Here is a 56,383-nt window from a genome sequence, read left to right as displayed (position 1 = left end):
AGTGAGGCTTCGATGACCGTCGACTATCTCAAGAAAGCCACCAAGCGTTCGACCGATGATGCCGGCGACGTCCGTGCCACTGTGCAGGCCATCCTCGACGAGATCGAGCAGGGCGGGGACGAGGCCGCGAAGCGCTATGCGGCGAAGTTCGACCGCTACGACGGCAATGTCGTTCTGACCAGGGAAGAGATCGACGCGGCGGCCGCGCAGGTACCGCAGAAGCTGAAGGACGACATCCGTTTCGCCTGGGACAACGTCCGCCGCTTCGCCGAGGCGCAGAAAGAGACCATCAAGGACATGGAGGTCGAGATCCTGCCGGGCCTGAGGGCCGGGCAGAAGGCGATCCCCTGCCAGGCCGCCGGCTGCTATGCGCCGGGCGGGCGCTACAGCCATATCGCCTCGGCGCTTATGACGGTCACGACGGCGAAGGTCGCGGGCTGCGGGCACATCACCGCCTGTTCGCCGCCGCGCCCCGGCGTCGGGATTGCGCCGGCGATCGTCTACACCGCCGATCTGTGCGGCGCCGACACGATCCTCGCGCTTGGCGGGGTGCAGGGTATCGCCGCGATGGCGTTCGGCCTGTTCGGACTGCCGACAGCGGACATCCTTGTCGGCCCCGGCAACCAGTTCGTGGCCGAGGCCAAGCGGATCCTGTTCGGGCGCGTCGGCATCGACATGTTCGCCGGGCCCACCGACAGCCTGATCCTCGCCGACGAAACTGCCGATCCGCACATCGTCGCCTGGGATCTGGTCGGTCAGGCCGAGCATGGCTACAACTCGCCGGTCTGGCTCGCAACGACGCACCGTCCGCTCGCCGAGAAGGTGATGGAGCTGGTCCCGCAGTACATCGCGCAGCTTCCCGACCTGAACCGCGAGAACGCCACCAAGGCGTGGGCCGACATGGCCGAGGTGATGGTCGTCGCCGACCGCGAGGGGCTGGCACAGGTTGCCGACGACTACGCACCCGAGCATCTGCACGTGCAGGCCGCCGACCTCGACTGGTTTCGCGACCGGCTGAAGTGCTACGGCTCGCTGTTCCTGGGCGAGGAGACCACGGTGGCCTTCGGCGACAAGTCTTCCGGGCCGAACCACGTGCTGCCGACCTCGGGCGCGGCGCGCTACACGGGCGGTCTGTCGGTACACAAATACATGAAGCTCGTCACCTGGCAGCAGGCGACCCGCGACGCGGCGAAGCCGGTGGCCGAGGCGACCGCGCGGATCTCGCGCCTTGAGGGCATGGAAGGACACGCCCGCACTGCCGATATCCGGCTCGAGAAGTACTTCCCCGACGAACGGTTCGACCTGTCGGCAGCCGGGTGAGGCGATGAGGTCGGAGATGTTTGATCTGACCGGTCGCGTGGCCTGCGTGACCGGTGCCAGCTCGGGGCTGGGGCGGGGCATCGCCTCGGCCCTGGTGACGGCCGGCGCGAAGGTCGTCGGCGTCGCCCGGCGCGCCGAGGCGCTGGACGCCTGGCGGGCCGAGGCGGGGGGCGAGACCGCTGCGGTTTCCGCCGACCTCTCGAACCCGGACCGGGCGGCGGAACTGGCAGCAAAGGTCTCGGAACCCTTCGGCGCGCCGGACATCCTGGTGAACGCAGCCGGGGTCAACACCCGGCAGGCGGCGGACGAGGTTACGCCCGAGGGCTGGAAGCTCACCATCGACCTGAACCTCGCCGTGCCCTTCTTCCTGGCACAGGCCCTGGTTCCCGCGATGAAGGCGAAAGGCTGGGGCCGGATCGTCAACTTCGCCTCTCTGCAAAGCGAGCGAGCCTTTCCCGGCGGGCTGGCCTATGGCGCATCGAAAGGCGGCGTCGCCCAGTTGACGCGCGCGATGGCCGAAGCGTGGTCGCCGCACGGGATCACCGCGAATGCCCTGGCGCCGGGCTTCTTCCCGACGGAGCTGACCGGCGCGGTTTTCAGCGACCCGGCGCGCGCCGCGCGCAATGCCGCGCAGACCTGCATCGGCCGCAACGGCGAGATCGCGGACATTCTCGGCCCCGCCATTTTCCTCTGCTCGGACGCCAGCCGTTATGTGACCGGGCAGGTTCTGTTCGTTGATGGAGGTTTCACCGCAAAATGAAGGCATTGGTCTACACCGGCCCGCGCAGCCTGGAGTATCGGGACGTGCCCGACCCCGAGCCGGGTGCGGACGCGCTGATCCGCGTCGCGCATGTCGGCATCTGCGGCTCTGACCAGCATGCGTGGCTTGGCCATGACGAACGCAGGCCGGCGCCCCTGATCCTCGGGCACGAGGCGGCCGGCACTGTCATCGCGGGACCCGGCACTGGTGCCCGCGTGACGGTCAACCCGCTGGTGACCTGCGGTGAATGCGAGGATTGCCGGTCCGGGCGCGAGAACCTTTGTGCGAAGCGCCAGATCATCTCGATGCCGCCGCGCGAAGGCGCGTTTGCCGAACTGCTGACGATCCCCGCCCGCAACCTCGTGACGATTCCCGATCATGTGCCGACACAAAAGGCCGCGCTGGCCGAGCCGCTCGCCTGCGGCTGGCATGCGGTGAAAAAGGCCGAACACGCCCTCAACCGCCCGCTCGACCAGGCTGTCTGCCAGGTGATGGGTGGCGGGGCCATCGGTCTTGGCGCGGCGCTCGCACTTAAGGCGCGCGGCGCGGCGCGGATCATCCTTGCCGAGGTCAGCCCGTCGCGCCGCGAGATCGCAGCCCGCGAGGGGTTCGAGGTCTACGACCCGAGCCGCGAGACGGGTCCGTCGGACGTGGACCTGGTCATAGATGGCGTCGGGATCGAGCGGACCCGCGAGGCCGCCTCACGCATGGTGCGTCCGGGCGGCGTTATCGTCCACATCGGGCTTGGTTCGGCCACGGGCGGTCTCGATATCCGGCGCATGACCTTGCAGGAGATCACCTTCATCGGCACGTATACCTACACTGCCGAGGATTTCCGCGAGACCGCGCACGCGCTGTTCGACGGCCATCTCGGCGCGCTGGACTGGATCGAGGTTCGTCCCCTCAGCGCCGGAGCCGGCGCCTTCGAGGATCTGGGCGGGGGCAGGGTACCCGCGCCCAAGATCGTTCTGGAGCCGTGAGTGAAAGCGCGCGCCATAATGGGGGCGCACCACTCGGGCTGAAGTTCGACTGCCGGGCAGTGCCACTGCTAGCGGCGTTGCGGGTGGCGCTAGCCGCGCATCTTCGCTGCACCGAATGAACCGTCGCGCAGCGTTGTGGAGACCCCCTGGAGTTGCACCGCTGCGAAAGCGCCGTTTGACCCTGCATTGCGTCCGATAGTGTCTGCCGCAATCGGTTGGTGACGAGCGCGTTCCTGTCGCGAAACACTGAGGAAGGCCGGACCAGAGCGCGGTGGTGTTTCGCGCAATCGCAAGTGCGGCCATAAGCCGGCTGGCGGCGCTGCCCTGAAGCAGCCTCCTGTCCGTGTCCGAACATCCTCCCGGCGGGGACCGTAGCGGCGGGCATTGGTCAATCGACCGGCGCGGGGAAGCTTCGCGCCGGTCGGAGGCCGTCTAGCGGACCGGTTCCGCCGACAGGTCGTCCCCGGCACTCTCGAGTTCGGCCCGCAGGCGCCGCTCGGCGTGGCCGGGAATGCCGCCCAGCGGCGCGATGAGGCGGTAGAACACCGGCGTCAGGTACAGGGTGAACACCGTTGCGAAGCCCAGCCCGCCGACGACCACCCAGCCGACCGCCTCGCGCGCCTCGGCGCCTGCGCCCGAGGACATCACCAGGGGCAGGCCGCCCAGGACCGTCGAGACCATCGTCATCATCACCGGACGCAGACGCAGCCGCACAGCCTCGCGGATCGCCTCGTCGACGCTCCGGCCCTCGGCGCGCAGCTGGTTGGCGAATTCGACGATCAAGATGCCGTTCTTGGCCATGATCCCGATCAGCATCACGAGGCCGATCTGGCTGTAGTAGTTCAGCGACCCGCCGGTCAGCTGGATCGCCATCAGCGCGGCTCCCAGCCCGAAGGGCACCGTGAGCATGATTACCACCGCCGACGCCAGGCTCTCGAACTGGGCCGAGAGCACCAGCAGCACTACGATGAAGGCGATTGCAAAGACGATCGGCGTGCCGCTCTGGCTGTCCTCGAGGCTGGCGGCCTCGCCCAGCAGCACCAACTGCGTCCCGTCGGTCAACACCTCGCGCGCGAGTTCCTGCAGCCGGTCAGCCGCCGTCCCAAGGTCGATGCCCTCGGCAAGATTGGCCTGGCCCGATACCGCACGGTCCCCGCCTTCCCGCGAAAGGCGCGAGGCGGCCGCGGTCTGCTCGAAGCTGACCACCGTGGACAGAGGCACGAAAGCGCCGCCGCTGGTGCGCGCGAAAACCCGCTCCAGATCGCCCGGGTCGTCGATAGGCGGGCCGGAGGGTTCGATACGGACGTCCACTTCCTCGCCCGCGACGAAGACCGAAACAGGAACCGATCCCGAGGTCATCGCGCTGATGGTCGCGCTGAGCGCCGAGGGCGACAGCCCCATCTCGGTGGCAAGCTCGGTATCTATTGACACATCGATTTGCGGCTCGTTGGTGTCGTAGCTGAGCTGAGGGTTGCTGAAGGTCTCGGGTTCCTGCGCCAGCGCCGCGACCAAGGCATCACCCTGAGTGACTAGTGTCTCGAAATCCTTGCCGGTGACGGCGAATTGCAGCCCGCGCCCGGCGCCCCGGATGCCCAGGCTGTTGCCCGATCGCGCAAAGACCGTCAGACCGCTGATCCGTGACAGGCGCTGGTTCACCTCGGCGAGGATCTCCTGCTGGCTGCGCGCGCGTTCCGCCCAGTCCGAGAGCCGCACGATCACCACCGCCTGACCCGAGCCGCCGAGGCCGATGAGGGATTGCACGGCCTCGACCTCTCCGCTTTCGCGATACGGTGTCAGCGCCGCCTCCACCTTTGCGGCCTGGGCGTTGGTGAAGGACGAGCTGACCCCGGCGGGGGCGCGCGCGACGATGAAGAAGAAGCCCCGGTCCTCGCTCGGGGTCAGTTCCGAGCTGAGCGACTGGTAGCTGCCTGCGGCAAGTACGCCGAAGGCAATGGCCGCTCCGATGGCGAGCAGCGGCATGCGCAGTGCGCCGCCGACCGTCCCGAGATAGGCGCGCGCCACGAGGCTCGGGCGATCTTCACCGGCAGACCCGGCGCCGCGCGGCCGGCCGGGATCCAGTAGCCCGGCCATCATCGGCACCAGCGTCAGCGCCACAGCAGACGAGATGGTCACGCAGAACGCCAGCACGAAGCCGAACTCCGAGAAGATGCCGCCCGCTTGGCCCGGCAGGAACGAGATCGGCACGAACACCGCGGCCAGCGTCGCTGTGGTCGAGATCACCGCGAAGAACACTTCGTTGGTGCCGGTGACAGCCGCAGCGCGGGGGCCAGCGCCCATCTGCCGCCGCCGAACGATGTTTTCGACCACGACGATGGCGTCGTCGACGACCATGCCGGTTGCCAGTACCAGCGCCAGCAGCGTGATCGTGTTGACCGAAAACCCGGCTAGCCAGATAGCGGCAATCGTGCCGATCAGCGAGACGGGGATGGTGATCGCCGGGATCAGCGTCGCGCGCCAAGACCGCAGGAACAGGAAGATGACCGCGACCACGATCAGCACCGCGAGGCCGATCGATGTCGTGACCTCGGTGATCGACCGTTCGATGAACACGCCGTCGTCCGAGCTGATGAGAAGCTGGACGCCCTCCGGAAGGTCCTTCTGGATCTCCTCGACCTCGGCGCGCACGTCGAGCGAGATCGACAGCGTGTTGCCGACCGACTGGCGGATGATGTTGAGTCCGACCGCGCTCTGCCCGTTGACGCGGGAGAAGATCGTGCGCTCCTTGGCGGTCAGCTGCACGAACGCCACGTCCGAGACGCGGGTGTTCTCGTCTATCCGCAGGTTGGCAATGTCCATGGCGCCGATGTCCGGGCTGCTCGAGCGCAGCACGACCGATTGCGTCTCGCTCTCCAGTTCGCCGAGTGGTGTGTCGTCACGCAGCGTGCCAAGCGCATCCTCGAGGTCGTCGATGGTCAGCCCGCGACCGCTGAGCGCGGACATGGATACCAGTACCAGGAACTCGTTGACCTGGGTGCCCGCGACCTCGACCTCGGCGACGCCGCCGATAGTCGCCAGCCGCTCGGAAACGGTGTCCTCGGCGATGCCGGTCAGTTCTTCCAGTGTCGCATCGCCCAGCAGCGCAAGCCGGATGATCGGATCGGCGTCCGCATCGCTCTTGCTGACGGTGGGGGCGTCGATATCGTCCGGCAGTTGCCGTTCCTGGTTCGAGACGATCTCCCGCGCCTCGTTCGCGGCGGTGTCGATGTCGACATCATCCGACAATTCCAGCGTGATCCGTGACGAGCCATAGCTGGATGTCGACGAGATCGCCTGAAGCCCTTCGAGCGCAGTCAGCGCATCTTCGAGTACGGCGGTGATCTCGGTGTCGACCGTCTCGGGGGAGGCCCCCTCGTAAGTCGTGCGGACCGAGACGACCGGCTGGTCGACGTTGGGCATCTCGCGCACATCGACACCCATCAGGGCCGCGCCGCCCGCGATGATCACCAGCAGGTTCAATACCACCGCCAGGATCGGTCGCGCGACGAAGGTTGCGGCCAGGCCGTTGCGTTTGGCCGCGTCAGTCATTGCCAGTCTCCGCCGCAACGCGCACGGCTTCTGCTGGACGTGCGCCGCCTCCGGCAGTGCGATCTGCGCCGGATGCGCTCGGGCTGCCGGTGGTCACGGTAGCGCCGGGGCGCATGTTCTGCACGCCCTCGACCACGACTTGTGCGCCAGCGGCAAGGTCCCCTTCGACCCAGACGGTATCGTCCAGGCGGTGGGCGATGGTGACCGGCACCGCGCGCACGGCGCCGTCTTCCTCCACCCAGACCGAGGCGCCCTCGCGAGACCATGTGATCGACAGCGCCGGAACGCTGGGCAGAGCCTTGCTTTCGCGCGCGACGATCACGTTCGCGATCGCGCCCGGGATCAGGCGGGCATCGTCATTGGCGATCCGTGCCTCGACCCGGATCAGCCGGGTCTGGGCGTCGATCCGGTTGTCGAAGGCCGCGACCTCACCCTCGAACACGCGCCCGGGCATCGAGGGCAGGGTAAGCCGCACCGGCATCCCGGCCTCCAGCACCGAGGCCGCGCGTTCGGGCAGGGTGAAGTCGATCTGGATCTCCTCGGTATCGGTGATCGTGACGATTTCGGTCCCGGCGCTCAGGATACCACCGACCTCGATGTCGGTCAGGCCGACCGTACCCGAGATCGGCGCGGTGATCCGGCGCCGATCCAGTTCGTACCGGGCCTGATCCACGGCGACCTCGGCCAGCTTGGCGGCGGTGCGCGCCTCCTGCAGGGCCACTTGCGAGACTGCGCCGCTGTTGCCGTTGCGCAGGGTCTCATAGCGCTCCAGCGCATCGCGCGCCTCGTCCAACTGCGCCTCGGCGCTGGCAAGGTCGAGTTCCGCCGCCCGGCTGTCGAGTTCGACCAGCACGTCGCCCGCCGCGACCTCGGTGTTCGGCTTGATATGGACGGCGGTGACCTGGCCGGAAACCTCGCTTTCGACATCGACGCGGGTGGCTGCCTCCAGCGTTCCGACCGAGCGGAAGATATCGCTGTACGGCGTGACCTCGACCTCGGCCAGCGTCACCATCGAGGCACGCCCACCACGCTGTTCGCCTGCTCCGCCGCCTGGAGCTCGTCCACCGGGGCCGGCAGAGGCAGCCAGGCTACCGGCTGAGGTGGCGGCGTCGCCGCCGCTGAACCCGCCCTGGATGACGAACACCGCTGCCGCGATCAGGCCGGCAGCCAGCACCAATGAGATCAGATGTTTCACGCCGCGCCGGCTCCTGTTCGGGAAGGAAGAAGTAGATGGTACGGTCCGGGACTCCGGCTCCGTCGCGCGGGCGGGCAATATCTGCGAAGAAAAATCTGGGCCGGGAAGATGCTCTGCAGCGGGCAGATGACCCTCCATCCGGGCATCGCCGCCAGGCGTCTCTTGAAACCGCGCACGGCTTGGGCAAAAACTGACCCAAGCAGGGCTCGGGAGCAGGCATGGCCAGGACGATACCGCTGATCCGGGCAGCCAATGTGTTGCCCCTCGTCCGCTTCGTGGAAGCGAACGGACAAGAGGCGGCGCGGTTCCTCGATGCTGCCGATCTTGGCTACTGGTTCGCGCTCGCCCCCGAAGACCCGGTCCCGATGCTGAACGCCATCGCACTTTTGCGGGATATCGCGCGGGAGCATGGTCCCGACGTCGGGACCCGGATCGTATCGCAGGCGAGCGTGGCGGAACTGGCGTTCATCGGTCGTGTCGCGCTCGGGGCGCGCAGCCCCGCCGAGGCGATGAAACGGGTCGCGGTGGCGATCCCGCTGCATTCCAGCCACGAGATCGTCCGGGCCGAAGCGGGCGGCGCGGGTTTCACCATCACCGAGCGGATAACCGCGCCGGTCGACGCCGAGGCGCTGCACGCGGTCCATGTGCTGTTCTGCTCGATGATCCGCCAACTCTGCCTCTTTACCGGGTTGCAGCCGCCGCTGCTGGCGCGGATCGAGGCGCAACCGCATCCCGAGGTCGGAGTCGCGGACCTTGCCCAGCACTTCGGCAGCGAGGTCCGGCCCAGCCGCGACGGCGCGCTGCGGATCACGCTTGCCCCGCATGTCGCGCAGAACCCGTTCCGGGTGGTGGCGCGCGACCGGCTGGCCAATGCGCGACCGCAGGACATACCGCCGCTGGCCGAGGACACGACGCTCGCGGGGTCTGTCCGGCCGGTGATCGCCGCGATGCTCCATGGCGGCGAGCCGACGGTCGAGCGGCTCGCACACGCCGGAGGGATGAGCGTTCGGACCATGCAGCGCCGCCTGAGCGAAGAGGGCACAAGCTTCTCGGCCGAGATCGATCGGGTGCGGCGTGGTCTCGCGGTCTCGCTGCTGCAATCCCAGGATATGGCGCTGGACGAGTTGTCCGAGCGGCTTGGCTATGCCAGCAACGCCACGCTGTCGCGCGCGGTGCGCAGGCTTGTAGGCGAGAGTCCGACCCGGGCGCGGGCGGTGCTCGGGGGCTGAGCCGCAGTTTTTGGCGCGCAAAGCAAACGCGCGCCACAATCGCTCCGCTAGTCTGAGTTCCGCAAGAATGAAGACAGGAGTTCCGCCCGATGCAATTTCTTCGCGCTACCGTCTTGGCCGCATTTCTGGCCGCTGGCGCTCCGGCCATCGCGCAGCAGTCGACCACCGGGCCGATCCCGCCGGACCTCGCGCATCTTTCGGCTGAATGGGCGTGCGCGCAGTCGCGCGAGACCCCGGGTTACTTCCCGTCTCTCAACGGGGCCGAGGTCAGCGATGCGCGGCGCAGCCAGACCTATGCCTGCGCCAGCTTCCTCGGGTCGCTTGACGGCCCGAACCGGGTCTTCGCCTATCAGAGCGATGACAGCTACCAGGGCGTTCTTTTCATGAACAACCGCCGACCCGGTGAGTTGTACCTCACTGGTGGCAACAACCCTCCGCCGCAAGGGCTTATGCCGCCAGGGCCCTATGTCGCGCGGGTCGACGCCACCACCGGCAAGGAGATCTGGCGCACCTACCTTCAGAACGGCAACGTGACAGGGGAGTGGGTCGGGGCGGCGAACCTCAACATCCTGCCCGACGGCACGATCCCGGTGGCTTTCGGCAATCACCTGGTCAAGCTTGACGGGGATGACGGACGGATCCTGCAGTATCTCGCGCTCACGCCCGGCGTTGCGCCGCCGGAGGGGAGCAATTTCAAGCATTTGACGATCGCCCCTGACGGCACGCTGATCGTGAAGAACCAGACCCGCGCCACGCCCTGCGAGATCCAGGGCACGTTCGCGGTCTTCCAGTGCCCGGGCGGCGCGGCGGCCTCGCCAGGCTCGACAATCCTCGCCATCGATCCCGACCGCTTCGAGATCCTCGACAGCATCGACGTGCCCGAGAATGCCGTGGTGCCGCATTCCATAACCGAGTTCGACGGGCGCATCGCGATCTACGCACCCTCGATCCTCAAGGCCTACCGTTTCTTCTGGGACCCGGACAGCAAGCAACTCAGCCAGGATCCGGACTGGGCGACGACCTACCTGGAAGAGGGGCAGACCACCGGAGACGCCCCCGCGATCCTTGGCGACTGGGTGGTGTTCCAGACCAACGGTCTGCCAACGACCGAGGCGGCGTCGTCGCTGACGGCAATCAACCAGCACGACCCGTCGCGGATCACCCGGATCTATCCGTTCGGAACCGAACTACCCACCGGCCAGAGCTGGGCGCCGCCCAAATCCGCGGTGGACGAGGAGAACGGCATGATCTTCTCGGCGGATCAGAACATGATGAAGGTCGGCGCGGTGACGCTGGACCAGGACAGCGGAGAGATGACACTCGCCTGGACCCTCGACGGGGCGACGACGGCACTTCAGGCGCTCTACGGCCCGGCGGAGACACGGGTTCTGGGCACGGCACGAGCCGCCGAGGGGACGACGCTGCAGCAGCTCAACCAGACCAGCGCGCCGGATTACACTCAGACCGCGCTCTGGCTGGATGCCAAGACCGGCCGCGTGCTGGCCGAGTCGGACCCGCTGCCGCCGATGAGCTTCAACACGCTGCTGAGCCCCGGTTACGGTGGGCGGTTCTACTACATGCACGACCAGGGCTTCTACGTGCTGCAACCGCGCCCGGCGCCGAAATGACCCGCGGCACCGCAAAGGAGGACATGATGACATTTCGTCTGACCCTGATTGCAGCGGCGCTCGCCGCCGCCACGCAGGCCCCCGCTCAGACACCGAAACCTGTCGAGGAGGTGACGCTCACCGATATGCGCGGCATGCGCTACTGCGAGTTTCTGCTGATCTACGAGGACCGGGTGGAGATCTACAACACCTCCGCCTCGGCGGGGTGCCCGGCCGACACCTTCGACAGCCTCGACACCGCCGCGCTTGCCAAGGCGCACGGGGCGAAAGCCGCGCAGCTGAACGGCCCGAAGTTCTGGGCGATGGACGCGCAGACCCTGGGCCTTGGGGACAGCGCGGATTTCGGTGGCATCGCTGCGCGCTACGCGGCGACGCTGCCGCTTTCCGCCCTCGGCAGCGGGACCGGTGCCACGCCCTACGAGCCCTACACCAGCGCCAAGCTGCAGACGATGACCTTCGACGCCGGCAAGCCGATCTACGAACTCGTCGATCCGGAGGGCAACGTCTACGTGCTGAACGCCTACGGCAGCGCGGTGACGGATGGCGACCCTGCCAACCTGGCCGCGCAGCTTTCACCCGCCGAGGGCTGGAGCTTCCGCGTCGTCACGCCCGACACGGATCTGACCATCGAGGGCACCGCTGACACGCCGGTCGACATGGTCGGCGATGATATGCACCAGTACTACACCCGGACGACGGGCGAATGACGGATCTGCGGGTTTCATACCTTACGGCGGCCCTGCTTGGCGCAGCACTTTGCGCCGCGCCGGTGGCGGCGCAGGACAGTGCACCGCCAAGCGGCACTTACTCGGGTTATGCAAGCAACGCGAAAAGCCTCGAAGGTGGGGACAGCGTCACAGAGGACCTCGCGCTCGACGACGAGGACGTCGGCGCGATCCTGCAGTTCCCGAGGGTCGAGGCATTCTTTCAGCCGTTCTTCGACTGGAAGAAGCGGCTGAACGAACGGTATGGGCTGAAGCTGCAGTTCAGTTTCCAGACGCTCTACCAGACGACACCGGATGACGTGCCGCAGGACAGCGCCTTCGCCGGGCGCGGGCAGATCCAGGGCTCCTGGGCGCTGCTGAACCGGGGCGAAAGCAACGAAGGCAAGCTGACCTTTCGTCTCGAGAACCGCAACGCCTATGACGGAGATCTGCCGCCCAGCCAGTTCGGCTACCAGTTCGGAAGCGTTACGCCTTCGGGCACAGGGTTCAGCGATTTCGGTTTCGCGGTGACTGAGCTTGCCTGGCGGCAGGCGGTCGCGGACGGCAAGTTCAAGTTCATCCTCGGCAAGATCAGCGCAATCTCCTGGTACAACGTCCATGCGCTGTCCTCGTCCATGCGCGGTTTCCAGAACACCGGTCTGCAAAGTTCGCTGTCGAAACCGGCGCCGGGGCGTGGCTTCGGACTCGGCTTCGGCGCCGAGCTGACGCCTAACTTCGTGGTGGTCGCGGGCATCCACGACGCCAATGCGAAAACCGCCGAAGACCCGTTCGACTCGATCGGCGAAGGCGAGTTCTACCACTCGGTCGAGCTGCGCTATCAGCCCACGACGCCCGACCGCTGGCGCTTCGACCAGGTGCGGCTGCAGTTCTGGCACCAGGATGCGCTCCAGGACAAGGGCACGCCCGAGGGTCACGGAGTGACCTTCGCCGCAAGCCGCCTGTTCAAGGACCGATACTTCCTGTTCGGCTTCGGCGGGCTATCTGACGGCGAGGCGACGCTCTTCGAAGCCGACGCCGCCGCAGGGTTCGGCCTGGCATTCGACACCCGTCGCCGTGCCGCCCGCGACGTTCTGGGAATCGGCGCATCCTGGGGCAAACCCGCGAACGATGCGCTGCGCGAGCAGGTCACCGGAGAGCTGTTCTACCGCTTCCAACTGGTAGAGCGGGTGGCGCTCACGCCGTCGGTCCAGTACGTCAAGCATCCCGCCGCGAACCCCCAGAGAGACGATGCGGTGATCTTCGGCCTTCGGACCCGCCTGACGTTCTGAGCGTTCAGCTTAAGGGATGTAGGTCCAGGTCGGCCCGGCGGTGCGTCCGCCGTGACCGGGCAGGGGCACCCGCATCAGCTGCTGCGCCTCGTCCCGCAGCCGGTACATGACCGGAACCGCCTCGCGCAACCGCGCGGGCTCGCCGTCGAAGGCCCGGTCAAGCTCGCGCAGCAGCAGGCTCCAGGTCCCGTTGAACCGGGCCGAAAGCGCTGCGATGTCCGGGTGATCCGCGTAAAGTGGCTCGGTTGGGTCGTCGATCATGGGCGAGACCGCACTCCAGTCCACCGCCAGATCGCCGCCCGTCGGCACGTCGGTATCCTCTGCACGGTAGTAGCGGCTGTGCAGGATCTCGTTGAATTTGAAGAAATGGGCGATGTCCTCGACCGGGCCCTGGTCCGGCCGCTCTGGACCGGGGATCGGGTCGTTGTCGCCGGCACGTCCCCCGGAGTCGGCACCTTCGCCTTCTTCCATGATCTCGCGGATCGCCTCGAGCGCCCGGTCGCGCCGCTCCTGCGGCGTTCCGCGGATCGCGATCACGTGCCCGCCCGCACCGTAGTAATCCTCGGGGCCGATCTGCCGCGCCTCGTCACCGGTGAAGACCCGCTCGGGCCCATGGGCGTCGCAGAGTTCGTCCATCTTCTTGCGCACGCAGCGATAGAACCCGCCGATGGTATGGTAATCCTCGCCATGGTCTCCGTCCGGCGCGGTCTCGATCTTGCGGAAGACCTTCACCTGCTCGGGCGTGAAGCGTCGCAAGCCGACGGTCGGGCCGCGACCGTCTAGAAGCGTCGCGGGATAGGTCGGCGGGTTCGCCGTAAAGACCGGCGTGCCGCCAACCGCGTTCAGCACATTGGCGACCAGCGTCATGTGCAGCATTTCCTCGACCATCACCTGACGGATCACCTCGATCGGCTCGGCGTTGACGATGACCGGCTCGGACCGGTCGTACTGGCCCTGTTGCAGGATCGAGTAGCAGGCCGTCGCATAGGGCGGGATGGTCGTAAGCTCCAGCGTCAGCGCCTGCTGAAGCAGGCCCCGCAGATCTTTGAGGTCGGTTTCGAGCGTGTCAGAGGTCATGCGGCAGCCTGCTTGCCAAGAGCTTTCAGGATCGCGTCGCCGGCCTTGAAGGCCAGCGCCGCCAGGGTCAGCGTCGGGTTCGAGGTGGCGATGGTCGGCATCGACCCGCACCCGACCATCCACAGGTTTTCATGGTCCCAAGTCCGCATCTCGTCATCGGTGACCGAGTGCATCCGGTCGGTTCCCATGCGGTGCGTGCCCACCAGGTGCCCGGCGCCGAACACGGTGTAGCCGCGCCCGTCGTAGGTGTAGTAGCCCGCCGCCGAAGGATCGTACTCAGTCCGGTCGTGGACACCGAGGCGCCGGAAGATCTGCATGCAGACGTCATGCGCCATCGCGAGGCCCGCGCGGGAGTAGTCGTCAATGTCATAGCTGATGACCGGACGGAACTCGCCCATCGGTGTGCGGTAGGCCGGGTCGATCGTCACCCTGTTGCTGGCGCGCGGAAGCTGCTCGACAAGCATGCCGATACGCACCTGGCGCTGCACCTCGTGGAACAGTTTGTCCCGCAATGCGCGTCCGAAAAGGTTCTCGTCCCCGACCATGCGCGCCACGTCCGATGTCGGCGAGCCTGCCGCGAAGTTCCAGCCCCAGTTGCCGATCTCCAGCCGGAAGGCGCCTTTCTGATCGCGGAAGATCCCGTCCCGAAAACTGGCGATCCCCGAGGTGGATCCCGGCCCGCGGAACGGTCCGACATGTCGCGGCGCCGAGCCCCAGGCCATCATGTAGGGATGGTCCATGAGGTTGCGCCCGAGCTCGTGGCTGGTGGGGCAGAGCCCGGAGGCCAGCGCCAGCGTCACGTTCTCGATCGCGCCGCCGGCCAGCACGTACTGACGTCCCCTGGCGCGGCGCAAGTCGTATTGCGGCACGCCCGGGAACGGGTAGCGCTTGTAGACGATGGCCGAGACGCGACCGGCCTCGTCCAGTTCGATCTTCGAGGCGACCGCCTGCGTGACGATCCGAACCTGCTCGCCACCCCAGGCGCGGGCGTCGGCAAGGGTCTTCATGGCGTTGTACTTGGCCTGGATCGGGCAGATCGGAATGCAGCTCGAGTTGCCCTCGCAGCGCTGCCCCATGAACGCGAAGGCACCGGTCGCGCCGCGCGGCTGGAAAGGCTCGCTCCGGACGTCGTTACCGATGGGAATGCCGCCTTCCGGCACGGGGCGCGGGATAGAGTTCCGCCCGACCGGTGTGTTGGAGACCTTGAGGTCCACCACCTCCTCGGTCGTGACGCCTTTCTCATCCGTGCGCCGGTCGGTGACCACCGGCGTTCCATTCGCCTCGGCGAAGAAACCGTCCACCCAGGAATCCGGGATCGGCTTCATAGGGTAATCATAGCCTGGGGCGAAGAAGTCTTTCCCGTCATCGGGTCGAGAGGTGCGGATGCCCATCGCCTCAGGCGTTTGCGCCGAGGCCTCGCCGGACACGCCGATCTCCCATTCGGCGCGTTCGTAGTAGGGCCTCAGTTTCTCGTAATTGAACGGCCAGTCGACCCCAAGACCGAAACGGCTCTGCATCTCGAAATCTGCCGGGACCATCCGCAGGCTCGTGCCCAGCCAGTGCAGCGTCGTGCCGCCATAGGCCCGCAGGTAGTTGCTGCCGAAGGGCAGGGGGCCCTTCTGTACGAAATATCCCTGCGCATCTGGCGTCGTGCCCCTTACCGGGGTGATGTCCAGCACTGAAGGCGAGGGCAGCGTCGGCAGGTCCGGGTAGGGCGCGTTCGGCGTCTTGGCGAGCGCCAGGTAGTACTGGTCGAGATAGGAGCGGTAGGTCTCCCAGGTGTCGCCGTCATCCGCCCCGGCCTCGAGGATCAGCACCGAGCGCCCGGCCCGCACCAGCTCTTTCGCCAGGATCGCCCCGGCAATCCCCGCGCCCACGATAACGACGTCGAAAACGCGGTCCTCCTCCGGCAGCGCGCTCATTCGACTGCCCCCCGTTTCGGCGGCTCCTGCGCCCAGGCGCCGAACCCCTGCTGCTTTGCGCCCATCGGGTGCGCGCCGATGGCGTCCCAGACCAGTCCTTCCTTATAGGCCCGGGTCGAGATGATTTTCGCCACGTCGAAGCGCGAGGCGCCGAACCGGTTGCGCCAGTCCTCGGGCAGCGGCACCCACTGGCCGAGATACCAGAGCTGGATCAGCGCCCGCGCCACCGGTCCCAGCCGTACGTCGGAAAGGTAGATCCGTCGCACCTCGGCCTCCTGCGCCTCCGGCTCCAAGCCTTCCAGCCCTGACACCGGAGCTAGGAAGTCGCCCAGAACCTCACCGGGCAGAACCTGGCGGAACTGGTGCCAGTACTCGGGCGCGCACCCGGTGCCGCCAAGCTCGGCGCCGTCATATCCGGTCAGGATTACGCTGATCGCCATGAAGGCAGCGAAATCCGCGTCCCCCTCAGCCACGCTCATGACGATCCCCGTCGATGGCGTCGACATAGAAGCCGCGCGGCTCGATGCAGGCGGGCGGGCTGTCGAAGGTCTGCACTGCGACCGGAAGACTGGCGTGCGAGAACAGCGTTCGCATGTCCCGCGTCATGGCAAAATCGTTCTGTCCGATCTCGAGACGGAACTGCTTTGCCACCGCGCGCCCCGCGTCATTGTCGAGCATCGCCGTCTCGAACAGCCCGGCGATGGTCCAGCGGGTCCAGACGGTGCGCCCCAGGCCGGTCGCGAACTCGGGGATCGGCGTGCAGTTCGTGCGCGCCCACTGGTTCCCGGTCAAAACGCCCAGGTCGGCTTTCAGGTCGTAGACGAAGCTCTCGGGATCGTCAGGGTTCACCAGCTGGATCCACCAGTCCTGTGGCTGCACTGGAGGCTCCCCGATCAGCTTCGCATTCAGCGCCGGAACCTTGTAGTTGAACGTGCCGAAGAACTTCGGCTCGCCAAAGACTTCGCGCCCCGCCTCGACGGCGATCTTGTTGTCGGCGGCGACGTGCAGGCGCAGGTGACCGATCGTCTTGGTCTGGTCGCGCCCGTGCAGGTACTCGGTCAGGGTCATCTTCGGGACGCCCGGCACCCGGTTGCTCGGATAGGCGAGCAGATTGAACTCGACCTCGTTCACCGTGCCCAGCGAGTTGTCGTAGTGCGCCGTGTAGCGCTGGAAGTTCAGCAGGATCACCGCCCGATCCTTGCCGGTCTCGTCCGGGAATTTCGCAACGCACAGACCGGTGCCATCCACGAAGGGCTGCGCCGCCTCAACGCTGGTGTACCAGTACATCCACTGGCATTGCAGCGAGGCGTAGTAGAAGGGGAAGGCGTCGAATTTCTCAGGCAGCTTGGGCATCACGCCCGTCGCTGGTGTCTGGCGGCAGCTCTCGCCGACGCTTTCAGGCGTGGTCATGCAGTTCCCCTCTGTCGTCTCCGCCGTCTACCCGGCGGTTTTTTGTCACTTCACTTCTCTCAGGCGTCATATGTCCGGCAGGGCATGCAGCGCCTGACGGGCGGCAGCGGCGCCGGGATCGTCCTCGGGCAAGGCGCGAAGCAGATCCCGCAAGGCGGCGCCGGCATCGACCTGCGCCTGCGCGCTTCGGGCCAGCCGCGCAAGCTCGGTCGCCGCGCGCAGCAGCGGACCCCGGTGCCCCATGCGCCGCGCCGCTGCGACCGCTTCGCGCAGCCGCGCCTCGGCCGTCGGGTGATCGCCCCGGACCAGCGCGACGTTGCCGCGCAGCCGGGCCAGGCCGATGTGCCAGAATGCCTCCCCGGAGCGGTCCTCGAAGGCCGCGGCCTCGTCCAGCAGCCGCTCGGCCAGGTCGGCCTTGCCCAGCGACAGCGCGACATCCGCGTGCAGACCCAGGAAATAGCTCAGCCCCAGTTCCGAGCCGGTGCCGCGCCATTCCTCCAGGCCCTGCTCGATCATCTCCAGCGCCTTCGGCCCCAGTTCGGCCCGCCGCGCCCAGCCGTTCATTACGCGGCCCCAACCCAGCCAGAACTGGAACGAGTTCTCCTGACTCAGCGCGATCAGCCGGGCGGAACTGGCGCGCACAGCTTCCTCGTCGCCGGTGAACTGCTGCACCCAGGACCCGAAGGCCAGTGCGAAGCAGACGCTGAACGGATGGTCGGTCTCCTGGCTCAGGGTCAGCGCCTCGTCGATCGCTTGCCGCGCGCCCGCTGTGTCGCCGGAAAGCCAGCCCGACAGCCCGAGATACCCGCGCATGGCAACCGCCAGATCGACCACGTCGAAATCGAGGCCGCGCAACCGGTCCTTGCGGGTGATCTTGACGGCTGTTCCGGCGTGCAGATGCGTCAGCGCCTCCTCGGGCCGCCCGAGATAGGTCAGCACCGATCCGAACGACCGCTCGGTGATCGCCTCGGTCAGGGGTTGCCCCAGCTCTTTCGACAGCGAGGACAGCATCTCGGCCTGTTCGATCAGACCGCCATAGCGCCCGCCCAGCATCTCGGACCGGAACTGGCCGTAGATGACCTTGAACAACCGCTCCACTTCGCCGTATTGGCGGCAGAGCGCGCGGGCCCGGTCATAGGCCGCCAGCACGCTCTCGTGCGCGTAGCCTTTCACGAAGGCCAGCGGCACCGCGATCATTATCTGAAGGTCCATCTCGCGGCGATCGCGCGCTTCTCCCGGGGGGGTCTGGCGCAAGCACTCCAGCGCCGCTTCCAGATGCGTGATCGCCTCGACATTGGCGGACCGGCTCAGCGCCATGCGGGCGGATTCAACCCAGCAGCGCTCGGCGGCGGCGACGTCCCCGGCGCGCTGGTAGTGATAGCCGATGATCTCCGCCTCGCTCGGGGCGGCGCCGGGCAGCTCGGTTTCCAACACCTTGGCGATACGCCCGTGCCAGCGCGCCCGCGCGGCACGCAGCATCGACTGATATGCGGCCTCCTGCACCAGCGCGTGGCGGAACCGGTAGAGCTGTTCCTCGCCAGGCGTGTGCACGGGCACGATCAGGTCCGCATCGACCAGCTGATCCAGCGCGGCGGCGACTTCCTCCTGCGAGCGGCGCCGAACCCGGCTCAACACCGCGCCGCTGAATGTCCGGCCGATGGCGGCGGCGACCTGCGCGGTTTCCTTCGCCGAGGACAGCCGATCGAGCCGCGCCATAAGCGAATCCTGCAGCGATTCCGGGATCGCGTGCGACAGCTCGCCGGTAAAATCTCCGCCTTCGCCGAAGATGCCGGCCTCGATCAGCATCTTGGTGAGTTCCTCGATGAACAGCGGCACTCCGTCGGTGCGGGCGACGATCTGGTCGAGCAGCAGGTCGTGGGGGCGCGCGCCGGCAATGCTCTCGATCAGACGGATCGTGTCGCGGCGGCCGAAGCGGTTCAGCTCCAGCGAGGTGACATGCGCCAGGTTGCGCCACTGCGGAACGAACTCGGGTCGGGCAGTGATCAGCACCAGGCAGCGCCTTCCCGACAGCCCATCGATCCAGCGCGAGACCAGTTCCAACGTCGTCGGGTCGATCCAGTGCGCGTCTTCCATGACCAGCAGCAGCGGCCGGTCCCGCTCAAGCCCCGAGAGGATCTGCAGCAGGGCATCGATGATCAGGCTCTTCTCGCGGTCAGGCGAGGCGGGGGCCGCGGCATCGAGCGCATCGGTGATCCCCATCAGCCGGGCGATAGGCGCGGCGGTTGCCGGGTCCATGCCGAGCCCTTCGACGAAGGTTTCGATACGCGCCCGCTGTTCGGCCGGTGCGCTCCCGACGGGCAAATCGATCAGCTCGGACAGCGCGGCTTTCACCGGGTGGAAGGCGCTGTTCTTGTAGAGAGACGAGCCATAGAGCGTCAGCTGACGCATTCCGTCGCTGACGATGCCCTGGCCCAGGGCGAAGACGATCCGCGACTTTCCGATCCCGGCCTCGCCGGTGATCACCAGCACCTGGCCGTCGTTCTCGTTCGCCGCATCCCAGCGGTTCTCGACCAGCGCGATCTCTGCGCTGCGGCCGATCAGCGGTGTGCCGTCGCGCCCGAAATCGCGGCGCGCGCCGTCAAGCCCGGAGGCCGGCCGCCGCACCGAATAAAGCTCGATCGGCGCCGATACGCCTGCAAGATCCGGGGTGCCTGCCGAGTCGAACTCCAGCTGCGTGCCGATCAACCGCCGCGTCACCGCCGAGACGACGACCTGGCCCGGTTTGGCGAAGGACTGGATGCGGGCGGCCACGTTCGGCGTGTCGCCATAGAGCGCCATCTGCTCGGTCACGGTGCCGCTGGCGTTCTCGCTCACGACCACCGGCCCGGTGTGCAGGCCGACCCGGACCCGCGTTGTGATCGACGGATTCGGGTGCTGCGCTCCGACCGAGGGCGCGCGCTCGACGATATCGAGCGCGGCGAGTGCCGCGGCGAATGTTCCGCCCTCGTGCGCGACCGGATAGCCGAAGAGCGCCACGACGCCGTCGCCGACGAAATTCGAAATCCGCCCGCCGTAGGTTTCGACGATCTCGGTGACCACGGTGCGGTACTGCGCGATCAGTTCGCGGTAGTCCTCGGGGTCCATGAGTTCGGAAACCGTAGTAGAGCCTACGAGATCGCTGAACAGCACCGTCAGTTGCCGACGCTCGGCGACATCCTGGGCGGGTTCGGCGGAAGGGATCTCGGCCTGCACCGGCTCGGATAGGGTCTCGACCTGCGCGCCGCAGCCGATGCAGAACTTCGCGCCGGCGATCAGCTCCTCGCCGCACGAGACGCAGCCCTCCGGCAGCTTGGTCCCGCACTCCATGCAGAACTTCGCCCGCCCCGGGTTCTCGGCTCTGCAGTCGGCGCAGCGCATGTGATCTGTTCCCCCCATACCCGCTGCGACGCCCGGCTGGCGCACCCGGCTGCGGACCCGTTTTGTCTGGTCGCAAGAAGTACCGGCGCGGAGCGCGAGAATTTGACGCGAAAACAACCTGCGGGATCAAGCCTTTCCGTGCCCGGATTGTGATTTTACGCCCAGGAGCCTGCGGTCTCGTCAGAGGCCGGCGTCCCGGAAGACCTGCGTCATCCGCATCAGCCGTCGCGCGAGGTAGCCGGCGGCGGCGCGGTGAAGCTCCAGTGCAACAGGCTGCCCCCCCGGCAACCGGTCGAGCGCGTCGAGATCGATCCGAACCACCTCGGAGGCTTCGTCGGCGATCACGGTTGCGGTGCGCGGCACTCCTGCATAGTGAGCGATCTCGCCCACCACCGCGCCGGGATGGAACCGCGCGACCACCAGCGGGCGGCCCTCGGCGGTCCCGGTCTCGGCGCGCAACTGGCCGGAGCGAAGCTGGTAGATGGTGGCGGACCTGTCGCCCTCTTGGAGAAGGACGTCCCCGGGTTTCAGCGACAGGTGCTCGGTGAAGGCGGCGAAATCGACCTGTGGGTACCGCGCCGCGAGGTCCGCCAGCGGATCGAAGTCGTGCCCCGGCCGGGGCTCTGCCGCCAGCAGTTCCTCTTCCAGATCGATCAGCGCGTCGTCGAGCTTTTCGACCCGGCGCACGTCGCCCGACAGCTCAGCCGAGCGCGCCACCTGCCGTGCCTGCGCCTCGGAAAGCCCCGTTAGCACCAGGGCCACCCCGGCGCGCTCGCAAAGTTCGGACAGCCGGGACAACGCGAAGATGGCCGAGGTGTCCACCCCGGTCACATGCGCGAAGTCGAGGATCAGCCGGTCCATGCCCTGCGCCTTGCCCAGCTCGTGGCGCAGTCGGTCCAGAAGCCGGTTGGCGGTACCGAAGAAGATGAAGCCGGTCAGCTCGACGATCCGGGTACCCGCCCCGGCGCGGGCGAGGATCGCCATGTCCTCGGCACCGCGCTCGATCGAGGACCGCCGCACCGCCGCGGTGCTCTGTGCGCGCATCACGTCGAGCCCGGCGTAGGAGATCACGAACTGCGCGGCTGCCAGCAAGACGCCGACGGACAGCGCCTGCAGGAAGCCGAAAAGGCCGGCCACGACGACGATCAACAGGATGATCATCATATCCGAGACCGGCAGTCGGCGCCGCTGCACCCAGAGCCAGCGATAGAGCATGTCGAGCCCGAGATAGCCGATCACCGCCGCCATCAGCCCCGCCGGCAGCACGCCGATCAGCGAGGCGCCCATGAACAGAACCAGCGCCGTACCCGCGGCGACCGAGATCCCGGCCAAGACGTTGCCGAACCCCATGCGGTGCGCGAGCAGCGTCTCGCCCAGCAGGTGATAGCCGACGAAGCCGCCGGTCAGTCCCGCAGCGGCGTTGGCCGCGCCGATGGCCTTGAGGTCACGGTTGAGGTCCAGGTCGTGCCCGGTTGCAACCTCGATCCCACTGGCATTGAGCAGCGTGCCCAGCAGCACCATTGCAACGATCGCCAGCACCGTTGGCGCCTGCGTCATGACGATCATCCAGTCGGCCTCGGCCAGCAGGGCAGGGGAAAGACCCGCCAACAGGTTCCCGCCCTCGAACGGCCCCAGCAGCAGGCGCATGTCCGCTGCGTCCTGCACCGACAGGTCTGCGAGCCACAGCACCGCGAAGAAACCTGCACCGGAGATCAACAGCAATGCCGGCATCACGTAATCGCTCGCGATCAGCCGCGCGGCGACCACCATCACCGTCGCCACCGCCAGCCAGGGCAGCCAGCGCATCGGGTTGCCCTCGACGAACAGCAGGTGCAGCGACCAGACCGAAACTTCCTCCTTGATCATCATCCCGAGGCTGCCGAGCGTCAGCACCAGGCCGGTGGCCGCGAGAAACCCGCCGATCACCGAATAGGGAATGAAGCGCGCGATGAACCCCAGCCGGAACCTCCCGGCGAGGTAAAGCGACAACCCGGTCATCAGCGCCGCTGTCGCCAGCAGGGCCACGACGGTTGCGAACATCTGCTCGGGCGGGCGGTCCGCCATCGTTCCGGCGATTGCTGCCGAGGCCAGTGTCATCAGCACCGCCGGAATGTCCTGTGGATGGCAGACGACGCCCCGGTAGGAACAGAAGGCTGTGGCGACAATCGGCATGGTGATGCTGCCCAGAAGGCCGAGCCCGATCCCGCTGCTGAGGAACTGGCTCAGCGGGCCGCTGAAAACGATCGTGGCGAACGAGATCACGAAGGTGACCGACAGGGTCGCGACGACAAGCGCGCCGACCGCCGCGCGAAGCCAGGCCCCAACGCCTGCGCGGTCCGTCGCCGGGTGGGGATCGCTTGCTGCCGTCATGCCGGGTATTCGTTCCTTCACGTCCGCGCGGAGACTCGCCGATCGCCCCATGCCGGGCAAGATGTTTTCTTGGCAAACTGTGCTGATCCGGGATTTCGCGATCACCTCCGGTCACGAAATGATTATTCGCGGAAACCGGAAAAACCTTTCCGTTCGATGCGGCTAATCATTCCCGGCGGTTTGCGTAGATGGGTCCCGGAAAGGAGACCACATCATGGCACCACTCGACAGCGACGGCTTCGGCACCACCCAGGACATCACCCACTTCGCCAAGGCGCGGTACACCGCGAAGGCCTACGACCCGGCGAAGAAGATCAGCGACGACAAGATCGAGAAGATCAAGGAGTTGCTGCGCTTCAGCCCCTCGAGCGTCAACGGCCAGCCCTGGCATTTCATTCTGGCCTCGACGGACGAGGGCAAGGCGCGCATCGCGCGCTCGGTCGAACAGTCCTACCCGTTCAACCGCGACTCGATCCTGAACGCCTCGCATGTCGTGGTGTTCGCCAGCCGTCTCGAGATGACCGAGGACCACCTGGAGCGGGTCCTGGATCAGGAAGAGAAAGACGGCCGCTTCGCCGCGGATCCCGAAGCCTTCAAGGCACAGATGGACGGCGGCCGCCGGATGTTCATCAATATCCACAAGCAGGATCTGAAGGACCTTCAGCACTGGGCCGACAAGCAGGTGTATCTGAACCTCGGCCAGTTCCTGTTGGGCGTGGCCACCATGGGCATCGACGCGACGCCGATGGAAGGCTTCGAGCCGAAGATCCTCGACCAGGAATTCGGTCTGCGCGAGCAGGGCTTCAGCGCGGTCGTGGTGGTTCCCATCGGCTACCGTAAGGACGGCACCGACTACAACGCCGACCTGCCCAAGTCCCGGCTGGCCTACGACGACATCCTCACCGAAGTCTGATCCCGCAACGGGGCCGGCTCTCCCCCCATCGTGAGCCGAGCCGCGGGAGACAGCGCGGAAGGTGCGCGCGGCTCCCCTCGCAGTGCACCTTCCGGGTCTAATTTTCTTAGCGAAACGGCCTCAGAAGAGGCCGTTGTCGTTTTTCGACTGTCCGGTGATTTCCTGCAGCACGTCCCAGTGCTCGACGACCTTGCCGTTTTCATCCAGACGGAAGATGTCGATCCCGGCATATTCCAGTCCCTCGGGCCAGATCTGGTGGCAGTGCAGGATCACGTGATCCCCCTCGGCGAAGGCGCGTTTCACGATCACCTTCTTGCCCGGGTACTCCGCCGCCATCCGCTCGAAATAGTCGATGAAACCCTGCTTGCCGTCCTCGACGTGCGGGTTGTGCTGGATGTACTCGTCACCGACGTAGGCCGCGATCGCCTTGGCGGGTTCGCAATCGTTGAACATCATCTCGTAGAAGGCGATGACGTTGCGCTTGTTCTGCTCGAGATCGGGCATCGGGCTCTCCTTGCTGTCCGATCTCGCCTTAGCACGCATACCTGCGCCGAGGGCTTGCGTTCGTGACCCCGGTCCTACGGTTCGCCGCCGCACGGTTGCCATATTTCGGGCGGTCGCTCGCCGATCAGCTGCCGACCACAGAATGGTCTGGAAATGAGGCTACCACTCGGGAACCAATTCGAGCGGGGTCTTCCCCGTTTCGTATTCAGACAAGTTTCCGCCACAGAATCCGCACGGTATCCCCTCAATCGCGTGTTTACGTCTCGGCAGGTGAAAAGGTTCCCGTCATTTTAACTATGTATTGCTGAGAAGGTGCAGAGCGGCGGCCGGATCGAAGGAACGATCGCGACATGACCATTCTCCCCTCAAAGACCTCTCCCGTCCTCGAGCGACTTGCCGACCGGCACTATTCCGGCATGCCCGGCGATTATCGCGACTTCGGTCACAAGGGCGCGCTCGAGCTGAACCGCGGCACGGTTTCGCTGAACTTCAAGGCCGATGTGCTCTACGGCGACATGGCGCTTATCTCGAAGGACCTGTCGGGGCAGGGGGCGGGGCAGTTTACCGTATGGATCAAGGACGGCACGCTTCTGGTCACGCAGGAAAGCGGGTCGGGGACCGAGTACCTCAAAGTGCCTGAACTGGTGCTTGCCGCAGACACCACCTATCACCTGGCGATGAGCTTCGGGAAGAAGGGGCTCGAAGTCTGGTTGAACGGTCAACTCGTCGCCTCGGAGCCGGAATTCAAGCAGGGCATCGGCGGCAATGACGCCCCGCTGGTCGTGGGCGCGACCCGCGCCTGGCGGAGCGAGCCGACCGACGAGGCGCACAGCCTTTTCCGCGGCACGATCGGCGACGTGCAGGTCTACAATCGGCAGTTGGGGCAGGACGACATGGCGGCGCTGGCCGCCGAGGCCGATCCGGCGCTGGGCATGGCCGCCGCAATGGCGCACGACATGGCCGACCTGCTGCCGGCCTTCGAGCAGATGCACCATGGCTCGGACACGCTGCGCGAGCTCGCCGAGGACTATGGCCTCTCCGAGCATGGCCACATGATGCGCCCGCTCGAGATGAAACGCGCCGGGCGCGGCGACAACGAACTGGAGGGCGGCGCGGGCGACGACGGGCTCGACGGCAACCTCGGGGACGATCTGGTCGACGGCAAGGACGGCGCCGACGTGCTGCAGGGGGGCTACGGAAACGACACGGTTCTGGGCGGTCGCGGCAACGACGTGCTCGACGGCGGGCATGGCGAGGATCGGCTACTGGGCGGGGCGGGGAACGATCTGCTGATCTCGCGTTCGGACGCGCGCGAGCCCGAGATCGCCCGGGTGCCGGGCCGCGACGAGCGCGATCCCTACGGCGAGCTGACCAAGGGCAAACTCTATCCGAAGCAGCCGATCAATGGCGATGACGAGATGACCGGCGGGGGCGGCGCCGACGTCTTCTACTTCCAGACGCTGATCAACGCGAAGAAGCGCTACATCGAGAAGCACACCAACGACGACGGCACGATCCGTTGGCACGGCGTTGCAGGCGAGAACGACAAGCTGCACGATCACTGGGTGGATCAGATCGGCCATGACGTGGTGACCGACTACAACCGGGCCGAGGGCGACCGGCTGGTGATCGAGGGTCACACGACCAAGATCAAATCGATCAGCTATGCGGATTCGAATGGCGACGGGGTCATGGACCGCTCGCTGATCAAGCTCTACTCCGACCAGGGTTCGGGCGGCGGGGCGCACCACATGGACAGCCTCGGCCGGATCACCGTCTACGGCGACCTGGTGAAGCGCTCGGACATCGAAACCACCGCGGCCCCCGCGTACGGTATCGTCGCCACCTCCGCCGATATCCGCGACGCCGTGCGCCCCACGGACATGGCCGAGGAACGCGGGCCGATCCGCAAACCCGCAGTGCTGCCGGGGCTCGAGGACATGATGCTCGCCAGTGGCGCGGCCCCTGTGCTGGCGATCCCCACGGCGCAGGATATCGCCGGGCAGTCCCAGAACGCGCTCGTGTTCGAGCATGACGACGCGCTGGCCCTGCGCAACGGCACGATCGCGCTGCGCTTCACAACCGGCGCCGAGTTGACCTGGGGCGCGCTTTTCTCGAAGGATGCGTCCGGCAACGGTCGCGGCGGGCACCTGACCGCCTTTGTCGAAGAGGACGGCGATCTGGTCGTGCGGCTGCAGACCGCCACCGACTCGCACTGGCTTGTCGCCTCGAACGTGATCCGCGCCGACAGCGCCTACGATCTGGCCTTCAGCTTCGGCAGGGACGGCGCCGCGCTCTGGCTCGACGGGGTGAAGGTCGCCTATGACCAGGACGTGACCCAGCACCTGTTCCGCAACGCCGAGGCGCTGATCGTCGGCGCCAATGGCTGGAACAGCACGCCCGGCAAGGCCGACATGATCCACAGCGGTTTCAACGGCACCGTCGAGGAGTTTGCCGTCTACCGCAAGGCGCTCGAGGCCGACGCGCTCTTTGGTGACAGCAAGGCCGAAGGCGTACTAGCCCTCGACGGTTCCGCCACGCTCTACCGGTTCGCGCTGGACGACAAGGGCAGGCTGGAGCTGACCCGAGGCAACGAGACGCAGACCGTCCCCGATGACACACGGTTCCTCGAGTTCGAAGATCTGACGGCACGTCCGGAGCACGTCCAAATCGGCAACTGGCGGGACGATACGCTGCACGGCACCAATGCGTCGGACATCCTTGTCGGACGGCGTGGCGCGGACATGCTGCACGGCGGCGACCACGATGACCTGCTCGACGGCGGCGCGGGGGACGACAGGCTCTATGCCGGGGACGGCCGCGATACCCTGCTCGGCGGGCAGGGCGACGACTATCTCGACGGCGGTGCGCACCGGGACCTGCTGAAGGGTGGTCTCGGCGACGACGAACTGAAGGGCGGCGGCGCCAACGACAGGCTCTACGGCGGGCTCGGCAACGACATGATCTTCGGCAACTCCTGGGGCATGGCAGGCGGCCCGGCCGAGCGTGATAGGGCCTATTTCGACGGTGAGTTCGCCGACTACGACATCACCTCCGAGACCTATTTCAACAGTGGTCGAGGAAAGGACGCGGTGCGACTGGTGGTGGAAGACAGCTTCGACGGCGGCGCAGATGGCACATACGAGGGCCGCGACCTGCTCTACGATGTCGACGCGCTGGTCTTCACGGATCTCACCGTCTCGGTCAGCGACCTGCTCTGATGCGTTTGCTGTCAGGGACTACCTGGCCTCACGTATCAGCAGCGAGCGCAGCCGTACCGCCTACAGCTCAACGAACTGCTCTATGGAGCGCCGGCGTGGAACTGGCGTTGAGCGCTAAGTCAAACTTGTGAGTCATCGAGGCGGAGAGGGGCCGGTAGGTGGTCGCCGACGGCATCTTCCTCGAGATGTCGGTCTCGGCAGACAACGTCTGACCCCCACGGGGTACGTCACAGTCACTTCCCTCGGTAAAGCCAGCGTTTCGTTGACTTTCCGGGGCAGGGGCCGGACAGTTTGCCCGCTCTGATTTCCGTCCGGCGCGGCCGAGGTCTAGGCAGCAGGCCGAAGTCGCATATGGTGGGAACATGCTGGCTCCGCTTCTGATTGGCAGCGCGATGGTCGTCGGCAACATGGCGATCCAGATCGCGATCATGCTGTTCGCCATCCGCCGCATGGCGATGATGACGGAACGCCTCGGCGTCAAGCAAACCTGGCTGTTCCAGACCCGCATCCTCGGCGGGATGGTCCTGATCCTTTTCTTCGGCCACGTGCTCCAGTTCGCGACCTGGGCCGTGCTTTTCATGTGGCTTGGCGAGTTCACCGACTTCGCCACGGCCTTCTACCACTCGGCGGTCAACTTCACCTCGCTCGGCTACGGCGACATCGTCATGAGCGAGCGCTGGCGCCTGCTGGGTCCGTTCGACGCGGCGAACGGCGTGCTGATGTTCGGCCTGTCCGCCGGCGCGATCCTGTCGGTCATGCAGTTTCTCATGAATTCCGCGCGGTCCGGGCGCAGCCCCGATCCGCGACGCTCACCCGAACAGGAATAGACCATGCACGCGCAACTCGCCGTTCTCGCGATTTTCGTCTTTCTCTACAGCGTGGTGTCGAAGCGGCTGGAGCGAACCGTCGTCTCCGGTCCGATGATCTTCGTCACCGTCGGCTTCGTCATGGGTCCCGGGGTGCTCGGCTGGTTCCCGGGCGAGGATCCCGACGCGCTCCTGCGCACGCTCGCCGACCTGACGCTGGCCCTGTTTCTCTTCATCGACGCGGCCAACGCGGATCTGCCGACGCTGCGAAAGGGCTATGCGATCCCCGGCCGGATGCTCCTCTTCGGCCTGCCGGGGGCGATCGTCCTCGGGTTCATCCTGGCGTTCCTGATGTTCGATGCGCTGAGCGTCTACGAGGCAGCGATGCTCGCCACCATGCTGGCGGCTACCGACGCTGCGCTCGGCAAGGCGGTGATCACCAACCCGGCAGTCCCGGCGCGGCTGCGCGAAGGGCTGAACGTCGAAAGCGGCATGAACGACGGGCTGTGTGTGCCGATCCTGTTCCTCTTCATCGCGCTCGAGCTTGGCCGCCACGAGGGCACCGGCCACGGGCTGACCCTGCTGGCCGAGGAACTGGGCATCGGCATGCTGGTCGGCGTTGGCCTGACCTTCGTTGGTGGCTGGCTGCTGCGGATCTGCTGGCGCCGGGGCTGGGTGTCGGACATCTGGCTTCAGATGAGCACTGTCGCGCTTGCCCTCGCCTGTTTCGCGACGGCGCAGAGCCTGCACGGCAGCGGCTACATCGCCGCTTTCACCGGCGGGATGCTGTTCGGCTTTATCGCCCGCGACAGCACCCACAAGCTGGTGCACGGGGCCGAGGGCATCGGAGAGACGCTGGCGCTGCTGACCTGGCTTCTGTTCGGCGTTGCGGTGGTCGGCGAGATCCTCGACCAGGCGACCTGGCAGGTGGTCGCCTTCGCGCTGCTCAGCCTGACGCTGACGCGGGTCCTGCCGAACTACCTCGCGCTGTCCGGCACCGGAGAGACGCCCGCCAGCCGGCTCTTCCTCGGCTGGTTCGGTCCGCGAGGCCTCGCCAGCATCGTTTTCGCGATCATCGTCCTGCAGGAGGGCGTTCCGGGCGGCGAGCTGATCGCCCTGGTCGTCGCCTGTACGGTCATGCTGAGCCTTGTGCTGCACGGCATTACCGCAAATCCAATGGCGCGCTGGATCGCCCGTGTGGACAGCGGCGGGTCGTGAGGCACCGCGCTTTCCTCTCGGGCAAGCGACGCACCGATCAGCCGTAGGTCGCACAGGACGATCAGCGTCCGGTGCACCATTTAGGTCAGTATCGACACACGTCCGAACCCATCAAGCGCCTGGCTGATACCGCTGCAGAGATGGTCGCCCACCAGACGGGCAGGCGTGGACGGAATGAACGAGGTCATGGCGTTGGCCTCATGGACGCAACGGAAACGAACCCCGGCTGCCGGGGGGGAGCGGTCCTCCCGGGCCGCCCATCGAGTCCAAGTCGCCCCAGCCGCGCCGGTGTCGCGCTCACTCCAACGCGTTCTTGTAGATCACGCCGTCCTTCATGATGACGTCGAAGTTCTGCTCGGGATCGCCCACCAGGTCGAGGTTCTCCAGCGGGTTGCCGTCGACGAGGATCAGGTCGGCGTAGGCGCCTTCCTCGATCACGCCAAGCGGGCCGAGCGGGTAGGGCGTCAGCTTCTCTCCGAGTTTCAGCAACTCGGCGTTATCGCAGGTCGCCATCTTGAGTGCCTCGTACGGGGTGAACCAACGCTGCAGCTTTGCAAGCTGCGCGCCCTGCCGCGCGGCCAGATCGGCGCTGAAGAGCGTATCGGTCCCGAAAGCGATCTTCACCCCCAGTTCCTTCGCAGTGCGATAGACGAAATCGGTGCCGTCGGTGACGAACTTGTACTTCGCCTGTTGAAACGTGTTCAGGGTCGGGGCGTCCTCGTCGTCGAGGAAGGGCTGCATACTGAGCCAGACATCGTTTTCGACGAAGCGTTGCAGCGTCTCGCGCGTCGACATGTGCCCGTGCTCGATGCTTTTGACGCCTGCGTCGATGGAATGGTTCACCGCCTCGTCATTGATCGCGTGGGTCATGACGTAGGTGCCCCAGTTCTCCGCCGCCTCAACCGCCGCTTCCAGCTCCGCAAGCGTGAATTGCTTGGTGTGGATCGGGTCGTAGGACGAGGTTACGCCGCCACCGGCCATCAGCTTGATCTGGGTCGCGCCCTGCATCAGGTTCTCGCGCACGCGCTTGAGAACGACCGGGATCCCGTCCGCTATGTAGAACATGTCAGAGGATTCCATGGGATGCAGCTTGTCTGGCGTAGCAGGCACATCCTTGGTCTGGCGAAAATCCTGATGGCCGGCGGTCTGCGAGATGCCGGGACCGGCCGGGAATACCCTAGGGCCTTCGATGATCCCCTCATTGGTCGCACGGGCGATGTCGAACATCGGACCGCCGGCGTCGCGCACTGTGGTGAACCCGCGGTAGAGCGTGTCGCGCTGTGCGACCGAGGCCTGAAGGTTCCAGTAGCCCTCATTGGTTGCGGCGAGTTGGGCAATTGTTGCGGTCGCAAAAACGCCATGCCAATGCGCGTCGATCAGGCCGGGCATGAGTACGCGCCCGTTGGCGTCGATCACGGTGGCGAACTCTGGCGGTTCGAGATCTGGCCCGATACGCGAGATCAGTTGGCCCGCGATGAAGACGTCCTGACCTTCCAAGAGGTCGGGAGAGCACCCGGTGAACACGCTCGCGCCCCGGATCAGGACGGCATTCGGCGCGGTCTCCGCCCCACTGTCCTGAGCGATGGCCGCACTGCTGGCCAAGGCCGCCGCCGTAGAGAAGAGACAGGTCAGGATGCGCATGAAGTCCTCCGGTTGGTTAGGTCTCTGTCGGTGTTCCGTTGCAAAAGCGCCAAGGTTCAGTTTCGGCGCAGAGCATCACATGTTCCGGCGACAGGCGGCCGCCCGCCATGCAGCTGACCTCACGCCACCGATTGTCAGGTATTCCCCCACTTGGACGATACCGCATTCGAAGACTGAAACAACCGTGTTGCACTCGCTCACTCTGGTGATCCGCGGTCGAGTGCCCCGTCCTCGAAGCTCTTGGTGCAGAAGCCCGTGGCCCGAACGCGAGCGATACCGGCCATTCTGCACGGCTGGAAGGCCCCGGCAGAGGTCGTCCGGCGGAAGAAGATCGAAGAGGCGGGCCGTGCCCTCAACTCAACGGACAATAGGAGTTGCGGTTCAGGCAGCGCTCACAGACCGTCACCGGGCGCGTGCTCGGTGGGTAAGACGTGAAAACGCCCCGCATCATGGGAACGTTGCGCGGTCGTACGGGCGGTATGGGAATGCAGCGAGGGACCGCCGGACGCGCAAGGCCAGGCTGCGCGACCGACTTCTCAAGGAGCCCGGTTTTCAGTCCGAGCCGAGCTTGGGCCTGATCGGATTCTTCTGCAAACAGTGGGGGATGTGGCGGAGAGACAGGCGGCCACCTAGCCTTGTTTTTGTGGGGATATTCGTTACGCGCTGTCTGCAACCCCTTGATTCATTGCATCTCTCTGCATCACCCCGTATCATAACCCGAAACTGTATATCAAGCGTTTTGATGGGACGGATGTTTGAATGCCGAAATTGGCGGAGGAATTAAGCGCTTTGGAAATAAGGCGTTTGGAGGCACCAGGGCTGCACGCGGCGGGCGGTGTCACGGGCCTTTATCTACGCATATCCAAGACCGGGGCGAAATCCTGGATCTTGCGGGCGACCATCGGGGGCAAGCGGACTGACATTGGCCTAGGCGGGTATCCGACCGTTACGCTTGCTCAGGCGCGCGAGAGGGGGCGCGAGGCGCACGACCAGATCCGGCAGGGGATCAACCCCATAGACCAGCGTAAGGCGGCTAGGGCGGCTCTTATCGCGGCTCAGGCGAAGGCAATGACCTTCGAGGAAGCGATGGGTAAGTATCTCGCCCAGAAAACGGCGGAGTTCAAAAACCCGAAACACGCCGCACAATGGCAATCGACGCTCGCCACCTATGCCTGCCCGGTTCTGGGCAAGATGGAAGTTTCGGAAATCGAGTTGCCGCACATCGTGAAGGCGCTTGAGCCGATTTGGCTAACCAAGACGGAAACCGCGTCTCGGGTCCGGGGCCGCATTGAGGCGGTTCTAGCGTGGGCGACTGTCTCGGGCTTCCGTGAAGGCGACAACCCGGCGCGCTGGCGGGGCAATCTGGACGCGGTGTTGCCGAAGCCTTCCAAGGTCGCGAAGGAAAAGCATCACGCTGCGCTGCCGATTGACGATATGCCGGAGTTCATGGCGGCGCTTGCCAAGCGAGAAGGCATGGCAGCGCGGGCGCTTGAGTTCCTGATTTTGACAGCGGCGCGCTCTGGCGAGGTCAGGGGCGCGAAGCCTGACGAGATCCAAGGCGATGTTTGGATTGTGCCTGCCGAACGGATGAAGGCGGGCAAGGAACATCGCGTGCCGCTGTCACCGGCGGCGCTGGCCGTTCTGGAGAAACTGCCGAAGGGCAGCACCTACCTATTCCCGGCTCCGCGCGGCGGGATGCTGTCAGATATGAGCATTAGCGCGGTATGTCGGCGCATGAAGGTTGAGGCCGTGCCGCACGGGTTCCGCAGCACGTTCCGCGACTGGATCGGGGAGCGGACGGAGTACCCGAACGAGGTGGCCGAGAAGGCGCTGGCGCACACGATCCGCAACAAGAGCGAAGCGGCTTACCGGCGCGAGGATATGTTAGATAGGCGGCGACCGCTCATGAACGAGTGGGCGGCGTTCTGCGGGGGGCTGTCGTGAAGCTTAAGCTTGATGGATATGACTGGCAGTCGGCACTAGTGCGAGTGGCGAAGGAGAAGAACGATTTCACGGGAATCGTCGAGTTGCTTCGCGATCATGACGAAACCGTTTCCTCTGAGGTCCGCGAACTAGTTGCCAGCAAGCTAGACGGCTCTTTCAAGGCACAGCGTGGCCGTCGAAAAATCCTACGAATGCCGCGAGAGCGATTGCAGGCTGTGATTTGCTACGACTGGCTACTTATCGTCGAAAATTGGCCGAGCGATGCAGCCAAAATGGAAGTCGCGCGGATATTCTTAAGCAGCTCGGCAAAAGATCCCATGCGCGAAATTTCCCGATGGCTGAAACAGCATGCCGAAAGCTTGCAGGGCCTACATGGTGGAAGCGCGGCAACCTGTATGGCTCTGGGTATCCATCAGATTCGCTTTCGCTTCCTAGCTGAGCAGTATGCGTTGGGCGAAGTCACTCTAGAAGACCTAAAAGAGAGTAGACCCGCGCAACTGAAATAAATTCGCGGCATTTATTGTCATGCGGATATAGTGGAAAGGTTCCGTTTTTTGCTCTTACTAGTGCAGCACCGATCAACAGCTAAAACGGTGCTTCACGATGGCGAAGAGGCTTATTTCAATCGAGCAGATGGCCGAGAAAATCGGTTGCTCGCACCCGACTGTCTGGCGGCGCGTTCAAGACGGCACGCTGCCGAAGCCGATCAAGATCGGCCACCTTACCCGCTGGGATGAGGAACAGGTAGACGAACGCTTCGCGGCGATGGCCGAGGGCGGGGAGGCTGCCTAATGACCTACATGCAAACGCCGGGGCCTGTCGGCACCCGGCGAATTGATAAGACGTTTGGCGGCGTCGAGCAGAAATATAACACCGGCTCCAAAGAGGAACAACCGAAGCCCAACCCGTACCTGTGCGAGGATCACAAGCGCGCAACGCGGATGTTCGGGTATAGCCTGCCCCTTCTGAACGAGCCGCACAGCAGGCACGCGCTTGCCGTGGTGTGGTCTGTCAGGCTGACCCGCCTGGAGCGCGGAGGCGTGGCGCTGGCGGCGCTCAACGCCTGCGACCCGGAAGACGCTCTAGCGATCATCAAGGCGGCATACCGCGCGCTGTGCGGGAAGGGGGAAGCATGACCTTCCACCCTCAAATAATGCCGTCTCGTTCGATGAAGGCGCAATCTCTGTCCCGTCGCCTCAAGGGCTTCGATGAGATCCAGCCGGTGACGGACTGCCTTTACCTTCTGAAAGGTTGGCTGATGCGCGGCGGCTCGTCCGTGGTCTATGGCGCGTCAAACGTGGGCAAGACCGTCTTTGCCCTGGACCTAAGCCTGCACATAGCGGGCCGGTTGGGGTGGCACGGGCACCGCGTGGACGGCGGGCCGGTGATGTATCTTGCCGCTGAGGGCGGGAACGGGATCAATAACCGTATCGAGGCCAATCGGCGCTATAAGCCGGATCTTGCGCTAGCGGTCCAGTCTTTCGGCGGCTTCCACCTTTTGGCATCGCATATCGACCTGTGCGGCGACGATGACGCTACAGCGATAGCGGAACTGTGCGAGGACCATTGCCCGGAACCGGCGCTTATCGTGATCGACACGCTCGCCCGGTCTATGGGCAGCGGCGACGAGAACACCGCGAAGGATATGGGCCAGGTAGTCCGCAACGCTGACCGCATCCGCTACAGAACGGGCGCGCATGTGATGTTCATTCACCATTCGGGGAAGGACGCCACAAAGGGCGCTAGGGGCAGCAACAGCTTGCGGGCCGCTGTGGACACCGAAATAGAGCTGTCCCGCTCTGGCGATGTGGTGACGGCTGAGGCGACCAAGCAGCGCGATATGGCGACCGGCGCGGCCTTCTCGTTCAACATTCGGGGTGTGAAGGTAGGCGATGACCAGGACGGCGAACCGGTGTTCGCTGCGGTGCTGGAACAGACGGATGCGCAGCCCCGTAAGCCCATAGTGCAGGGGCAGCCCAAGGTGGCGCTACAGGCGCTATCAAGCGCGCTGGCCAAGCATGGGAAGCCGGGAAATGACCCGGTTAACCTGCCGTCCTGCCCGGTGGTGAGCATGGCTGACTGGCGCACCGAATGCGACCTGCAATGCCTCTCAGACAGTGACGACCCAGAGGCCAAGCGCAAGGCATTCCATAGGGCGCGGGGCAAGCTGCAAGAGAAGGGCCTAGTGCGCGTCTATGGCGACTACGCATGGCCTACGCACAGTGAACGGGACAAGCCGGGACAAGGTGGGACATGTCCCGATGTGTCCCAACGGGCATGAGGTGGGACAGACAGGGACAACCCCCTATAGGGGTGTCCCGTGTCCCGCTGCCCCCAGAGCAGAGGATATGAGGCAATGAGCGATATGCCGGATTGGCTGCTGAGAGAGATGGCAGCGTATGAACCGCACCTAGTCGAGGTGGACACGCCAGGGCTGCGGATAATGTCGGCGCTGATAACGCTGATACTGGCCGACCGTGTGGGCAAGCAGGTCATAGCGGACGAGTTGTGCAGGTCAGCGCGGGCGCTGATGGGCGAGAACAGCACGCAGTAGGGGCACAACATCTAGTATTTGCAGCAGTCGTGGGCGTTGGGGAGAGGGGCCGCTACGCGGAGCGGGGGTCTTTCCTTCGCACTCACAGGATACCGGCAAAACTAGATATTGTGGGTGAACATAGGTGAACAAAACATGGCTAAAAGCAGTACATTAGCGATACGGTTTCTGCAAAGCCTGAGCGTGCCAACCGGCAAAAATGCCGGGAAACCGCTCAAATTGGCCCCATTTCAGAAACAATTTGTCCGGGGCGCGCTTGATGATGGCGTGGAAGTCGCGGTTTTGTCGGTCGGGCGCGGCAACGGCAAGTCTGCCCTGTCGGCGGGCCTTGCTCTGGGTGCGCTTCTCGGCGTGTGGGATGACCAGCCACGGCGGGAAGTCCTGCTAGCGGCGCGTAACCGGGAACAGGCGCGGGTTGCCTGGAACTACGTCGCGGATCTGAGCAAGTCCCTACCGGACGAGGTACGGGCGCGGCTGACCTTCCGTGAGAACCCCCGACTAGAAATAGAGCTAGAGGGCGGGCACATGCTCCGCGCCATTCCGGCGGATGGTAAGTCGGTTCTCGGCACGTCTCCGACGCTGGCGCTACTTGATGAGCGCGGGCATTGGGAACCGTCCAAGGGCGATGAACTTGAAGGCGCGATTTTGTCGGGTCTGGTGAAGCGCGGCGGGCGGGCGTTGATCGTCTCGACCAGTGCCCCCGATGACACACATTCGTTTTCCCAGTGGATCGACCAGCCCCCGCCGGGAACCTACGTGCAAGAGCATCGACCTGCGCCCGGTCTACCGGCTGACGACCGGGAAAGCCTGCTGGAAGCCAACCCCGGCTGTAACTACGGCATTGGGGCCACCCTGGAGCGGCTGGAATCGGCGGCACGGCAGGCCATTGCGCGCGGCGGGCACGCTCTGAGCAGCTACCGGCTATTCAACAGGAACGAGAGGATTGCCCCGGAAACGCAAAACCGGCTGCTAGAGATTGACGAATGGCGGGCCTGCGAAACCGAGGATCTACCCGACCGGGCGGGGCCTTTGGTTATCGGTATCGACATGGGCGGCTCGTCTTCCATGAGCGGTGCGGCGTTCTACTGGCCGGAAGTCGGCAGGCTGGAAACGCTCGGCACGTTCCCGAGCAATCCGCCGCTGTTGCAGCGGGGCCAGAATGACGCGGTGAAAGACCGCTATGTGCAGATGCACCAGCGCGGGGAACTGAGCACGATTGGCAACCTTACGGTGCCGGTCGCGCCCTGGCTGGTGGAAGTCCTGCGGCAAGTCGAGGGCGAGGATATCGTTTGCCTGATAGCCGACCGGTACAAACAGGCCGAAGTCGGGGAAGGTATCGAGCGGGCGGGCATTCGCTGCCCTGTCGTGTGGCGCGGGACCGGCTGGCGCGATGGCGGGGAAGATGTAGAGCGGTTCCGGCGGGCCTGCTTTGAGGGCAAGGTTAGGCATGCCCCGTCGCTGCTGATGCGTTCGGCTATCTCCGACGCGATTTGCCTTACCGACCCTGCCAATAACCTGAAACTGGCAAAGGCGCGTTCCCTGGGCCGTATCGACGCTGTGCAGGCTGCGGTTATCGCGGTTGCCGAGGGCGTTCGGCGCACGGCGCGACCGGTTAAGCCAGCGCGGAGGCCGGTATGGGTCTAGTACGCGATTATTTCCGGCATAGCGCCAAGGTCTGCGGGTCCAAGCGGTGGAAGGGGCTGCGCTGGCAGATCCTTCGGCGTGATGGCTTCCAATGCGTGAAGTGTTCGGCCCGTGGTCGGCTGGAGGTCGATCATATCAAGCCGGTGCGGGATGCCCCGGAACTGTCTTACGAGCCGACCAACTTACAAACGCTCTGCAAGCCCTGCCATTCGGCTAAGACGCGGGAAGAATTAGGGCTTTCGAGTCACACGCCGGAGCAAAAGGCATGGGCCGCGTTCGTGGGTGAACTTGAGAACAAGTAGCGAACATGTTATATTATAACACATCGCGATTGAACGCCCGAAAAGGGTGACTCTAGAGGAAAAGAGCAGTGCTTGATTCAGTGAAAATTCAGCGTCGGCAATCTGAGATCCGCCAGGAACTGGCCGCGCTTGTGGGCAAAGATGCCCCGTCCGAAGACGAAACCCGGAGCATCGAGACTCTGGACAAGGAATTCCGGACCAATGAAACCCGCTACCGCGCGGCGCTCATTGCCGAAGACCACGAACGCCGGGAAGCTGGCGAGGAACTTGAAACCCGTTCGGGCAGCGAATGGCGCGACCTGATCGGCCAATTTGAAATGCGCCAAGTCGCGCTTGCCCTGGACGAGGGCGCACAGCTTACCGGCGCGACTGCCGAGGTTGTTTCGGAACTGCGCAGTGCTGGCGGCTATAGGGGCCTACCAGTACCCTATGAAAGTCTCGAGGTTCGCGCGGGCGAAACCGTTGCCAGCGGCACCCCTGACCCTATCCAAACCCGCCCGATCATTGACCGGATCTTTGCGCAATCGGCTGCGGCTCGCATGGGCGCTCAGATGCTCAATATTGGCTCAGGTGAGGTTGAGTATCCGGTAACGACTTCGAGCGTTACGGCGGGATGGCAGGCGACCGAAACCGGCAACGTTGCGGGACCGACCGCCTACACCACGACCGACCGACCGCTTGCCCCGGACCATACCCTGGGCGTGCAAATGAAGATCACGCGCAAGACCCTGAAACAGTCGGGTTCGGCGCTGGAACAGGCTGTGCGCCGCGACATGAACGGCTGTATTGCCGAGGCAATGGACGCTGCCGTGTTCCAAGGTTCCGGCTCCAGCGGTGAGCCTACCGGTATCTTCACCGGGGCGTCGGCTTGGGGGATTACCGAAACGGCTGTGAACGCTGCCCCGACCTGGGCCGTATTCCGCGCCGCTGTTCGTCGGTTCATGGACGCAAACGCGATCAACTCGCCTAGCGCCGTGAAACTGCTTATCCGCCCGGTTGTCTGGGATGACATGGACGATGCGCTGTTTGACTCCGGCTCGGGCCTGACCGAATGGGACCGGCTGGTTAAGCACATTCCGGCGGGCAACATCGCGGTGTCGCCTAACGCCCTGGCTGCGGCTACCGGCTCGCCTGCCGTTACGAATGCCCTGCTGACGGCGACCGTCAACGGCGTGCCCCCGATCTTCGTGGGCACCTGGGGCGCTATCGACCTGATCCGCGATCCGTATTCGGACGCTCAGTCAGGCGGGCTGCGGCTGACCGCCAATGCGACGATGGACGTCACCATCTCGCGTGCCGCACAGCTTGAAGTCCTGACCGATATTGAGTGATGGACCGGCTTCAACATGGCGGGCTTCTGAGCAGTAGCTTGGAGGTCCGCGCCGCTGGCAACGGCTCGCGCACCATCAAGGGCAAGTTCCCTTATGGCAAGCGGGCCGTCATGCATTCCGGCGGCAATGGCAGGCGACCACAGAAAGAGGAATTCGCACCGCGTGCTTTTGAGTTCGCGGTGAACGATCCGAAGCGGGAAATTCACCTTCTCGTCGGGCATTCCTATGACCAGCCGCTAGCGTCCAGACGCGCGGGCACCCTGACGCTGCGCGATACGGACGAGGCGCTGTTCTTCGATGCCGAGATTACCCCGGAGATCCAGCAAACGACATTCTGGACCAACTTCTGGGCGGCCTACACGTCCAATCTGATGCTCGGGCTTAGTCCTGGCTTTCGGGTTGCCCCGCCGGAGGTCGCACCCGATGCCGAGGAAACCGAGGAAGAAGACCCGGAAGAAGGCAACGCGCTTATCCGCGTCATTCGTCACGCGGTGCTTTTTGAACTGAGCCTAGTGACCCGCCCGGCATACGAGGAAACCGAAGTGGAGGCGCGCTCTGCGTTCGCGGCCTTCGAGGGTAACGGATTTGCGCACCTGCGGCGCTGGAGGGTCTGACATGGCGGTTATCGTGGTTGAGAGTGAGGGCACCCCTGCGGCCTATCCTGCTGCCCCTGGCGGTCTGTCTGCGGCTGCGCAGGCGCTTGATGCGGCGATGATCTGGCAACGGCTGGAAAGCTGGATTGCGTATAGGTGGGGCACGCGTAGCGTTACCTACATTGTCGAGGGTCCGGGCGAGTTTGTGCCCCGTCTTAGCCCGGTCACGTTCTCGGCAATCGAGTGCTGGAATGGCGAAGCCTATGAGGCTGTAACGCTGGAGGCTACGCCGCGCGGCGGCTACCAGCTCAAGACCTTCGGCCCGTACAAGTTCACCGGCACCGCTGGCGAGGGTAGCAGCCCCTTGGAAGTTCCTGCGAGCGTCGAGGAAGCATTCATTCGATACGCTGAATATGTAGCGGGCCGGTCTGGCGATACTCCGGGCGCACGGTCGGAAAGCGTTAGCGTCGGGGCGGTTAGCACCAGTTTCACGCGGGATGCGGCATTCATGGCGAAGGCGCTGCATTGGTCCGGGGCTGCTGATCTTCTCAGATGCTATCGGAGGGCTTCGTAATGTTCGGATGGCTGTTTGGCCGAAAGGCTGACGAGGTGGAAACCCGTTCCAGCGGCACCGGCTACACCGCGCAAATCATGGGCGCGCGTGAGGCGTACATAGCGGGCCGTTCCGGTATCGCAGAACTGACCGCGACCGCCCAAACTTGTGTAAGCCTCTACGAGGCCGGTCTAGCTATGGCCGATGTAGAGGGCACCGATCTGCTTGACCGGGCGTCCCTGGCGCTTGTGGGGCGCTCTCTGGCGCTTCGTGGCGAGGCGGTGTTTCTGATCGGGGATCGGCTCATTCCGGTGAGCGATTGGGATCTGTCCACCCGTGACGGCAAGCCCCGCGCTTACCGGCTATCCATTCCCGAGGTGGGCGGGGGCCGGTCCAGAACCGCGCTAGCTGCCGAGGTGCTACACGTTCGCATTGGGGCCGATGTAGCCGCGCCCTGGTACGGGCAAGCCCCGCTGCGGCGGGCAAGCCTCACGGCGGGCACCTTGAATGCTGTGGAAACGGCTCTGGGCGAGGTCTTCGAGAATGCCCCCATTGGGTCTATGGTCCTGCCGTTCCCTGAAACGCCGGAAACCGACCTGGAAGAAATCGGGCGCGGGTTCCGGGGCCGCAGGGGCCGTGTGATGCTGCGTGAGAGCGTCCAGGTTCAAGCGGCGGGCGGGCCTGCCCCTGCACAGGATTGGCGACCGTCGCACGTCACGCCGGATCTGCAAAAGGCGATGACGACCGAAACCCTAGAGGCTTCGCGGAATGCGATTGCTGCGGCCTTCGGCGTCCTGCCTGCGCTGCTGAATGCCAGCACGACCGGACCCCTTGTCAGGGAAGCGCAACGGCACTTGGCGCAATGGCAATTGCAGCCGATGGCGGCGCTACTGGCAGAGGAAGCGACCGCGAAGCTAGGAACACCGGTTTCGGTTGACGTGATGCGCCCGACACAGGCGTACGATCAGGGGGCGCGCTCTCGGGCACTTACGGCGATTGTTCAAGCCATGAGCCAAGCGAAGGAAGCGGGCCTAGAACCGGCGCAGCTTCAACAGGCGTTCGGGCTGGTTGACTGGAAGGAATAGGGCAGGTTGCGCCCGGCTGAACTTATGTTCGCCAAGCCAATGCAACCCCGTTAGCCGGTGAGTGGGTAAACCCCGGCGAAACACAGTGACCCACGGGAACCGGGTTAGGTGTGTTCTTCCTCTTGGATATGACTAGGGCCGGTGGCGGGATGCTACCGGCCCCTTTTATTTCCCGCCTAGACGGTAAACCTCAATCGCGGGCGGCGCAGGGCCGTTCTGAGCGGTGGCGCTCAATCTCGCGGCTTATGTAGTCTTCAATCTCCATCTGCGGCTGACCCGCCTTTATCTTCGCGACCACCTGCATAAACAGGTTCTCGGCAAAGGGCTGATCCTCGGCGGGGATATGGGCGAAGGCGCAGGCGATACGGTCGGCGGCGTTCATTGCTTGCCCTCCAGAGCATCCGCTAGCGCGCCGGTCTTCTCTTTCAGCACCATGAGCAAGGCGGTTATGTCGTGGCCGTCGTTATCCGCCTGTAGGGCCGTCTCGCACAGCGAATGAATCGTCACCGCGTCGTGGTGGGCGGGGCTGTCGGTGGAGTCGCCAACTTGGCGACTGCTCTTTTCCGCTTCATCAAGGGCGGCTTCGTGCTGGCCTAGCAGCTTCACCAGCGCGGCAGAAATCCCGACTATGGAATCACGTTGCTCGCGCGTTCCGCCTTCGGTGGCGACTTCCGTGCTTGCCTCATAGGCGGCCTGGGCGAGGCAAACCAATTGCGAGGCGTCTTCTGCGAGGGTCGAAAAATTAGCGGCCATTTCAAGCGTTCTCCAACTGTGGGGACAGATGGTGGCGCGCTAGCGAAAATCCCGGTAAGATACTGATTTTAAAGGATAAGTGGCGGAGAGACAGGGATTCGAACCCTGGGTGGGGTCGCCCCCACAACGGTTTTCGAGACCGCCCCGTTCGACCACTCCGGCACCTCTCCGCATACAGGCTGGCTGGTCTGTGGGCGGGTGTTTATTTATGCCGACGGGTGGGTGCAAGGGGAAAATTCGGCTGATATTCCTCAGCGGTGCGGCTGACGGTCGAAACGGTCTTGGGGCGAGGGGGGCGAAGCGCCCGATTGCCCATGATTTATGGTTGACTTCGCAAGGTTCCGCGCTCATAAGGCGGCTTCCCATTCCCCGGCCATTCGTGCCGGGGCCAACTTTTGTGCGGGTTCGGCCCGTGCACGCAGACCGAGGCGCGGCCCACAAAGGGCGCACAAACACCGCAAGGTGGCCGCAGGTCGCGGGAGACGAAGGAAGACGACGCAATGTTTGCGGTACTCAAGACTGGTGGCAAGCAGTACAAGGTTGCCAAGGACGACCTGTTCTCGATCGAGAAGCTGAACGCTCAGCCCGGCGAGACGGTGCAGTTTAACGATATTCTGATGCTGGGCGGCGACAAGGTCACCGTCGGTGCGCCGTTCATCACTGGCGCGGCCGTGCAGGCCGAGGTCGTGGACCAGTTCCGCGGCCCGAAGACGATTTCCTACAAGAAGCGTCGCCGCAAGCACTCGTCGCAGCGCCGGAAGGGCCACCGCCAGTCGCTGACGCTGATCCGCGTCACCGACATCCTGGCTTCGGGTGGCGACAAGACCGGTGTGCGCGCCGCTGACGCTGCCGCCGCCGCGGTGAGCGAGGCTCCGGCCAAGGCTGCGAAGCCCGCCGCGAAGAAGGCTGCTCCCGAAGCTGAAGCCCCCAAAGCTGAAGCACCGAAGGCCGATGCGCCGGCCGCGGGCAGCAAGCCTGCGAACCTGCTGACCGAAGCCAAGGGCAAGGCCGACGATCTGAAGAAGATCGGCGGCGTGGGTCCGAAGCTCGAGAAGCTGCTGAACGACAACGGCGTGTTCCACTTCTGGCAGATCGCCGAATGGACCCCCGAGGAAGTCGCTCACATGGACGACCTGCTGTCGTTCAAGGGCCGCATCGACCGTGATGACTGGATCGGCCAGGCGAAACAGTTCGCCGCCGAGACCGAGTGACGCGACGACGAGTTAAGGAGACCGACAGATGGCACACAAAAAAGCAGGCGGTTCGTCCCGCAACGGTCGCGACAGCGCCGGCCGTCGCCTTGGCGTCAAGAAATACGGTGGCCAGGAAGTCATTCCCGGCAACATCATCGTGCGCCAGCGCGGCACCAAGTGGTACCCGGGGCAGAACGTCGGCATGGGCCGTGACCACACGATTTTCGCGACGTCCGAAGGCCGCGTGACCTTCCACAAGGGCCTCAAGGGCCGCACCTTCATTTCGGTGCTGCCAGCCGCCGAAGCGGCCGAGTAGACCGATCCCCTGACGCGAATGCGAAGGCCCGGTCGAACCATCGGCCGGGCCTTTCTTGACTCTGGGATGGGCCCGGCGTCCTGCTGAGACAGGAAGACGCGGTATAGCAAGCTCGTGGAGCCCATGCGCCATGACTGATTTCAAACGGGCCCCCTGGACGGGCCATTCCGATGACCGCGGTGACGCGGGTGCCCAGCCGGTTCTGACCACCGAGCGGCTGGTGCTGCGCCCCCTGCGCCGCGCCGATGCCGGGCTGATCGCGCTCTACACGAGCGACGAGCGTCTGGCGCGGATGACCATGAACATTCCCCACCCGCTGCCCCCCGGCCGCACCGAGGCATTCATCGAGCGCGTGCTTTCGGGCGAGCGCGGGGAGACCGTCTGGGCGATCGAGCACAACGGCTCGGTCGCGGACGGGCTGATCGGCGTGGTGGCGCTCAAGGACGACGGCCGCATCGGCTACTGGGTCGGCGTACCCTTCTGGTCCACCGGCTTCGCGACCGAGGCGGTGCAGACCGTCTGCGGCTATGCCATCGGCCAGGGCCGCGTGCCCCTCTCTGCCGAGGTCTTCCAGGACAACGCCGCCTCGGCCAAGGTTCTGACCAAGACCGGCTTCGCCTACGTGGGCGAAGGACGGCGCTATTGCACCGCCCGCCAGTCAGAGGTCGACACTTGGCGCTACTCGCTGGCGCATGAAACCTGGGCGCAGGGCGCCTGAACTCTAAGGAGCGGACATGAAATTCCTGGATCTCGCAAAGGTCTACGTCCGCTCGGGTGCGGGCGGCAACGGCTCGGTCAGCTTCCGGCGCGAGAAGTATATTGAGTACGGCGGCCCCGACGGCGGTGATGGCGGCAAGGGCGGCGACGTCTGGGCCGAGGCGGTGCAGGGGCTCAACACGCTCATCGACTACCGCTACCAGCAGCACTTCTTCGCCAAGAACGGCAAGGGCGGCGCAGGCCAGCAGCGTACCGGCAAGGGCGGCGACGATATCGTGCTGAAAGTGCCCGTCGGCACCGAGATCCTCGACGAGGACCAGGAGACGCTGATCGCCGACCTCGACACCGAGGGGCAGCGTGTCTGCATCGCCCGCGGCGGCAATGGCGGCTTCGGCAACCTGCACTTCAAGACCGCGACCAACCAGGCCCCCCGCCGCGCCAACCCGGGGCAGGAGGGCGTCGAACGCACGATCTGGCTGCGTCTGAAACTGATCGCCGACGTCGGCCTTCTGGGCCTGCCCAACGCGGGCAAGTCGACCTTCCTCGCCGCGACCTCGAACGCGCGTCCCAAGATCGCCGACTATCCGTTCACCACGCTGCACCCGAACCTCGGCGTCGTGGGCGTCGACAACACCGAATTCGTCGTTGCCGACATCCCCGGCCTGATCGAGGGCGCGCACGAGGGCAAGGGTATCGGCGATCGCTTCCTCGGCCATGTCGAGCGCTGCGCCGCGCTGCTGCATCTCGTCGACGGCACGTCCGAGACCGTGGCCGACGACTACCGCACGGTCATCAATGAACTGGAAGCCTACGGCGGCCACCTCGCCGACAAGCCCCGGATCACCGTGCTGAACAAGACTGACGCGCTGGAGCCCGAGACCCTGGCCGAGCGCAAGGCCGAACTGGAAGAGGCCGCCGGAACGAAGGTGCTCACCATGTCCGGCGTCAGCCGCGACGGCGTGACCGAAGTGTTGCGCGCGCTGCGGCCCCTTGTCGACGCCAACCGCGCGCCTGAACCCGAGGAAGAGCCCGAGGACCAGACATGGACACCCTGACCGCGACCGCGCCGGACCCCTCGCGCATGCTGGGGCAGGCGCGCCGGGTCGTGGTCAAGATCGGGTCCGCGCTGCTGGTCGACCAGGCCTCCGGCGCGCTGCGGCGTGACTGGCTGGAGGGGCTGGCTGCCGATGTCGCCATGCTGAAGGGGCAGGGGGCCGAGGTGGTGCTGGTCAGCTCCGGCTCGATCGCGCTGGGGCGGCGCATCCTGCGGCTGGACCCCACGTCCGACCGTCTGGACGAGGCGCAGGCCGCCGCGTCCGTGGGCCAAATCAAGCTGGCGCAATCCTATTCCGAGGTGCTCGCCACTCACGGCATCACCGCCGCGCAGGTGCTGGTGACGCTCGAGGACAGCGAGCAGCGCCGCCGCTACCTCAACACCCGCGCGACGCTGCGCACGCTCCTGGACCTCGGCACAGTGCCCATCGTCAATGAAAACGACACCGTTGCGACCGACGAGATCCGCTATGGCGACAATGACCGGCTGGCCGCGCAGATCGCCTCGCTGGCCGGGGCCGATGTGCTGGTGCTGCTGTCGGACGTCGACGGGCTCTACACCGCCAACCCGCGCGAGGATGCCAGCGCCCAGCACCTGCCGCTGGTCGAGCATCTGACGCCCAAGATCCGCGCGATGGCGGGCGGCACCGGGACCGCCGGGGCCAAGGGCGGGATGAAGACCAAGCTGATGGCCGCCGACATCGCCATGCGCGCGGGCTGCGCCATGGCGATCACGCTGGGCAATCTCGACCGCCCGCTGTCCGCGCTGGCGAATGGCGCGCGCGCGACATGGTTCCACGGTGCGACCGACCCGACGGCCGCGCGCAAGCGCTGGATTTCGGCGATGAAACCGCGCGGGCGGATCACCATCGATGCGGGCGCGGTGCGCGCGCTGCACGCGGGCAAGTCGCTGCTGCCGATCGGCGTGACCGAGGTCACGGGCCGGTTCGGGCGCGGCGATCCGGTAGAAATCGCCGGTCCCGAGGGCGAGGTGCTCTGCCTCGGTCTCGCCGGCTACGACGCAACGGACGCGCAGGCCATCCGCGGCTTGCAGTCCGGGCAGATCGCGGAAAAACTGGGCTATCCGGGCCGGGTGGCCCTGATCCACCGCGATGACATGGCAATCTGAACCAACCGAGGACATTCCGATGGACGGAGCCGAGATCGACATCCACGCCATGATGCAACAGCTGGGCCAGAACGCCCGCGCTGCCGCGCAGGTGCTGGCCTCGACGCCGCCAGAGGTGAAGAAAAAGGCGCTGACCGCCGCCGCCGACGCGGTGCTGGCCAGCACCGACCGGATCATCGCGGCGAACGCGAAGGATCTCGAGTTCGGTCGCGCCAAGGGCCTGTCGGATGCGATGATGGACCGGCTGACGCTGACCCCGGATCGGGTGAAGGCGATTGCCGACGGCCTGCGCACCGTCGCGGCCCAGCCCGACCCGGTGGGCCGGGTGCTGGCGGAATGGGATCGACCCTCGGGCCTGCACATCCGCCGCGTGGCGACGCCGCTCGGCGTGATCGGCGTGATCTACGAAAGCCGCCCCAACGTGACGGCGGATGCGGGCGGGCTGTGCCTGAAGGCCGGGAACGCCGCGATCCTGCGCGGCGGCTCGGAAAGCCTGAACAGCTCCACGGCGATCCATGAATGCCTGGTCGAGGGCCTGCGCGCCGCCGGTCTGCCCGAGGCCTCGATCCAGCTTGTCCCGACCCGCGACCGCGCCGCTGTGGGCGAGATGCTGACGATGACCGACTATATCGACGTGGTCGTGCCGCGCGGCGGCAAGGGTCTTGTCGGGCGCGTGCAGGCCGACGCGCGCGTGCCGGTCTTCGCGCATCTCGAGGGCATCGTGCACATCTATGTCGATGTGGACGCCGACCCCGAAAAGGTCGCCCGCGTGGTGCTGAACGCCAAAACCCGCCGCACCGGGATCTGCGGCGCTGCCGAATGCCTGCTGTTCCACCGCGACTATCCGCAGACCGAGGCCGTGCTGAAGATGCTGCTGGACGCAGGTGTCGAAGTGCGGGCAGGCGAGGGGCTTCAGGTCGCGGGCACCGTTCCGGCGGCGCAGGACGACTGGGGCCGCGAGTACCTCGACAGCATCATAGCAGCGCGGAACGTCGATGGCGTCGAGCAGGCGATGGAGCACATCCGCACCTACGGCTCGGGCCACACCGATTGCATCCTGACCGAGAACGACGCGACCGCCGAGCGCTTCTTCGCCGGTCTCGACAGTGCGATCCTGATGCGCAACGCCTCGACCCAGTTCGCCGACGGGGGCGAGTTCGGCATGGGCGCCGAGATCGGTATCGCCACCGGCAAGATTCACGCCCGAGGCCCGGTCGGCGCCGAGCAGCTGACCAGCTTCAAGTATCTGGTCGAAGGCGACGGCACGGTGCGCCCGTAAGCGGCGAAAGGTCCGCGCGGCGCTCGCCCTCCGGGCTGGCGCTGCGCCCCCGAATGGGGCGTTTACGAAGTTTTAGGATTCCGTTTCCAAGTAATATCAGGGGCTTAAAGGGGTTTTCACGATGAAACCCCCTATTTTCACGCTGCAAACGCGGCGCGTCTACAGGTCCCGGCTGTACATCACCACATGCTGCGCCCGCATCCCCAGCGCCTTGTAGAGCGCGTTCCCCTCGACATTCTCGGGCTCGGTCGCCAGCCAGATCTCGGCGCAGCCCTCCTGCCGCGCCAGCTGAGCTGCCCGCTCGGCCAGGGCGGTGCCGATCCCCTGCCGCCGGGTCTCGGACGAGACGCCCAGTTCCTCGATGAACAGGTTCGGCCCCTTTTCGGGATGCCGATGCACCACGGCCTTGAGCTGCCCGACCACGGTGCCCCTCAGCACCGCGACAAGCAGGTGTTGCGCCGGGTCGTCGATATACGCGTCCAGATGTTCGGGAGAGATCGGAGCGTCGAAGACCTCTTCGGCCAGATGCTCCAGCAGCGCCATGTTGCGCCGGTCGATGCGCGTGATCCGCAGCAGGCCCGGATCGGCGGTCTTCATGAAGAAACGCCCCGCGCAGGGCAGGGCGTTTTCTGATGCATCGGTCCGATCAGCCGCGCCAGGTGCGAACCGGGCCGCAATCCATGTGCACGAAGTTCGACCGGCCGTACTTGCCGACGCCGCCCGCGTTGCAGGCCTCGGCGGCTTTTGCCATCTGGTGGATCGAGCGCGACGACAGTTTCAGATCCGCCGCCATTCCCTTCATGTGGTAGGAGTTCTGCGCCACCCCGCGGCTGCGGCTGCGGAGCATCCCGTTGGTCGCCGGGCTGCGGTAGCCGGACACGACGTGATACGCCTCGTCCGTATCCATCAGCCGCAGGGTCGCGGCCATGATGTCGATGTTGCGCCGGTCGTACTGGATCACCTCGTTCTGGCGCCAGTCGCGCATGAACCAGCTGATTTCGGAGACCGCTTCGGGGATATACTGGCCCTCGATCCAGTAGATGGTGTCGACCGCCTCGCCGGTGCGGGTGCTCCGCAGCCGGATTCGACGTACATCGCCTGCGCCACGCAAGAAGCCCGCGGCGTTGCCATAGACAGGAGCGGCACAAACGGCGGTTCCGGCGAAGATGCCCGCAAGCACGTTCCGCCGACTCAGATTCGTTTTCTGGTTTTTCATTTGCCTGCTTCGTCCGTTATCGGTTCTATCTCTTTTCGGTCCTGCCAGTTTTCTGGCTAATGACCGATGAAGGTTCGCCTCACGGCATGTATACTTCATTTTCCAGCGATTGGCCCGAACTTTTTTCTTCCAGGTTCGAACGTCCTCGCGTTCGCGTGAGCGGAACATGCCAGCCGCTCGCGCGTTATCCAAGCCACTGTTCCCGATCATGCGGGGGCATGGGCAACTTTCCGCCGAATCGGATTCCGGTTTTCGTGGACCGTGCCCGCGGGGCAACAGGGAGGCACCATGGCAAAAGTCACACGCCTGCTCGATTTTCGCCCATCTTCAGCGGCATGTTACTTTCTGGAACGGTGTTCCGCCCGTAATTGTTACCCTCAAACCGCACGGGCCGAGGTCCGTTCAGAAACGTCTTAAATGGGGCATGAATGACATACCGGTCGACGAGCTTTCTTACCGCCATCAGCCTGGCTGCTGCCCTGGGATTCGGGCTGCCGACTGCTGCGCAGCAGGCTGACGGCACGCAGACTGACGTTATCCAGCCGGAGGCAGAGACGGCGCTGTCGGTCCATACCGAAGCTGCGGCGGTCCTTGACGCCGACCAGGCCGCGTTGCGCGACGCTCTGCGTGCCGCCGGTCCGCAGGTCGAGGCGGTGCTGGGCGTCTACGAGGTACATGGGTTCGAGCCAATCTGGTCGGAGGCGCGCGCCGGTGCTCTGCTGATGGCGCTTGAGGGGGCGGGCGACCATGGCTTGCCCGTCGAGCGCTACGAGATGGCCGGCCTCGACGCCGAACTCGGCACCCCCGAGGCCGAGATCGCCCTGACCCGCGCCTTTCTGACCTATGCCCGCGACGTGAATTCCGGCGTGCTCGAGCCGCGTCGCGTCGACGAGGATATCGTGATCTCGCCGAAACGTCCGGATCCGTTCGCGCTGCTGGAAGGGCTTGCCGAGGCGCCGGATGCAGGTGCCTACCTGGCCGCGCTCGTCCCCTCGCATCCCGACTATGCGGTGCTGATGGCCGAGAAGGTGCGGCTTGAGAAGCTGGCGTCCGAGGACATCCATGGTGCGACCGTGCCCGACGGGCCGACCCTGCGCCAGGGCGACAGCGGCGCGCGCGTCGCGGCGCTGCGGGCGCGGCTTTCGTCGATGCTGGGTAGGGACCTCGGTACGGACACCTATTTCGATACGGCTCTCGCCGAGGCCGTGAAGGAATTCCAGCGCAGCAGCAAGCTGAACGATGACGCCGTCGTCGGCCCGGCCACATTGGCGGCCCTGAACGTTAAGCCCGAGGACAAGCTGAAGCAGGTCCTCGTCAACCTCGAGCGTCAGCGCTGGCTGAACTTCGAGCGTGGCTCGCGGCACATCCTGGTAAATCAGGCGGCGTTCACGGCGAAGCTGATGGACCATGGCGATGTCACGCTTGAGACCCGTGTGGTGATCGGCAAGAACGGCCACCGCACGCAGGAATTCAACGACTCGATGACCCATATGGTCATCAACCCGACCTGGCACGTGCCGCGTTCTATCGCGACCGAAGAGATGCTTCCGAAGCTGCGTCGCAACCCCGGCGCGCTTGGGGGCTCGATGCAGATCATGACCCGCTCCGGCACGCGCATCAATCCGATGCTCGTGGATTTCCGGCAGTTCAACCAGTCGAACTTCCCTTTCGTCATCAAGCAGTCACCGGGCGCCAGCAACGCGCTTGGCAAGGTGAAGTTCATGTTCCCGAACCAGTTCAACATTTACCTGCACGACACGCCGTCGAAGAACCTGTTCAACCGCGACGTCCGCGCCTACAGCCACGGCTGTGTGCGGGTGCAGAAGCCGTTCGAGCTGGCCCACGCGCTGCTGGCGCCGCAGCGGGATGATCCGGAAGGATACTTCCAGTCGGTGTTGAACGGCGGCAAGGAGCGCCGGGTGAACCTCGACAAACCGGTGCCGATCTACCTGACCTACCATTCGGCCTTCGTGGGCGAGAACGGCACCGTCGAATATGCCGGCGACATCTACGGCCGCGACGCCCGCGTCTTCGACGCGCTGCAGGCGGCGGGTGTCAGCCTGGGTGCGGTTGAAGGCTGACACATAAACGTTTACTTCTCGGGGGCGGCGCGCGGATGCGGGCCGCCCTTTGCTTTTGTCCCGCCCAAATACGCAGGTTTTCCCTATGGTCCACACCCTGAGAGCGATTGCCGAAGCCCTTGGCGCACAGGCGGACGGGGACCTCGACATCCAGATCTCGGGCGTGTCCGAGCCCGCCTATGCCGCCGCCGATCAGCTGGCACTGGCGATGGAGCCGAAGTTCGGCAAGGAACTGTCCGAAGGGGCCGCGCAGGCGGCGATCCTCTGGGAGGGCGCCGACTGGCGCGAGCTAGGTCTCAAGGCGGCGATCTTCGCGCCGCGCTCGCGCTATGTGCTGGCGGGTGTGGGCCGGGTGTTCGACAAGCCGGTGCGGCTAGCTCCCGGCATCCACCCCTCGGCTGTGGTCGAGGAGGGGGCGCAGATCGGCAAGGACGTGTCCATCGGCGCTTTCACTTATGTCGGTCCCGATGCGGTGATCGGCGACGGCAGCCGGCTGATGAACCATGTCTCGATCGGCGCCGACGTGCGGATCGGCCGTGACGCGCTGATCCATCCTCAGGTGCACATCGGCCCGCGCGTGGTGATCGGTGACCGTTTCATCGCTCAGCCCGGCGCGATGATCGGCGGCGACGGTTTCAGTTTCGTCAGCCCCACCCGCGACAACCTCGAGGCGGTGCGCGAGAACGGCCAGATTTCCGAGGCGAGCCGAACGCCCGGTTTCGCTCGAATCAACTCGCTCGGCGCGGTGCGGATCGGAGATGACGTCGAGGTTGGAGCGAACGCCGCGATCGACCGCGGCACGGTCATCGACACGGTGATCGGCAACGGCACCAAGATCGACGATCTGGTGGATATCGGGCATAACGTGCAGGTCGGGCAGCACTGCCTGCTGTGCGGCCAGGTCGGGATCGCCGGCAGCACGAAGATCGGCGACCGGGTCGTTCTGGCGGGCCAGGTCGGGGTCGCGGACCACATTACCATTGGCTCGGACGTGATCGTCGCGGCGGGCTCGGGGGTCGGGACGACGATCCCCTCGGGCAAGGTGATGATGGGGTATCCGGCGGTCGACATGAAACAGAACATCGCCAACTTCAAGGCCGTTCGCCGCATTCCGCGAGCCCTTACGCGGATAGAGGAACTGGAGAAACGGGTTTCAAAGCTCGATCCGACCGAGTAAGGGATGGCGGAAACATATTGAGGATCGCATGAGCAAGTCTGTCGAAGAACAGGTCATCGCCATCATTGCGGAGCAGGCACTGATGGAGCCGGAAGACGTGTCGCCTGAGGCGACACTGGAAGATCTCGGTATCGATAGCCTGGGCCTGGTCGAGGCGGTGTTCGCCATCGAGGAGACGTTCGACGTCTCGGTCCCCTTCAACGCCAACGAACCCTCGGAGTCCGATTTCGATATCACCAACGTGCGGTCCATGGTCCGGGCGGTGGAAGAGCTGGTCGCGCAGAAGGCCGACACGGGCGCGTGAAACGGGTCGTGATTACAGGCCAGGGGGCGGTCTCGTCCCTGGGCATGAGCGCCAGCGAGACGCTCCAGGGCATGCGCGAGGGCCGCAACGGCATCGGTGTGCTGGAATTCCAGGACACCGAGCGGCTGTCGATCCCGATTGGCGGGCAGATCAAGGGCTATGATCCGGCCGAGCGCTTCTCGCGTCAGCAGATCACGCTCTACGACAAATTCACGCAATTCGCTCTCATTGCCGCCGAAGAGGCGATCGCCCAGTCTGGTCTCGAGTTCACCGAGGAACTGGCCGAGCAGGCCGGTGTCGTGCTCGGCACCGCCGGTGGCGGATTGCAGACCCAGGACGAAAACTACCGCTCCGTCTACGAGGAGGGGAAGAACCGGGTCCACCCGTTCGTCGTGCCCCGTCTGATGAACAATGCCGCTGCCAGCCATGTCTCGATGACCCATAACCTGCAGGGGCCGTCCTTCACCGTGGCGACTGCCTGTGCGTCGTCGAACCACGCGATGGGGCAGGCGTTCCAATTGATCCGTGCGGGCGTGACCAAGGCGATGCTGACCGGCGGCTCGGAAAGCATGCTCTGTTTCGGAGGCATCAAGGCGTGGGAGGGGCTGCGTGTCCTGTCCCGCGACGGCTGCCGCCCGTTCTCGGCGAACCGGAACGGCATGGTACAGGGCGAGGGCGCGGGCGTTTTCGTCTTCGAGGAATACGAGCACGCGAAGGCCCGTGGTGCCGACATTCTGGCCGAGGTGGTGGGCTTCGCCATGACCTCGGATGCGTCGGACATCGTGATGCCCAACAAGCTGGGCGCCTGCCGGGCGATCAAGGGCGCACTGCGGGATGCGGGGCTGGCGACCTCGGACGTTGGCTATATCAATGCGCACGGCACCGGCACGACCGCCAACGACCGGACCGAGTGTGCGGCGGTGCGCGACGTCTTCGGGGCGGATGCGGACAAGCTTATGATTTCGTCGACCAAGTCGATGCACGGCCACCTGATCGGCGGCACCGGTGCGGTCGAGATGCTGGCCTGCATCATGGCCGTGCGCGAGGGTATCGTCGCGCCGACGATCAACTACGAGCAGCCGGATCCGGAGTGTGATCTGGACGTGGTGCCGAACGAAGCGCGCGAGGCCGATGTGCCGGTGGCGCTGTCGAACGCGTTCGCCTTCGGCGGGCTGAACGCGGTGGTTGCCGTCCGCCGGGTCTGACCGGCGAACGACGGTTTCGCGGCGCGGCTCAGTTGCCGCCGGTCTTTTCGGACAGCGCGTTCCACGCGGCGGTGAAGCCGGTCAGCGACAGTTCCAGGATCACCGGCTGCTCCGGGGCCGAGGCAGACACGATCTGCGCGCGCGCCACGGCGCCCGCCTTCATCGCGTTGATTTCGGCGTCGGTCAGACCGAAGCGGGAGAAGCAGCCCGAGCGGGTGCACCAGGTGTACGGATACTGACGCGCCTGGCCGCTATCGACCTGCAGCACGAATCCTGCAGTCAGCATGGTGCCGAGCGGGGTGATCGCGGTGGCACCGGCGGCGGCTTCGTTGCCGTCGGGCAGCTGGATCATGGTCATCTCGGCGACAGGATTGCCGTTCGAATCGTTCGCGAGCTGGTAGATGAAACAGGCGCCGCCGCCGGTCTCGCAGCGCAGTTCCCATGCGCCGAACGTCTCGATGTCCACGTTGTCCGGCAACTGCGCGGCCGCACCTTCGGCCGCCGGCGCGTCGGTTGCCGCAGTGCCTTCGGCGGCGCCATCCGTTTCGGCCGGCGCTTCGCCCTCGGCGGGCGCGGCGTCTTCGGCGGGCGCTTCGGTCTCCGCGCCGTCTTCCGCGGTCGTTTCGGCCTGGGGCTCGGCCGGAGTTTCGGCTTCGGAGGCGGCCGGGGCGCTGTCCTGCGCCATCGCGGGCATGGTCGCCCAGGCCGCCAACAGCGTCGCTGCTAGGATCCGGGTGCTGAGTGAAGTCATGTCAGAGCATCTCCCTTCGTGTGCCTGTGGGCGAGGTGTCAGCTATTGCGAAGTCTGTCAACGGCCAGCGCCCACAGAGCGCCTTTCGGCAGCCTTGCCCGGTTCGACCGGGCGGAAAAGGGGAGGCTTCGGACGTTGAAAAAGGCATCCCGAAGGATGCCTTTCCGCTGCAAGCAGCTGTTCTCCCTGTCGGACCGGCCGACTTATGTGGGCAACGCTAGGCAAAGCCTTTGACTGCGTCAACAGGCCTCAACAAAAAATCTGCACGCTTTCTCGTCATGCGTGCACGAGTGCCTGAAACACGTGAAATTGCACAAAAAAACCGCACCCAAAGGGTGCGGTAGGTCCAACAGGGAGGAAAAGCGAGTTGACGCTGAACGTCCGTTCGCAGGTACATACTGCACCACAAGGGTTAACCACGTATGTATCAATCGACACAAAACGTGAGCGGGGCAGGACATGAGCGAGACCGAGTCGATCTTTCTGGGCGGAGGCGGGCCCGAGCAGAACACGGCGCAGGGCCTTGCGCTGAAATACGCCAACCGTCACGGATTGATCGCCGGCGCCACCGGGACCGGCAAGACGGTGACCCTGCAGATCATGGCCGAGGCGTTCTCGGCCGCCGGGGTGCCGGTGTTCCTGGCGGATGTGAAGGGCGATCTTTCGGGGCTCTGCGTGCCCGGCAGCGCCGAGGACAAGCTCCACGAGGCGCTGCACAAGCGCGCCGCGACCATCGGCCTCGATCCCTATGACTCCACCGCGTTCCCGGTAGTCTTCTGGGATGTCTTCGGCGAAGCCGGCCACCCGGTCCGCACCACGATCTCGGAAATGGGCCCATTGTTGCTGTCGCGGCTGATGGAACTGACCGAGGCGCAGGAGGGCGTGCTCAACATCGCCTTCCGCATGGCCGACGAAGAGGGGCTCGCGCTGGTCGACCTCAAGGACCTCCGTGCGCTGCTCGTCTGGCTGGGCGAGAACGCCAAGGAGCTCTCGCTGACGTGGGGCAATATCTCGAGCGCCTCGATCGGTGCGATTCAGCGGCGACTGGTGGTGCTCGAGAACCAGGGCGGTGCCGGGCTCTTCGGCGAGCCTGCGCTGGCGCTCTCCGACATGATCGCGACCGAGGCCGATGGGCGCGGGCGCGTCAATATCCTGGCATCGGACCGGCTGATGCAGTCGCCGCGGCTCTACGCGACTTTCCTGCTGTGGCTTCTGTCCGAGCTTTTCGAGGAGTTGCCCGAGGTGGGCGATCCGGACAAGCCGAAGTTCGTCTTCTTCTTCGACGAAGCGCACCTGCTGTTCGACGATGCGCCCAAGGCGCTGGTCGACAAGGTCGAGCAGGTGGCCCGGCTGATCCGTTCCAAGGGGGTCGGGGTCTATTTCGTGACCCAGAACCCGGATGACGTGCCCGAGGATATTCTCGGCCAGCTCGGCAACCGGGTCCAGCACGCGCTGCGGGCGTTCACGCCGCGCGATCAGAAGGCGCTGCGCGCCGCCGCCTCGACTTTCCGGCCGAACCCTGCCTTCGACACCGAGACCGCGATCCGCGAGGTCGGCGTCGGCGAGGCGCTGGTCTCGACGCTCCAGAAGAAAGGCGTACCCGGTGTCGTCGAGCGGGTGCTGATCCGCCCGCCGTCCTCGCGCCTCGGCCCGGCGAGCGCTGCCGAGCGCAAGGCGGTGATGCAAGCCTCACCCGTGGCAGGCCGCTACGACACCGCCGTGGACCACGACTCGGCTTACGAGATCCTGCAACGCCGCGCCGAAGAGGCCGCCGCAGAGGCCGAAGCCGCCGAGAAGGCCGCAGACGCCAAAAAATTGGCCGAGACACGGGAATACAATGCCGGCCGCCGCTATTCCGGCGGAAACAGCCGGTCCTCGTCCCGCAGTAGCCGCTCGAGCTCGGACGGCCTCGGCGATGTGTTGATGCGTGAGGTGGTCCGCACCGCGACTTCCCGCTCGGGCAAGAAGTTCATCCGCGGCGTCCTCGGCAGCCTATTCCGCGGCCGCTGATCCGCGAGCGGCGCCTGCGACAAGGGTGCCCGCTTTCCACGTTCTCCAAATATCCCCGCCGGAGGCATCCGGCGGCGGCCCG

At 65.5% G+C, this 56,383-nt stretch carries 50 protein-coding genes and 1 tRNA gene (1 of these 51 running past the window's edge); 35 read left to right on the top strand and 16 right to left on the bottom strand.

What is annotated here, in order from left to right; translation table 11 throughout:
- The 4 genes in view from ACW9UR_RS13920 to ACW9UR_RS13905 are tightly spaced (at most 16 nt apart) and all read left to right on the top strand, a layout consistent with a single transcriptional unit that may run on beyond the window.
- Positions 1-5: the final stretch of a TRAP transporter large permease gene (locus ACW9UR_RS13920; protein WP_458917599.1), read on the top strand. It extends 1,327 nt beyond the left edge of the window; the window shows 5 of its 1,332 coding nt (coding positions 1,328-1,332); its start codon lies off the left edge, out of view; its stop codon occupies positions 3-5.
- A 7-nt stretch (positions 6-12) separates the two neighbouring features.
- Positions 13-1,320 carry a histidinol dehydrogenase gene (gene hisD, locus ACW9UR_RS13915; protein ID WP_458917598.1) on the top strand — a complete coding sequence of 436 codons (1,308 nt, stop codon included), beginning with the start codon at positions 13-15 and terminating at the stop codon, positions 1,318-1,320.
- 16 nt (positions 1,321-1,336) lie between these two features.
- Positions 1,337-2,080, top strand: a complete 744-nt coding sequence (locus ACW9UR_RS13910; protein ID WP_458917597.1) for an SDR family NAD(P)-dependent oxidoreductase — start codon at positions 1,337-1,339, stop codon at positions 2,078-2,080.
- Positions 2,077-3,060, top strand: a complete 984-nt coding sequence (locus tag ACW9UR_RS13905) for a zinc-dependent alcohol dehydrogenase (protein WP_458917596.1) — start codon at positions 2,077-2,079, stop codon at positions 3,058-3,060. Before ACW9UR_RS13910 ends, ACW9UR_RS13905 begins: the two co-directional genes overlap by 4 nt.
- A gap of 432 nt (positions 3,061-3,492) precedes the next feature.
- Here the strand turns inward: ACW9UR_RS13905 and ACW9UR_RS13900 are convergent, their stop codons facing one another.
- Complete coding sequence (locus ACW9UR_RS13900; protein WP_458917595.1) at positions 3,493-6,606, bottom strand: efflux RND transporter permease subunit; 3,114 nt, start codon at positions 6,604-6,606, stop codon at positions 3,493-3,495.
- The gene (locus ACW9UR_RS13895; protein WP_458917594.1) at positions 6,599-7,801 is read right to left on the bottom strand and encodes an efflux RND transporter periplasmic adaptor subunit; all 1,203 of its coding nucleotides are present in this window, start codon (positions 7,799-7,801) and stop codon (positions 6,599-6,601) included. Before ACW9UR_RS13895 ends, ACW9UR_RS13900 begins: the two co-directional genes overlap by 8 nt.
- A gap of 218 nt (positions 7,802-8,019) precedes the next feature.
- Here ACW9UR_RS13895 and ACW9UR_RS13890 point away from each other — a divergent pair, with 218 nt between their 5' ends.
- The 4 genes from ACW9UR_RS13890 (at position 8,020) to ACW9UR_RS13875 (ending at position 12,651) form a co-directional block, all read left to right on the top strand.
- Positions 8,020-9,030: a helix-turn-helix transcriptional regulator gene (locus tag ACW9UR_RS13890; protein ID WP_458917593.1), complete on the top strand. Its 1,011-nt coding sequence runs from the start codon at positions 8,020-8,022 to the stop codon at positions 9,028-9,030.
- A gap of 89 nt (positions 9,031-9,119) precedes the next feature.
- On the top strand, positions 9,120-10,658 hold the full coding sequence (locus ACW9UR_RS13885; protein ID WP_458917592.1) for an NHL repeat-containing protein: 1,539 nt from the start codon (positions 9,120-9,122) through the stop codon (positions 10,656-10,658).
- Positions 10,659-10,684: 26 nt separating this feature from the next.
- Entirely contained in the window at positions 10,685-11,365 is a 681-nt protein-coding gene (locus ACW9UR_RS13880) for a hypothetical protein (protein WP_458917591.1), read from the top strand.
- Entirely contained in the window at positions 11,362-12,651 is a 1,290-nt protein-coding gene (locus ACW9UR_RS13875) for a carbohydrate porin (RefSeq protein ID WP_458917590.1), read from the top strand. Before ACW9UR_RS13880 ends, ACW9UR_RS13875 begins: the two co-directional genes overlap by 4 nt.
- Before the next feature lie 9 nt (positions 12,652-12,660).
- On the opposite strand, the gene ACW9UR_RS13870 is transcribed toward ACW9UR_RS13875, so the two are convergent.
- The 6 genes from ACW9UR_RS13870 to ACW9UR_RS13845 all read right to left on the bottom strand — a co-directional run bounded on the left by ACW9UR_RS13870 (position 12,661) and on the right by ACW9UR_RS13845 (position 22,808).
- On the bottom strand, positions 12,661-13,728 hold the full coding sequence (locus ACW9UR_RS13870; RefSeq protein ID WP_458917589.1) for a ferritin-like domain-containing protein: 1,068 nt from the start codon (positions 13,726-13,728) through the stop codon (positions 12,661-12,663).
- Positions 13,725-15,650 (bottom strand): GMC family oxidoreductase, encoded by a 1,926-nt coding sequence (locus ACW9UR_RS13865; protein ID WP_458917588.1) that lies wholly within the window; start codon positions 15,648-15,650, stop codon positions 13,725-13,727. Before ACW9UR_RS13865 ends, ACW9UR_RS13870 begins: the two co-directional genes overlap by 4 nt.
- On the bottom strand, positions 15,647-16,129 hold the full coding sequence (locus tag ACW9UR_RS13860) for a hypothetical protein (RefSeq protein WP_458917587.1): 483 nt from the start codon (positions 16,127-16,129) through the stop codon (positions 15,647-15,649). Before ACW9UR_RS13860 ends, ACW9UR_RS13865 begins: the two co-directional genes overlap by 4 nt.
- A complete protein-coding gene (locus ACW9UR_RS13855) occupies positions 16,116-17,060 on the bottom strand; it encodes a hypothetical protein (protein WP_458917586.1) in 945 nt (314 codons plus the stop codon). The genes ACW9UR_RS13860 and ACW9UR_RS13855 overlap by 14 nt, the downstream gene beginning before the upstream one ends.
- 66 nt (positions 17,061-17,126) lie before the next feature.
- The gene (locus ACW9UR_RS13850; protein ID WP_458917585.1) at positions 17,127-20,438 is read right to left on the bottom strand and encodes an adenylate/guanylate cyclase domain-containing protein; all 3,312 of its coding nucleotides are present in this window, start codon (positions 20,436-20,438) and stop codon (positions 17,127-17,129) included.
- A gap of 180 nt (positions 20,439-20,618) precedes the next feature.
- Entirely contained in the window at positions 20,619-22,808 is a 2,190-nt protein-coding gene (locus ACW9UR_RS13845) for a SulP family inorganic anion transporter (RefSeq protein ID WP_458917584.1), read from the bottom strand.
- 214 nt (positions 22,809-23,022) lie between these two features.
- Here ACW9UR_RS13845 and nfsB point away from each other — a divergent pair, with 214 nt between their 5' ends.
- Entirely contained in the window at positions 23,023-23,721 is a 699-nt protein-coding gene (gene nfsB, locus ACW9UR_RS13840) for an oxygen-insensitive NAD(P)H nitroreductase (protein WP_458917583.1), read from the top strand.
- A gap of 120 nt (positions 23,722-23,841) precedes the next feature.
- Here nfsB and ACW9UR_RS13835 read toward each other — a convergent pair whose 3' ends face one another.
- Positions 23,842-24,225 (bottom strand): nuclear transport factor 2 family protein, encoded by a 384-nt coding sequence (locus ACW9UR_RS13835; RefSeq protein ID WP_458917582.1) that lies wholly within the window; start codon positions 24,223-24,225, stop codon positions 23,842-23,844.
- A 350-nt stretch (positions 24,226-24,575) separates the two neighbouring features.
- Here ACW9UR_RS13835 and ACW9UR_RS13830 point away from each other — a divergent pair, with 350 nt between their 5' ends.
- From ACW9UR_RS13830 to ACW9UR_RS13820, 3 genes are all read left to right on the top strand, one after another.
- A complete protein-coding gene (locus ACW9UR_RS13830; RefSeq protein ID WP_458917581.1) occupies positions 24,576-27,446 on the top strand; it encodes a LamG-like jellyroll fold domain-containing protein in 2,871 nt (956 codons plus the stop codon).
- A gap of 362 nt (positions 27,447-27,808) precedes the next feature.
- Positions 27,809-28,273 (top strand): ion channel, encoded by a 465-nt coding sequence (locus ACW9UR_RS13825; RefSeq protein WP_458917580.1) that lies wholly within the window; start codon positions 27,809-27,811, stop codon positions 28,271-28,273.
- A gap of 3 nt (positions 28,274-28,276) precedes the next feature.
- Positions 28,277-29,470, top strand: coding sequence for a cation:proton antiporter (locus ACW9UR_RS13820; RefSeq protein ID WP_458917579.1), 1,194 nt, complete (start codon positions 28,277-28,279; stop codon positions 29,468-29,470).
- Positions 29,471-29,767: 297 nt separating this feature from the next.
- Here ACW9UR_RS13820 and ACW9UR_RS13815 read toward each other — a convergent pair whose 3' ends face one another.
- Positions 29,768-31,111, bottom strand: a complete 1,344-nt coding sequence (locus ACW9UR_RS13815) for a metal-dependent hydrolase family protein (RefSeq protein ID WP_458917578.1) — start codon at positions 31,109-31,111, stop codon at positions 29,768-29,770.
- A 759-nt stretch (positions 31,112-31,870) separates the two neighbouring features.
- On the opposite strand from ACW9UR_RS13815, the gene ACW9UR_RS13810 reads away from it, so the two are divergent.
- From ACW9UR_RS13810 to ACW9UR_RS13755, 12 genes are all read left to right on the top strand, one after another.
- A complete protein-coding gene (locus tag ACW9UR_RS13810; protein ID WP_458917577.1) occupies positions 31,871-33,055 on the top strand; it encodes a tyrosine-type recombinase/integrase in 1,185 nt (394 codons plus the stop codon).
- Positions 33,052-33,561 carry a hypothetical protein gene (locus tag ACW9UR_RS13805; RefSeq protein ID WP_458917576.1) on the top strand — a complete coding sequence of 170 codons (510 nt, stop codon included), beginning with the start codon at positions 33,052-33,054 and terminating at the stop codon, positions 33,559-33,561. Before ACW9UR_RS13810 ends, ACW9UR_RS13805 begins: the two co-directional genes overlap by 4 nt.
- A gap of 97 nt (positions 33,562-33,658) precedes the next feature.
- Entirely contained in the window at positions 33,659-33,847 is a 189-nt protein-coding gene (locus tag ACW9UR_RS13800) for a helix-turn-helix transcriptional regulator (RefSeq protein WP_458917575.1), read from the top strand.
- The gene (locus ACW9UR_RS13795; protein WP_458917574.1) at positions 33,847-34,191 is read left to right on the top strand and encodes a hypothetical protein; all 345 of its coding nucleotides are present in this window, start codon (positions 33,847-33,849) and stop codon (positions 34,189-34,191) included. Before ACW9UR_RS13800 ends, ACW9UR_RS13795 begins: the two co-directional genes overlap by 1 nt.
- Positions 34,188-35,336: an AAA family ATPase gene (locus ACW9UR_RS13790; protein WP_458917573.1), complete on the top strand. Its 1,149-nt coding sequence runs from the start codon at positions 34,188-34,190 to the stop codon at positions 35,334-35,336. The genes ACW9UR_RS13795 and ACW9UR_RS13790 overlap by 4 nt, the downstream gene beginning before the upstream one ends.
- A gap of 75 nt (positions 35,337-35,411) precedes the next feature.
- Positions 35,412-35,609 (top strand): hypothetical protein, encoded by a 198-nt coding sequence (locus tag ACW9UR_RS13785; RefSeq protein ID WP_458917572.1) that lies wholly within the window; start codon positions 35,412-35,414, stop codon positions 35,607-35,609.
- 135 nt (positions 35,610-35,744) lie between these two features.
- A complete protein-coding gene (locus tag ACW9UR_RS13780; protein WP_458917571.1) occupies positions 35,745-37,253 on the top strand; it encodes a terminase large subunit domain-containing protein in 1,509 nt (502 codons plus the stop codon).
- Positions 37,244-37,555 (top strand): HNH endonuclease, encoded by a 312-nt coding sequence (locus tag ACW9UR_RS13775; protein WP_458917570.1) that lies wholly within the window; start codon positions 37,244-37,246, stop codon positions 37,553-37,555. Before ACW9UR_RS13780 ends, ACW9UR_RS13775 begins: the two co-directional genes overlap by 10 nt.
- A gap of 68 nt (positions 37,556-37,623) precedes the next feature.
- Positions 37,624-38,886: a phage major capsid protein gene (locus ACW9UR_RS13770; RefSeq protein WP_458917569.1), complete on the top strand. Its 1,263-nt coding sequence runs from the start codon at positions 37,624-37,626 to the stop codon at positions 38,884-38,886.
- A complete protein-coding gene (locus tag ACW9UR_RS13765; protein WP_458917568.1) occupies positions 38,886-39,500 on the top strand; it encodes an HK97 family phage prohead protease in 615 nt (204 codons plus the stop codon). The genes ACW9UR_RS13770 and ACW9UR_RS13765 overlap by 1 nt, the downstream gene beginning before the upstream one ends.
- Before the next feature lies 1 nt (position 39,501).
- Complete coding sequence (locus tag ACW9UR_RS13760; protein WP_458917567.1) at positions 39,502-40,053, top strand: hypothetical protein; 552 nt, start codon at positions 39,502-39,504, stop codon at positions 40,051-40,053.
- A complete protein-coding gene (locus ACW9UR_RS13755) occupies positions 40,053-41,117 on the top strand; it encodes a phage portal protein (RefSeq protein WP_458917566.1) in 1,065 nt (354 codons plus the stop codon). The genes ACW9UR_RS13760 and ACW9UR_RS13755 overlap by 1 nt, the downstream gene beginning before the upstream one ends.
- 190 nt (positions 41,118-41,307) lie before the next feature.
- On the opposite strand, the gene ACW9UR_RS13750 is transcribed toward ACW9UR_RS13755, so the two are convergent.
- The 3 genes from ACW9UR_RS13750 to ACW9UR_RS13740 form a co-directional block, all read right to left on the bottom strand.
- Positions 41,308-41,499 carry a hypothetical protein gene (locus ACW9UR_RS13750; protein WP_458917565.1) on the bottom strand — a complete coding sequence of 64 codons (192 nt, stop codon included), beginning with the start codon at positions 41,497-41,499 and terminating at the stop codon, positions 41,308-41,310.
- Positions 41,496-41,870 carry a hypothetical protein gene (locus ACW9UR_RS13745; RefSeq protein WP_458917564.1) on the bottom strand — a complete coding sequence of 125 codons (375 nt, stop codon included), beginning with the start codon at positions 41,868-41,870 and terminating at the stop codon, positions 41,496-41,498. Before ACW9UR_RS13745 ends, ACW9UR_RS13750 begins: the two co-directional genes overlap by 4 nt.
- Before the next feature lie 80 nt (positions 41,871-41,950).
- Positions 41,951-42,040: transfer RNA gene (locus ACW9UR_RS13740), tRNA-Ser, on the bottom strand.
- A gap of 330 nt (positions 42,041-42,370) precedes the next feature.
- Here ACW9UR_RS13740 and ACW9UR_RS13735 point away from each other — a divergent pair.
- The 6 genes from ACW9UR_RS13735 to ACW9UR_RS13710 all read left to right on the top strand — a co-directional run bounded on the left by ACW9UR_RS13735 (position 42,371) and on the right by ACW9UR_RS13710 (position 47,557).
- The gene (locus ACW9UR_RS13735; protein ID WP_458917563.1) at positions 42,371-43,081 is read left to right on the top strand and encodes a 50S ribosomal protein L21; all 711 of its coding nucleotides are present in this window, start codon (positions 42,371-42,373) and stop codon (positions 43,079-43,081) included.
- Between the two features lie 28 nt (positions 43,082-43,109).
- On the top strand, positions 43,110-43,379 hold the full coding sequence (gene rpmA / locus ACW9UR_RS13730; protein ID WP_458917562.1) for a 50S ribosomal protein L27: 270 nt from the start codon (positions 43,110-43,112) through the stop codon (positions 43,377-43,379).
- 130 nt (positions 43,380-43,509) lie between these two features.
- Positions 43,510-44,097: a GNAT family N-acetyltransferase gene (locus ACW9UR_RS13725; RefSeq protein ID WP_458917561.1), complete on the top strand. Its 588-nt coding sequence runs from the start codon at positions 43,510-43,512 to the stop codon at positions 44,095-44,097.
- Between the two features lie 16 nt (positions 44,098-44,113).
- Entirely contained in the window at positions 44,114-45,151 is a 1,038-nt protein-coding gene (gene obgE, locus ACW9UR_RS13720; RefSeq protein WP_458917560.1) for a GTPase ObgE, read from the top strand.
- Positions 45,139-46,278, top strand: a complete 1,140-nt coding sequence (gene proB, locus ACW9UR_RS13715; RefSeq protein ID WP_458917559.1) for a glutamate 5-kinase — start codon at positions 45,139-45,141, stop codon at positions 46,276-46,278. Before obgE ends, proB begins: the two co-directional genes overlap by 13 nt.
- A 19-nt stretch (positions 46,279-46,297) precedes the next feature.
- On the top strand, positions 46,298-47,557 hold the full coding sequence (locus tag ACW9UR_RS13710) for a glutamate-5-semialdehyde dehydrogenase (protein ID WP_458917558.1): 1,260 nt from the start codon (positions 46,298-46,300) through the stop codon (positions 47,555-47,557).
- A 159-nt stretch (positions 47,558-47,716) separates the two neighbouring features.
- Here the strand turns inward: ACW9UR_RS13710 and ACW9UR_RS13705 are convergent, their stop codons facing one another.
- Together ACW9UR_RS13705 and ACW9UR_RS13700 are read right to left on the bottom strand one after the other, a co-directional pair.
- Positions 47,717-48,154, bottom strand: a complete 438-nt coding sequence (locus ACW9UR_RS13705; protein ID WP_458917557.1) for a GNAT family N-acetyltransferase — start codon at positions 48,152-48,154, stop codon at positions 47,717-47,719.
- A gap of 49 nt (positions 48,155-48,203) precedes the next feature.
- Positions 48,204-48,773 (bottom strand): YcbK family protein, encoded by a 570-nt coding sequence (locus ACW9UR_RS13700; RefSeq protein ID WP_458917556.1) that lies wholly within the window; start codon positions 48,771-48,773, stop codon positions 48,204-48,206.
- A gap of 428 nt (positions 48,774-49,201) precedes the next feature.
- On the opposite strand from ACW9UR_RS13700, the gene ACW9UR_RS13695 reads away from it, so the two are divergent.
- The 4 genes from ACW9UR_RS13695 to ACW9UR_RS13680 all read left to right on the top strand — a co-directional run bounded on the left by ACW9UR_RS13695 (position 49,202) and on the right by ACW9UR_RS13680 (position 53,540).
- Positions 49,202-50,854 (top strand): L,D-transpeptidase family protein, encoded by a 1,653-nt coding sequence (locus tag ACW9UR_RS13695; RefSeq protein ID WP_458917555.1) that lies wholly within the window; start codon positions 49,202-49,204, stop codon positions 50,852-50,854.
- Between the two features lie 85 nt (positions 50,855-50,939).
- Positions 50,940-52,031: a UDP-3-O-(3-hydroxymyristoyl)glucosamine N-acyltransferase gene (locus ACW9UR_RS13690; RefSeq protein ID WP_458917554.1), complete on the top strand. Its 1,092-nt coding sequence runs from the start codon at positions 50,940-50,942 to the stop codon at positions 52,029-52,031.
- A 28-nt stretch (positions 52,032-52,059) separates the two neighbouring features.
- A complete protein-coding gene (locus ACW9UR_RS13685) occupies positions 52,060-52,335 on the top strand; it encodes an acyl carrier protein (protein WP_458917553.1) in 276 nt (91 codons plus the stop codon).
- A complete protein-coding gene (locus ACW9UR_RS13680) occupies positions 52,332-53,540 on the top strand; it encodes a beta-ketoacyl-[acyl-carrier-protein] synthase family protein (RefSeq protein WP_458917552.1) in 1,209 nt (402 codons plus the stop codon). The genes ACW9UR_RS13685 and ACW9UR_RS13680 overlap by 4 nt, the downstream gene beginning before the upstream one ends.
- A 28-nt stretch (positions 53,541-53,568) precedes the next feature.
- Here the strand turns inward: ACW9UR_RS13680 and ACW9UR_RS13675 are convergent, their stop codons facing one another.
- Positions 53,569-54,291, bottom strand: coding sequence for an invasion associated locus B family protein (locus tag ACW9UR_RS13675; protein WP_458917551.1), 723 nt, complete (start codon positions 54,289-54,291; stop codon positions 53,569-53,571).
- Positions 54,292-54,750: 459 nt separating this feature from the next.
- On the opposite strand from ACW9UR_RS13675, the gene ACW9UR_RS13670 reads away from it, so the two are divergent.
- Entirely contained in the window at positions 54,751-56,301 is a 1,551-nt protein-coding gene (locus ACW9UR_RS13670; RefSeq protein WP_458917550.1) for a helicase HerA-like domain-containing protein, read from the top strand.
- Positions 56,302-56,383: the final 82 nt, after the last annotated feature.

This window comes from Halovulum sp. GXIMD14794, assembly GCF_054457455.1.
Note: the sequence above shows the minus strand (reverse complement) of the source record. Positions and strands in the feature narration are given on the sequence as shown.

Excerpts from the sequence above, each read along its gene's own strand:
- ACW9UR_RS13795 (WP_458917574.1), top strand. The coding sequence starts at position 33,847 with ATGACCTACATGCAAACGCCGGGGCCTGTCGGCACCCGGCGAATTGAT.
- ACW9UR_RS13885 (WP_458917592.1), top strand. The coding sequence starts at position 9,120 with ATGCAATTTCTTCGCGCTACCGTCTTGGCCGCATTTCTGGCCGCTGGC.
- ACW9UR_RS13675 (WP_458917551.1), bottom strand. The coding sequence starts at position 54,291 with ATGACTTCACTCAGCACCCGGATCCTAGCAGCGACGCTGTTGGCGGCC.
- ACW9UR_RS13870 (WP_458917589.1), bottom strand. The coding sequence starts at position 13,728 with ATGACCTCTGACACGCTCGAAACCGACCTCAAAGATCTGCGGGGCCTG.
- ACW9UR_RS13735 (WP_458917563.1), top strand. The coding sequence starts at position 42,371 with ATGTTTGCGGTACTCAAGACTGGTGGCAAGCAGTACAAGGTTGCCAAG.
- ACW9UR_RS13875 (WP_458917590.1), top strand. The coding sequence starts at position 11,362 with ATGACGGATCTGCGGGTTTCATACCTTACGGCGGCCCTGCTTGGCGCA.
- ACW9UR_RS13865 (WP_458917588.1), bottom strand. The coding sequence starts at position 15,650 with ATGAGCGCGCTGCCGGAGGAGGACCGCGTTTTCGACGTCGTTATCGTG.
- obgE (WP_458917560.1), top strand. The coding sequence starts at position 44,114 with ATGAAATTCCTGGATCTCGCAAAGGTCTACGTCCGCTCGGGTGCGGGC.
- ACW9UR_RS13880 (WP_458917591.1), top strand. The coding sequence starts at position 10,685 with ATGACATTTCGTCTGACCCTGATTGCAGCGGCGCTCGCCGCCGCCACG.
- ACW9UR_RS13855 (WP_458917586.1), bottom strand. The coding sequence starts at position 17,060 with ATGACCACGCCTGAAAGCGTCGGCGAGAGCTGCCGCCAGACACCAGCG.
- ACW9UR_RS13725 (WP_458917561.1), top strand. The coding sequence starts at position 43,510 with ATGACTGATTTCAAACGGGCCCCCTGGACGGGCCATTCCGATGACCGC.
- ACW9UR_RS13745 (WP_458917564.1), bottom strand. The coding sequence starts at position 41,870 with ATGGCCGCTAATTTTTCGACCCTCGCAGAAGACGCCTCGCAATTGGTT.
- ACW9UR_RS13900 (WP_458917595.1), bottom strand. The coding sequence starts at position 6,606 with ATGACTGACGCGGCCAAACGCAACGGCCTGGCCGCAACCTTCGTCGCG.
- ACW9UR_RS13710 (WP_458917558.1), top strand. The coding sequence starts at position 46,298 with ATGGACGGAGCCGAGATCGACATCCACGCCATGATGCAACAGCTGGGC.
- ACW9UR_RS13760 (WP_458917567.1), top strand. The coding sequence starts at position 39,502 with ATGGCGGTTATCGTGGTTGAGAGTGAGGGCACCCCTGCGGCCTATCCT.
- ACW9UR_RS13850 (WP_458917585.1), bottom strand. The coding sequence starts at position 20,438 with ATGCGCTGCGCCGACTGCAGAGCCGAGAACCCGGGGCGGGCGAAGTTC.
- ACW9UR_RS13785 (WP_458917572.1), top strand. The coding sequence starts at position 35,412 with ATGAGCGATATGCCGGATTGGCTGCTGAGAGAGATGGCAGCGTATGAA.
- ACW9UR_RS13670 (WP_458917550.1), top strand. The coding sequence starts at position 54,751 with ATGAGCGAGACCGAGTCGATCTTTCTGGGCGGAGGCGGGCCCGAGCAG.
- ACW9UR_RS13810 (WP_458917577.1), top strand. The coding sequence starts at position 31,871 with ATGCCGAAATTGGCGGAGGAATTAAGCGCTTTGGAAATAAGGCGTTTG.
- ACW9UR_RS13780 (WP_458917571.1), top strand. The coding sequence starts at position 35,745 with ATGGCTAAAAGCAGTACATTAGCGATACGGTTTCTGCAAAGCCTGAGC.
- ACW9UR_RS13800 (WP_458917575.1), top strand. The coding sequence starts at position 33,659 with ATGGCGAAGAGGCTTATTTCAATCGAGCAGATGGCCGAGAAAATCGGT.
- ACW9UR_RS13815 (WP_458917578.1), bottom strand. The coding sequence starts at position 31,111 with ATGCGCATCCTGACCTGTCTCTTCTCTACGGCGGCGGCCTTGGCCAGC.
- ACW9UR_RS13820 (WP_458917579.1), top strand. The coding sequence starts at position 28,277 with ATGCACGCGCAACTCGCCGTTCTCGCGATTTTCGTCTTTCTCTACAGC.
- ACW9UR_RS13905 (WP_458917596.1), top strand. The coding sequence starts at position 2,077 with ATGAAGGCATTGGTCTACACCGGCCCGCGCAGCCTGGAGTATCGGGAC.
- ACW9UR_RS13825 (WP_458917580.1), top strand. The coding sequence starts at position 27,809 with ATGCTGGCTCCGCTTCTGATTGGCAGCGCGATGGTCGTCGGCAACATG.
- ACW9UR_RS13750 (WP_458917565.1), bottom strand. The coding sequence starts at position 41,499 with ATGAACGCCGCCGACCGTATCGCCTGCGCCTTCGCCCATATCCCCGCC.
- ACW9UR_RS13910 (WP_458917597.1), top strand. The coding sequence starts at position 1,337 with ATGTTTGATCTGACCGGTCGCGTGGCCTGCGTGACCGGTGCCAGCTCG.
- ACW9UR_RS13765 (WP_458917568.1), top strand. The coding sequence starts at position 38,886 with ATGGACCGGCTTCAACATGGCGGGCTTCTGAGCAGTAGCTTGGAGGTC.
- ACW9UR_RS13860 (WP_458917587.1), bottom strand. The coding sequence starts at position 16,129 with ATGAGCGTGGCTGAGGGGGACGCGGATTTCGCTGCCTTCATGGCGATC.
- ACW9UR_RS13700 (WP_458917556.1), bottom strand. The coding sequence starts at position 48,773 with ATGAAAAACCAGAAAACGAATCTGAGTCGGCGGAACGTGCTTGCGGGC.
- ACW9UR_RS13695 (WP_458917555.1), top strand. The coding sequence starts at position 49,202 with ATGACATACCGGTCGACGAGCTTTCTTACCGCCATCAGCCTGGCTGCT.
- ACW9UR_RS13890 (WP_458917593.1), top strand. The coding sequence starts at position 8,020 with ATGGCCAGGACGATACCGCTGATCCGGGCAGCCAATGTGTTGCCCCTC.
- ACW9UR_RS13790 (WP_458917573.1), top strand. The coding sequence starts at position 34,188 with ATGACCTTCCACCCTCAAATAATGCCGTCTCGTTCGATGAAGGCGCAA.
- proB (WP_458917559.1), top strand. The coding sequence starts at position 45,139 with ATGGACACCCTGACCGCGACCGCGCCGGACCCCTCGCGCATGCTGGGG.
- ACW9UR_RS13830 (WP_458917581.1), top strand. The coding sequence starts at position 24,576 with ATGACCATTCTCCCCTCAAAGACCTCTCCCGTCCTCGAGCGACTTGCC.
- ACW9UR_RS13845 (WP_458917584.1), bottom strand. The coding sequence starts at position 22,808 with ATGACGGCAGCAAGCGATCCCCACCCGGCGACGGACCGCGCAGGCGTT.
- ACW9UR_RS13690 (WP_458917554.1), top strand. The coding sequence starts at position 50,940 with ATGGTCCACACCCTGAGAGCGATTGCCGAAGCCCTTGGCGCACAGGCG.
- ACW9UR_RS13685 (WP_458917553.1), top strand. The coding sequence starts at position 52,060 with ATGAGCAAGTCTGTCGAAGAACAGGTCATCGCCATCATTGCGGAGCAG.
- ACW9UR_RS13775 (WP_458917570.1), top strand. The coding sequence starts at position 37,244 with ATGGGTCTAGTACGCGATTATTTCCGGCATAGCGCCAAGGTCTGCGGG.
- nfsB (WP_458917583.1), top strand. The coding sequence starts at position 23,023 with ATGGCACCACTCGACAGCGACGGCTTCGGCACCACCCAGGACATCACC.
- ACW9UR_RS13755 (WP_458917566.1), top strand. The coding sequence starts at position 40,053 with ATGTTCGGATGGCTGTTTGGCCGAAAGGCTGACGAGGTGGAAACCCGT.
- hisD (WP_458917598.1), top strand. The coding sequence starts at position 13 with ATGACCGTCGACTATCTCAAGAAAGCCACCAAGCGTTCGACCGATGAT.
- ACW9UR_RS13835 (WP_458917582.1), bottom strand. The coding sequence starts at position 24,225 with ATGCCCGATCTCGAGCAGAACAAGCGCAACGTCATCGCCTTCTACGAG.
- rpmA (WP_458917562.1), top strand. The coding sequence starts at position 43,110 with ATGGCACACAAAAAAGCAGGCGGTTCGTCCCGCAACGGTCGCGACAGC.
- ACW9UR_RS13705 (WP_458917557.1), bottom strand. The coding sequence starts at position 48,154 with ATGAAGACCGCCGATCCGGGCCTGCTGCGGATCACGCGCATCGACCGG.